Here is a 56,662-nt window from a genome sequence, read left to right as displayed (position 1 = left end):
AGCCTGTGAAAAATAGCGGGCAAACGGCAGCTGAACGTGAACGTAAAGCGGAAAAATATACACGAAAACGACGACATACATGAGCCCGGCCATCAGTGTGGCATAGCTGATGATGATTGAAAATAAATCCTCACGGACGCGGAAAAATTGATAGTTTACAAATAAAATTGTGCCGGCGGCGAGGAGGATGAGGCCAATTCCGTTTGTTTTGAAAAACTCTTTTTTATACGTTTGATAAAATGTTTTGAATACCGGTGCGTCTGTCCGGCCGAGCAGCCACTTGCGCACGACCGTGAACATCGCGGCCGTGCTCGGAGCCCAGCCGAAAACAATGCCTCCTCCCAGCGTGAATAGAACCCAGAGCGCGTTCAGCCAGGCGATTTTCATGATCGCTTCACAAGCGCCGTACATCATCGCCATCACGCCTTTTTCCCGCATGTCCGATCCCCCTTTCAGTCGCGCAGCAGCCTGCGCACTTCAAAATTGGCGTAGGCTGCTTTCAGCGGAGCCATTTGCCTGAAGCCGATTTTTCCTCCGCCGTAAACCGGGCCGAAACGCCTGCCGTCATCCTCCCATTTCAAAATGGGCAGCCCGTTGATTGAAAAATGAACGCGTGCCCCGTCTTTTATGAGCTTCATCCGGTAGGGAGGCAAAGCGTCACTAGCGGGCGGAAGCGGGTCGGCTCCCTCACAGACGAGGTGAAAACCGCGGCTTTTCCTGAGGTTGCATGTTCTGAATGCTCTTTCATCAGCATGCTTATGTCTGAAATACGACAGGTGCAATGTGTTGATGTCCCCTGAATGATATTGCGGATAATTCCCTGTTCTCTTCGCCAGCCGTCCGTCGAATAAATCTTCCCCTTTCATGCCGGTTGCTGCAAAAAATATCATGCATAAGCCGGGCTCCCGCACGGGATAGAAATCCCACTTCACAACGATTCCATCAGGGAATGTCTGAGGACACCAGTAAACAAAATGGGCATCGTCCCCATATTGCTCAGCGTCGAGTTCATTCTCCATATGCAGGCGGTCGTGCGGAAAACGAACGATTCCTTTCCCTTCCATCACCCAGCCGCGGAGATCTTCAGGAGATGATAAAGGGTTTTGATACATCAGGCTTCCTTCTCTTGCATGACACGCCGGCACGGAAATCTCTCCTTTCACAATGAAGATAAGCCGCTAGAGGCAGACCGAGCTCTCTGATTCCTTCTGTTACCAGCCTGGCGACTTGACGGGCCCCCGCCTCGGAAAAATGGGTATTGTCTTCGATTCCATTTGGATAATGAGGGTGTTCATGCGGCTGAAAGTGGACGAACAGCCGCTTTGAGCCTTCGATTCCGAGAGATTCATAGAGCGCTTTTGTTTTGGACCATAAATCGATCAGCGGCACTTCGAAGCTGCCAGCGAGCGCCTTCATCGCTTTCGGAAAATCCCCGAGTGTGTCGGCGGGCTTTCCGTTTTGATCAAAACGTCTGCGCTCTGCGGAAGTGATCAAAACCGGAGTCGCCTGTTTTTCACGAACCGCTTCCACATAGCGGACAAGATGCTCTTGATAGGTTGTATACGGGTCTGTTCCGTACGGCTTTTGATCGTTGTGGCCGAACTGGATCAACACATAATCGTCAGGCGCAAGCCGATCCGTCATGTCATCGAGCCGGCCTTCATCAATGAAGCTGTTCGAACTGGCCCCGCCTTTTGCCATATTCACGACCGCAGCCTCATCTGAGAAAAACAGCGGAAGCATCTGTCCCCAGCCGGCCATCGGCGCTTCATGCGGGGGACAGTCTGCGACGGTCGAATCCCCGGCCAAATATACTGTCACTTTTGGCTTTTTGTCTGTTCGTTTCATAACACTCTCCCTTTCACGAAGATTCCTGATGGATCTGCCTGTAGCGGCTCGGCGGAATGCCGACCTGCTTCTTGAAAATCCGGTTGAAATAGCTGTGTCTGTAGCCGACCTCTTCAGAAACGTCATGGATTTTTTTATTCGTTTCAAGAAGGAGCTCTTTCGCTTTTTCGATTCTGAGACGGGTAACATAGTCGATAAAATTGATGCCGGTTACTTGTTTGAAAGCTTTGCTCAGCGTATACGAATTTGTCCCGGCTTGATCAGCGCAGCTTTCAAGCGATATATCGTTCATATAATGCTGATGAATCATCTCAAGCACCTGTTCGACAAGCCGTTTTTGCTGTCTGTTTTTCCTGCCTTCCATTTCTTTAAGATACGGGCTTACGACACGCTCCATCATCCAGCCGACGGCCCTTTCCGGCTCCCTCAGCTCTGAAAGCTCCTGCAGCAGATTTTTGCGGCTGAACAATTCATAAGGGTGAAGGCCGGAATGAAAGATCTCTTCCTGGATCTTTGCGAACAGCTGCATCATGCCCGGCTGGATGCGGATTTCCGTCTTTCCTTTATCGGACAGCTCCCGGATGAACAGCCTGATCCGCCTTTCGACTTCACCCCTTTCTTCAAGCCGCAACGCCCTGACGACCTCTTTTTCAAGAGTGAACGGATAGTATGATTCAGCGGGAGGCATGTCTTCCCGCCGGCTTAAATCGATCACCTGGCTGGCGTTTTCGAACTGTCTGTAATGCCTGCCTTCTTTCACCTCTTTATACATGCCGGGAATGTCTTTTAACATGTCAGCGGTTTTTGATACCGTCACTGTGACGTGGAGTCTTGATATGCCGCAGATCACATCCGTCAGCTTACGCACAAATTGGGCGGTTTCTTCCTTGAAGGCTGTTTTATTGCCGCTCATCAGCAGCACAGCGAGCGATAACGAACGGACATCGGTCATATAAATATGTTTGAATGTCCTGCCACCCAGTTCGCGCGTAATGTTGCCCAGCAAAAAGCCCGCCAGACTTTCATCCTTTTTTGTAAAAGCTCCGTTCCCTTCGTAGAGTCCCGTCAGCTGGATATCGATGATAGTAAACACATTGTCTTTCGCTTCCCAGCCCCACCTTTTCAGACGATCTCTCAAAGTCCTCTCTGATTCATCTGCAAAGTATCCGCCGAGAAGGCGCTGAAAAAAAACGTTTGCAGCCTGGGGCATTTCCTTTTTCAGTCTACCGCTTTCCTCATTTAGGTCTTCCCAGCGCTTCTCGAGCCAATGAAATTCATCCGGAAAATGGGCGGCCTTTCCCTCTCCTGAGCAGAGCTTGATCAGCCTCGCAACAGGTGAATAAATTTTGTGTGACGCATACCATGACAGAATGAAAGCAAGAACGATCCCGGCGATGCTGACCGACGCGACGAGCTTCGATAAAAACAACACCGGAGCTGTAATCGCCGACATCGGTGAAGCCGAGACATAGGTCCATTCCTGGTTCAACCTGTCCATTCGTCCGTATGAAACGGAATACACCCCTCCGTCCCAATCCATCACAAAGGAGCCCTGTTGATTTTTTTGTTTCTCAAGCCTTTCTTTTAAAACGCTTTCAAAACCAGCTTTGCCGCGTTTGCTCCCGAAAAAAACAAGCTTTTGATCATGCTGAAAAAGAAGCGCTGTTCCCTTTGAATACGGTGAAAGGCTTTCCAGCAAATGCCCCATTTCTTTTTCGTCAAGCGTCAAAATCAGCGCGCCGAACGGCTCTGAGATGCCTCCCGGAATTTTGTGGACAAGCGCCATTCCGTATGGCGCGCCGCTCATGTCTTTCCAATAAACGTTTTGACCGCCTTCAAGCAGCGAATGATAGGCCTTTAAGATGTTCCGGTCTGTCATTCCGCTGTATTCCGGGTTTAAGAGAATCGGCTCCTTCCCTTGAATGAACAGTTCAACCTTGTGAATGAGCGGATTTTGATCCTGAAGCACAAACAGCGATTTTGAGAGCCTGTACGTCGTTTGAAAATCCGTTTGCAGATCGGCATCGGCCAGACCGTTGATCAGGCGCGGATCATATGCAAGCTGGGAGAGCATGATCTCAAGCCCTTCCAGCTTGTCATCGATTTGGCTGATTTGGCGTTTCACCTGGTTCTCGTGCATTTGTTGGAGCTCTTTTTCAATTTTTGCAGCGGAAAACAAATAGATTCCTGCACCCGTCAATAAACCGGGAATACACGCAGTCAGCAGGATCAGCACAAAGCTTTTTTTAAAAAAACTCCCTTTTCGCCGTGAAACATATCTTTGATGCAGCTTTTTCATCCCTCTCCCCCCACTGCAATGAAAAGAATGTTTCTTTTTCAATTTCTATTGGAACGCGCGCGACTTGGAGCGGACGACGTCGGCCAAAAACGTCAGGGCAAGCCCCTGTCCCCAGCCTTGAATCCGTTTATACGGAACGTCTTTGTAGCCCTGCGCATCCCGCATCACCGCTGTACCCGCTGAAACGCGTTCCACCCTTCCGTCAGGCGCGACCGCATCTGTTATGGCTGAGAGCGCCTTCTGAACAGATTTGTGGTATAGCGAGCCTCTGGACAGCAGGCCGGAAGCAATCCCCGCAGATCCCGACACTTCAAGATATGAATCAGGGTCTGTCAGTACGGTGTGCCATAAACCAGAAGGATGCTGAAGCCTGACAAGCGCGCTCAACAAGTCTCGGAGTGAACCGTCAATGATCATATATGAAGGATGCGTAACTTCGATCAAAGGGAGCGCTTTTGCCATTGTCAATGCTGCCCATCCGTTTCCCCTTCCCCAAAATATGCCTGACAGATTGTTTTTGGCCACATGGTCCCATCCGTGATAATAAAGATTGGTCTCCATGTCCTGCAAAAATTCTTCATGGCCGTGATACTGGCGGAGCCCGTCTTCAAAATATTCCTCGCTGCCGACAAGTTTTCCGATTCGGAGAAGGAACAATCCCGCCATCATCATCGTATCGACCCATGCCTGTTCAGGGAATACATGTTTCTCTGAGTTGACGGTGTGCTGCAAAATCCCGTCTGCGAACCGGGGCGCTTCGCGGAGCACATAGTCCGCCATTTGCCGGGCGGTGTCGAGATAACGCTCATCTCCTGTCGCTTGGTAGAGCGACAGAAGGGTATGGCCGATGGATACCCCGTTGATCGACAGCTTAGGCAAGCCGTCTTCAAGTTTTTCATCCGTCCAGTTTTTCAAAAGTTCGAGGTATTCGTCATTTTCGGTTGCTTCATACGCCTCGGCGACACCGTAAAACGCGACGCCGCCCGGCCAATCCCATTCGAAATCCATCTCAAATGTCCGCTTAACGATTCTGTCGATCACTTCATTCAGCTTTTCTTCATCAAAAACAAGCTTTGTCATGCACTTTTCTCCCCTTTGTTATTTTAATCCGCTCATGCTGATTCCTTGGACGATTGATTTTTGAAAAACGAAAAACACGAGGATCACCGGGACGAGTGAGACGACTGACATCGCAAACATCGCCCCCCAGTTAGACGCCGTTTCCGTATCTAAAAACAGCTTTAGTGCCAGAGAAACCGGGTAAAGCTCCGGCTTGTTCAAGTAAAGAAGCGGATTGATCAGCTCCTCCCACTTCCAGTAAAACGAGAAGATGGCGGACGTCGCGAGGGCCGGCGCGATCAATGGCAAAATAATTCTGAAAAAGATGCCGAGACGGCTGCAGCCGTCAATTTTCGCCGCTTCATCGAGTTCTACCGGGATCGTCCTGATGAACTGAATCATCAGAAAGATAAAAAACGCGTGCCCGAAAAATTGAGGAACAACGATCGGCTTGAATGAATTCAGCCAATCCAGCTTTGCAAAAATGATGTATTGCGGAATCATCAGCACCTCGTGCGGCAGCATCATCGTCACCATCATGCAGCTGAACCAAAATGCCTTCCCTTTAAACGGAATCCGCGCGAATCCGTAAGCGATGAACGCTGAGGACAAAACCGCGCCGACCGTCGAGAGGCCGACGATGATAAGCGAATTTTTAATAAATGTGATGAACGGCTGTCCGGCGATCCCTTTCCAGCCCTCCGTGTAATTGGACAGGATCAAAGGGTCCGGGATGAGCGAATGGGATGTGGCGAATATGCTCGCACTTTCTTTAAACGAGCTTGCGATCAGCCAGATAACGGGATACAAAAGGATGATCGCCAGACCTGCCGTCGCGATATGAAACACGAGATGCCCGGCTCTTTTCTTTCCCTTTCCTGCGGGAAGCGGGGCAGGCGCCGCCCGCCCCGAAATGTCTTTTACCGGCTCCACCGGCTACCCCTCCTTCGATTCGTAATGCACCCATAAGGATGAAGTTTTGAACAATATGAATGTGACAAGGCCGATCAGGATGAGCATCACCCATGCCATCGCCGATGCGTAGCCCATTTGGAAAAAGTTGAAGGCCCGCTGGAACAAATAGAGGGAATACAGAAGCGTCCCGTCAAGCGGACCGCCTTCCCCTTTTGAAATAATGTAGGCCGGCGTAAAGGTCATGAAGGCTGAAATGGTCTGCATCACCAGGTTAAAAAAGATGATCGGGCTGAGAAGCGGGAGCGTAATGAGAAAAAACCGCTGAAATCTGTTAGCACCGTCGACGCTTGCCGCTTCCTGATACATCGGCGGGATATTTTTCAATCCGGCAAGAAAGATCAGCATGGAAGAGCCGAACTGCCACACCGACAAAAGAATTAAGGTCCATAATGCGCTTGTCGGGTCCTGATACCAAAGAATCTTCTTGTCAAAACCGAGAAAGAACAAAAGCGCATTGATAACACCGTCATTGCCAAATACATTTCGCCACATAATCGCGACCGCCACGCTGCCGCCGATAATGGACGGGAGATAAAAGAGCGTCCGGTAAATGCCGACACCTTTTTCGGCTCTGTTCAAAATCACCGCGATGAAAAGCGCAAACGCGAGGCGCAGCGGAACACCCGCGAGCACGTAATAAAACGTCACTTTCAGCGAGCCCCAGTACTTTTCATCATCTGTCAGCATCGCCTTATAGTTGTCAAGGCCGACCCATTTGGGCGCGGTGAACAGATCGTAGCTTGTAAAAGACAGAAACAGCGAGGCTCCCATCGGAATGACGGTAAAGCACAAAAATCCGATAATAAACGGGGAAATAAAGGCGTAACCCGCCAAATTGTCAATTCTTTTTTTTTGCTTCACATTCACTTCCTCCTGCATTTGATGAGCGGCCTTCCTCCACTTGCCCCGCTTATCATTGTTGATTTCTTTTCAGTATCGCGTCCGCTTCTTTTCTGAACTTCACGGCTCCTTCTTCAGGCGTGATCTTTTTAAACAAAATCTGGTCTGACGTATCTTTTAGCAGTTTGATAACTTCGGCGCTGCCGATCGGTTCAGGCGGTTCCGCTTCTCCCGCGGACTCGGAAGCCCGTTCGACATATTCGAAAATCTTTTTCTCCTCTTCGCTCAGTTCTTTCTTCACCGTTTCCGCTATTTTGGAGGAAACCGGTACGCCTCTTTCTCCTTTGATCAGGGCATTGGCTTTTTCATTGTTAATAAAGAAGTCGATGAATGCAGCCGCTTCTTTTTTTTGCTCGGAGCTTTTCGGGATTGAAAACAGCATGCTCGGCCTTAAAAACAGCGCCTTTTCTTTCGCCTGTTCAGGAGGCAGCTTTAAGGACAGAGGCGCATCGGTCAGCTGTGCGAACGCCGAAAACTGATTTGAATAATTCCATGTTGCAGCCGTTCGGCCTTTAACGATAAAATCGTCCTCCATTCCCTTCACTTGCGCGCTTTCATCAGGTGTCGGCGATGCTTTTTCATCAACGAGCTTCACCTGCCGCTTGAAGTAATCGACAAACAGCTTGTCGTCTGAATAAGCAAGGCCTGTGCCGTCCTCTTTATAAAAGCGCTCGCCCTTCGTCCTCAAGTAATAAGGGAAAAAGACATCAGGCGGATTCATGCCGTTTGAACCGTATTGCCCCGTCTTCTCCTCGATCTCTAACGCCAGGTTTTCAAAATCGGTCCACGTCCAGCTGTCGTCGTCAATCTCAACGCCCGCTTCTTTTAGCATGTCGTCATTTGTAATCACCGACAGCACATTCACACCGAGCGGGAAGCCGTATAACTGATCACCGATTTTGCCGCCTTTGATCGTCTTTTCATCAATCGCTTCTGTATTAATGGTCCCGTCCTTGACGTACGGAGTCAGATCTTCAAGCTGGCCTTTCTTGCCGTATTGGGATAAATACGCCATATCCATCTGAATCACATCTGGCAGCTGACCTGCCGCAGACATCGGGGCAAGCTTTTTCCAATAATCGTCCCAATTCGCAAACTCCGCTTCGACTTTGACATGCGGATGTTCCTTTTCATAAAGCTCGATGATTTTTGAAGTATAATCATGCCGAGGCTGTCCGCCCCACCACGCGACCCTCAAGGTAACCTTCTTTTTGCCGTCCGCTCCGGCCGCCTCTTCACTGTTTGAACTGCATCCGAACAGGCCGAGCATCAGCAACACGCAAAATGAGATAAACACAAATCTTCTCATCAACATTTCCCCTCCTTATTTTGTAAGTGCTTACATTTCATTTTAAATTCAACTTTTTGTCCCAGAAACTCAAAAAACAGAGAAGAATGTTAAAAAAACAGAGATTCCGTCAATACGCAAAAAACCGCCGGATATACCCGGCGGCATTAAAACGTGTTTTCTTCTTTTTTTCGAAATTCAGACGGGGTGAGTCCCGTGTATTTTTTAAAAACAAGGCTGAAGTATTTCGGATTGTGGCCAAACCCCAGCTCCTCTGCCAGCACGCCGATGGCCGTGTTTTTAGACTTCTTCATCTTCGCGATCGCTTTTTCGATGCGCACCTTTGCGACATAGCTTGAAAACCTTTCACCGGTTTCCTGTTTAAACAGCTTGCCGAGATAATCCGGATTCATATACAGCATATTGCGGGCTGCCCATTTTAGCGAAAGCTTCGGATTCGAGGCTTCCTTTTCGATGAGATCGAGCATCCTCCCGATTAAAACCGATGTCTCTCCTTCATCTTGGACGATCTGTTCATATGCCTTTTCATACATCGCGGAGGCTTCGCTGATACTGCCGCTTTCGCTGAGAGATGCTTCAGGTTCAAATTGAAATAGATGGCGTGAAAGTTCTTGGACGCTTTTCATTTTTTCCTCAAGCACGGCAGGAGCGACTTTTCCGTCTACTGCACAGACAAGCACTTGTTGAACGCGGGCTGAAGCGATGACAGAACCGTTCAGCACCTCATCCGCAATTGACTCAACGCCTTGTGCATAGTCTTTGTCATCTCCGTCCCGGACGGAAAACAGGATCAGCCTGATGACCTTTTGCTCTGAAAAGAAGCGCAGGCACGTTTTATCCTCGATGCGGCCGCCGGTGACCAGCTCTTTTAACATTTGCCTCATAAGATGCGGCTTCATCATCTCCAGATCGGTTTTCACTTTTTGCGCCGATTCCTCTTTTTTCAGCTCGCCGATCACGCTTTGAAGCGAATCTGTAATATGGCTTTCATTGCAGGGTTTGAGCAAATAATGTCTGACTCCGTATGACATCGCTTTTTTTGCATATTCAAACTGGCCGAAACCCGTCAGCAAAATAAACCGGATTGACGGGTGGTCGCGGGACACTTTCTCGATCAGTTCAAGTCCTCCCATCCCGGGCATTTTAATATCGCTGATCACAATGTCCGGCCGCTCTTCCATAATCAGGCGGTAGGCGTCAATCCCGTTTTGCGCGGCTCCGATCAAAGACGTCCCGAACGAATTCCACTCGATCATGCTGGAGATGCCGTCGAGAATAATCCGTTCATCGTCCGCCAACAGCACTTTATACATCATCACACCCCGCTTTGAAATGGTATTTTAATCATCATTTCGGTTCCCTTGTTCTTTTCGCTTGAAATCGTCAAGCCGTACCCTTTGCCAAACATCAGCTGAATGCGCTCATCGATATTTTGCAGCCCGATTCCTCTGCCTCTTGTCCGGACAAGCTCTTTTCTCGCTTTTTCCAAAAAGTCTTCATCCATGCCCGGTCCGTTGTCAGCAACCGTTAAATAGACAAGCCCGCCTTTTTTATATGCTTTGATTTGAATATGGCATGGTTCAATGAAGGGCTCGAGACAGTATGTAATCGCATTTTCAGCCAAAGGCTGGAGAACAAGCTTAGGTATGCTGCATTTTTTCACCGCCGGCTCAATGTCGAGCTCAAAAACGAGCCGCTCCTCAAAGCGAAAACGCTGAATCGTAAAATAGTGGAGCACAATTTCAGCTTCTTCCTCGATCGTCAGCACGTCGGTTTTCATATTGATGGCATTCCTGAGCAAAAAACCGAGAGATTCCGTCATCTTTGAAATTTGCGGCTGACGGTTCGTTTTTGCCAGCCAGTTGATCGATTCGAGCGTGTTGTATAAAAAGTGGGGGTTAATTTGCGCTTGGAGCGCTTTAAATTCCGTCTCTTTCAGCATCAGCTGCTTCTCGTAGTTCTCGGCAATCAGTTCATTGATCCGTTCAACCATCGTAAAAAAGTTGCGGTTTAAGACGCTGACTTCATCCTGCCGGTCTGAAGGAGCGCGAGTGAGCGGCGCCAGTTTAAAATCGCCGTTTTGGACATTTTTCATAGCCGCAACCAGCTTCTCAATCGGACTCGTAATGCCCCTGGCCATTTTTCTTCCAAAGAGGACCGCAATCAAAAAGAAGAGAATAAAAAGGCAAATCAGGATCGTCTTCATCGCAGAGATTTTCGAAAACATAGCGTCAAAGGGGATCAGGCTCCAATATGTCCAATTCTTATACGCTGATTTGACATATGAAACGAAAAAGCGCTGGCCGTTTTCCTCCACAATGTCATATCCGTTTTCAGCATGAGAAGATAACCGGAGTCCATCGGTTTGGCTGAAAGGCATTTCAGAAAAAAACAGCTCCTGCCCGTCCGACATCGCAATCTTGCCTGCGCCTTCCCCCCAGTCTTTCGGAAGATCGCCAATGACCCGTTTTAAATCGGCGACAATCACCACTGTTCCCAGGTGGTCAAGGTTTAAACGCTCATAGGAGCGGATTTCCCGGACGGATAACAGCTCGCCGGTTTCACCCGGCATGGGCTCCCACGTGTTGCTGCCTTTTTGGCGCGACGCTTTTTCGATCAGCGCATTCTTTTGCTCCCGCAATGCTTCGGTCAAGTTCGCCCCCGCGGAATACTCGGTGCCTGAAGCATCAAACAAATGAATCGATTTAATGTACCGCTTAGAGCCGGTATATTCGGCAAGCTTATCCCAAATTTTGCTTTTGATCCGGTAGCGCCCGTATTTGTTTTGGCCGCGGCCGGCTTTCAGAAGGTTCGCTTGGATGTCAGCGTCAGTGGTCAGTTGATATGACACATCCTCAATCTTTTTCAATTCATCTTCAATGCTTTTTGATGATAGCATCAGCACCTGTGACGACTTCCTGTAAATCTGCTGGTCATATACGCGGAACGCGTATTGAACGCCGCTCAAGATCAAGATGAGCGAAACGGCCATGATCAGTGAAATCAAGATAAACAATTGATCTTTAATTTTTAAATGCTGATAGCGGTTCACCGAACGAACACCTTCATTTCAAGCGTGTGACGGCAGCCTGCTTATCTGTCCGGCGCCCGTCGATTGCGCGGAACGCCTGAAACGAGAACTTCGTCAAAATGAAGCTTAAAGCGCTGCCGCTGAAAAACAGAAGAAATGTGACATGAAATAAAGCGAGCAGAATCATGCCAAACGCGCTGATCAGCATGAAAAACGAGGTGAGCGGACGGGAAAAGCCGATGATAAAGCTGTATTTCAGCACTGCAATCCGTTTTAAATCGTAGTGGACATCGATTGGAAAAGCGTATAAGAGGATGATGACATAAATGATAAACAAACTGATGAACAGGCTTAAGACAACCGGCTGATCGTGAAAATAGACGGCGGCAATTTGAAAATCAACCATCAGCAATATACCGACCAGACCCAATATCAAACCGAGAACGCTTGCTTTGGCCCATTTCTTTTTAAACGCCTGAAAAAACGTCTGAAACACCGGGATATCCGTCTTTCCAAGCGCCCACTGGCTTGTCACAGCGAACATCGCGGCAGTCGCCGGCGCTAACCCGAAGATGACCGCTCCCGCCAGCGTGAAGCCGACCCACAGCAGATTCAAATAGGCGAGCCGCATCACCCACTCGCAAAAGCGGTAAAATCCATTTGCCAACGTGTGAATCATGGTCTCCCTCCTTCGCAACTTAGTAAACGCTTACAAAAAATATATTTCTCTTCTTTCGAAAAAAATCCTCTTTTCACCGCTGACAGACGGAAGAAGGCTTGATCTAAAAGCCTTAGACCAAGCCCTTGCTTCCGCTATTTAGCCGATGTCTTAATGTTGACGCCGACGGCCGTCCCGTTTCTGCTTGAATCGGCAACCCCCATAAACGTTCTGTTCTCCCGGTCAATGAAAATGCTTTGGACATTGCCGATATCAACCGGATTCGCGCCGAATCTGTGGCCGAAGTCATTGAGCTTCAGTCTGACATCCTTCGGCATTCCCGATTCATAGCGGTACGAAGTCAGGCTGTTCGTATAAATTCTCGGCTCTTCAATCGCATCCTGAAGGCTCATGCCGTACTCAAAGTAATTCAAGATCGTCTGGAAAACGGAAGCAATGATCGTCGTTCCGCCCGGGGAACCGACAGTCAGCACCGGTTTTTCGTCTTTAAACACGATCGTCGGCGTCATGCTTGAAAGCGGCCTTTTATTCGGCTGGACTTCATTTGCTCCGCCTGGTACCGCATCAAAATCGGTCAGTTCATTGTTTAAAAACAGTCCGTAACCTGGCACTAAAATCCCCGTTCCAAAAAGCTGTTCAATCGTAGTCGTATAAGAGACAACATTGCCCCACTGGTCCGTGACGGTAAAATGCGTCGTCTCCCCGATCGTCTTATCTTCAGGCTGAGGCACGATCTCATAATTCGGCTCTCCTGCCTCGTATTTCCACGGATCGCCCGCTGTCACATCGCGGTTCATCGACTCAAGGCTGATCAGCTGCTGCCGCTCCTTAATATAATCGGGATCGAGCAGCCCTGAGAGCGGTACATCGACAAATTCCGGATCGCCCGCATATGCCGCCCTGTCCGCATAGGCGAGGTGCATCGTTTCCGTGAGCAGATGATATTTTTCAAACGATTTTGGATCGTATTGCGATAAATGAAAATCATCAATCAATTTCAGCATCTGCAGCATGAACACTCCGCCTGAGCTTGGTGGAGGCATGCTTGCGATATCATAGCCGTGGTACTCGCCCCAGATCGGCTTATCTGTTGTGACCTCATAGCGGGACAGATCATCAGGTGTCATCGAACCCCCGAAATCCTGCACGACATCCGCAATCGCCCGGCCGATTTCTCCATCATAAAAGGCTTTTGCCCCGTCTTTCCGTATCAATTTAAACGTCTTGGCCAAATCCTTTTGTACAAGAATATCGCCTTCTTTCAAAGGTTCACCGTCGGGAAGGAAAATATCCTTTGCGGCCGTTTTGCTCAGCTTGTCCTGATGATCCTTTATGGCATCGGCCAAAACCGAGTCGATCGGGAACCCTTCTTCTGCAAGCTTAATCGAAGGCGAGATCAAGTCTTCCATTTTCTTTGTTCCCCACTTTTTATGCGCTGCTTCAAGCCCTTTCAGCGTTCCCGGGACACCGACCGCATTTCCGTGTCTCGACCTTTCTGAAAAAGGAATCACCTTTCCGTCTTCATCCAAAAACATGTCAGGTTTGGCACCCTCTGGAGCACGCTCCCTGCTGTTGACGATCGACGTTTCCTTCGTCTCGCCGTCGTAGACCATCATGAATCCGCCGCCGCCGATTCCCGACATCATCGGCTCTGTTACATTCAGTGCATACTGAATCGCAATTGCTGCATCAATGGCATTCCCGCCCTTTTTCAAAACCTCGGCTCCGATTTTTGATGCAAGGGGATGGGCCGTAGCCACCATACCGTCTTTCCCGACGGCGACTTTATCACCATCTCCGCCGCTCATGCCCCCTTCTGCTTTTGACACCGGACTGAAAAAGCAACCAACCGCCAAGCAAATCGCAACAACTAAGAAAGCTAACCGTCTCATCAGTTCACCTTCCTTTCCAGTTTATTACTACTATAACAGGAAAGCGAACTGAAAATAAGGAAAACTCGCAATTTTCTATTTTTTTGAACCTAAAATCCCAAATTCCACAAAAAAATCCTGTCATTCGTTCTTTTGGCACGATGACTCAAAAGGAGAAAACGCCTATTATCATCATAAAATCCCGGATGACTGCTGGTGCTTGCGCCCATCTAAAAGATGTGAATATCTAAAAATTAAATGGTTTTTTTCGACTGCACCTGTTTTTTTTCGACAAAAAGTTATATAATATTTTGATGTGTGCATTGTCTCATTTAAACAATGGAGGGTTACAAATGTTGAAAAGAAAAAAAGACAAGTTTTCCGTGCTTTTGACGGAAATTGCAAAAAATTTAGACGAAACAGCTGAGTATTTTGTTAACTATAAAGTGACGAATCAGACAACCCTTAAAGAATTCGCGGATACCTTAAAAGAGTATGAGACAAAAGGAGATAATTATGTACATACGATGATTAAGGAGCTGAACAAAGCATTTATCACGCCGATCGAACGCGAAGACATCCTTCAGCTTACAAACAGCCTCGATGATGTACTCGACGGCATCGAGCACTTTTCAGCCATGATGGAAATCTTCTCGATCACATCTTCAGATGAGCATATTGATAAATTCAGCGGCTATATCAGAGAATGCGCAAAAGAAATTCTGTTGACGATTGAATTGCTGGCGGAAAATCGCCTGAATGAAATTCAGCCGCACGCCATTAAAATTAAAGAATACGAACATAACTGCGATAACCTGCACCGCAAATCGCTGAAGAATCTTTTCGGGAAAGAGACCGATCCGATTAAAGTGATCCAGTACAGGGAAATCTATGAGACGCTTGAAGAAATCGCAGATTCATGCCAAAGTGTAGCAAACAATTTAGAAACCATCATAATGAAAAATGCGTAACGAGGGATTATAATGGATCTTTTATTTGTATTAACCATATTGATTGTCATCTTTGCTTTGGCATTTGACTTTATCAACGGGTTTCATGATACGGCAAATGCGATCGCCACCTCGGTATCGACAAAAGCTTTAAAACCAAGGCACGCCATCATAATGGCGGCTGTCATGAACTTCGCCGGCGCCATGACGTTCACAGGCGTAGCGAAAACCATTACGAGCGACATCGCCGATCCTTTCAAGCTTGAAAACGGATCGATCGTGATCCTTGCAGCTCTTATCGCCGGCATTACATGGAACCTGGTGACCTGGTATTTCGGAATTCCCAGCAGCTCATCCCACGCAATCATCGGAGCGATTGCCGGAGCTGTCATCGCATCGGAAGGATTCGCTGCGATTAAATACCACGGATTTATTAAAATTATTGAAGCACTTATATTATCGCCCATTTTGGCGTTTGTTTTAGGATATTTGATCTACAGCATCGTCAAAGTCATTTTTAAAAACAGCAATCTGGCAAAAACGAATAAGCGGTTCCGGCGCGTTCAAATCGCGACAGCTGCCATTCAGTCCTATACGCACGGCACGAACGATGCACAGAAAGCGATGGGTATCATTACGATGGCTTTAATTGCGGGTAACTTGCACAGTACAACTGACATCCCGTTCTGGGTGCAGTTTGCATGCGCCACGGCTATGGGTCTCGGAACATCTGTCGGCGGCTGGAAAATCATCAAAACCGTCGGCGGAAAAATCATGAAGATCCGTCCCGTCAACGGTGTCTCTGCAGATTTGACGGGAGCCCTTATCATCTTTGGTGCGACGATCGTCCATTTGCCTGTCAGCACGACACACGTCATTTCTTCATCCATTTTAGGTGTAGGTGCTTCCCACCGGGTGAAAGGCGTAAACTGGGGCACCGCAAAGCGGATGTTGATCACATGGGTCATTACCCTTCCTATTTCGGCAACCATCGGTGCATTTGCCTATTTCATACTTGATTTATTCTTTTAATCAGCACACTCCCGTCCGAATCCAGGACGGGAGTTTTCATGTTTAAAAGAAAGCCGGCATAACAATAGAATAGGAACTGCACTATTTCTCGGGAAGAGGGAAACCAGTTATGCTGCTATTTTATCAATTCCTTGTTTGGCTCATTGTTTTGGCGCTGGCTCTGTATGTGGCTGCCGTGTGGCGTTTTGAAAAAAAGCTCACCGAAAAAACGGTCGCGATCCGAAAAACGTGGTACCTGCTTTATGTTATCGGCGCCGTGATTTATTGGACGCACAATCCGCAGTCGATTTTCACGAACCCGCTTCATTACCTGATCGTTGCCGTTTTTTTCACGCTGACAGACGCTTTTATTTTCTTAAACGCCTACTTTAAAAAGCTCGGCAGCTCCGAACTCGCGACAGACACAAGAATGCTTCTCGAAGAAAACAACGACCTCCTCCACACGTATCAAAACAGGCTGAAAACGTTTCAATACCTATTGAAAAACGAACCGATCCACATCTATTATGGAAATATAGAAGCGTATGCAGAAGGGATCGAAAAGCTCATCAAACGGTTTGCCGAAAAAATGAATATATCCGCTGCACTTTGCGAATATAATTCAGAAGAAAGCAAGGATCATTTGCTTGAGCATATGGAAAACCGGTTCGATGTTCAAGAAAAGCTTGAGCGCAAAGACGTTTATTATGAAGAAAACGGAAAAATGGTCCTCATTCCTTTTTCCATCCACGATTTTGACTATGTTATGAAATTAACCTCAGAAGACCTTGTCACAGAATTTGACTACCTCCTGTTTACTTCTTTAACAAGCATCTATGATCTTCTGCTACCAAACGAAGAGGAAGGTGACAACTGATGGAGCCTGCTTTTCAGCAAGACCAGGAAAGCGTAAAAAAGCGCCTCGCCTTTAAAATGTTTAAAAAGCAATCCAAAACCAATATCGCGAAATACGAAGTCAGCCCCCATACCGAACGGATTTTCCGGCAAAACGAACGGCTGATCGGCGAGTATAAAAGAAAAAAAGCTTAAACGAGGACGGGAAAATTTCTCCCGTCCTTATTCCGTTTTCCCGTTTCATACATACAATAAACCAATCAACTAAAAGCGCTGAATTAGGTGATGCTGTGAAAAAACTGAAAAAACAAGTCAAACACGTCGATTTCGCAAAATTTGGCCTGTCGGACTATACCTCTCTTCTCAGAAGAAGAAGCGAGAAAATCATTAAAACGCTGAACAGAAGAAAAAACAAACCGTGAAGCTTGGACTTTCGCCCTCCTTCCCTGCTGAGTAGGGGGGTTTTTTTATGCCTCCAGCAGCAAGTGCATCATAAAGGATGCCCCTGTCCGCCTTCTGCAACAGATTGAGGCAGCTTCTCAGAACGTATCGGTTTCACAAACAAAGCGACGCAAATAGAACCTGCCACCGCCAGCCCTCCCGCAAGCAAAAAAGCGCTTGTGAAAGCCCCGGTGTACTCGACGATGTACCCTGTAACCGTCGGGCCGATAATGCCGGACGTATTGGCAAGAAAATGCATGAATCCGCTCACGCCCCCGACCCTGTCCGGATGAACGATATCCTGTATAATCGCCCAGTATGTGATGCCGGTCAAATACAAAAAGAAAACCGACAGTGCGACAAGGGCAACAGCTCCAAACGCAGTCGTGACAAGCCCGGCAAATCCAATGCATACCGCCGCAGCCAAAAGGCAGCACACAAGCACGGCTTTTCTCGAAAACATCTGCTTGCCCGTCAGCTTGAACAGATAATCCGATATAAATCCCCCAAGCGCGAGACCGAGAAATCCGACAACCCACGGTATCATCGTTGCCACGCTCATATCGTGTATGCTCAGCCCCCGGGCTGACGTTAAATAGCTCGGAAACCACGTTAAGAAAAAGAATAAAATATAGTTGTAAGAAAAGAATGCGAACGCCGTAAACAGCACGGTCGGCTGCTTCAAATAAAAAGACAGCGGGATGCCGGTATCCTTTTTCGGACGCGCTTCTTTTTCAGGGGACAAACTGCGGGGATCGTCCGGCTTATCCTTCATGAATTTCATCCAAAACCACGTCCAGATAAGTCCAATGATCATGATCAACACAAAGGAAGCCTTCCACCCCCAATGGATCGCGATCAATCCGACGATCGGTCCTGAAATGGCGCCGCCGAGCGGCGTTCCGCACATCGTCATGCCGAGCGCCCTTGCTCTTTCTTTTTGCGGAAACCAATTGTTGACCGACTTGCTTGTTGCAGCTGACAGCGGACCTTCCCCCATGCCGAAAATGACGCGGATGATAAACAGTGAAACGAAATTATATGTCAGTGCAATGGCGCCGCTGAAAACCGACCATACGACCATTGCAGCCGACAGCGTATGTTTCGCTCCATACTTATCTGATGCCCAGCCCCCGATAAAATTAAAGATGGCATATCCAATGAAAAAACTGCTGAACAGCATGCCCATCTGCGCCGGACGTATGTTCAAATCTTCTTGAATAAAAGGAGCGGCGACAGACAATGCTGAACGATCTAAATAATTAATCACTCCCGCCAAAAAAAGCATCATGATGACAAACCCGCGGCCGTTTGAAAACATGGGCAACCCCCTCTTTCCGAAATTTAGAAAACGCTTTCATTTTATGCAGTTTTACAGATGGATCAATACTTTCACAGGATTGGTTTCCGGAGCAAGTGCTGATTGAAATCCGTCAACAACATCGCGGAACGCAATCTGTCCGGTAACAAACCGGTTCGCATCCGCTCCGCCATCCCTGATGGCTTTCATCACCGTCTCAAAATCGCTTCTTAATGCGTTGCGGCTGGATAAAATCGTCAGCTCCCGTTTGTGGATTTCAGGATCGGGCATGACCAGATAGCCGTGGACCAGTCCGACATAGATGAGCCGTCCCCCGTGTGCGGCATACTGATAAGCATTGTTCATCGATCCAAGGTGCCCTGTCGCGTCAAAGACAGCCGCCGGATAGTCGCCGTTCGTCAACCGTTTGATCTCATCTGCTGCATGTTCTCCCGCTAATACAACTTCATCGGCTTCAGCCCATTCACGGCTAAATGTGAGGCGCTCATTCCTGACATCCATCGCGATGACTTTCGCCCCCTTCAATTTTGCGAATTTCATCACGCTGAGCCCGATGGGCCCCGCTCCAACGACAAGCACCGTTTCCCCTTTTTTAATATTTGCCCTTTCCGCAGCGTGGGCGCCGATGCTCAAACATTCAACAACAGCGGCTTCGCTGAGCGTCAATCCTTCTGTTTTTAGCAGGTGGTCTGCCGGGATGTTTATGTATTCCCGCATTCCCCCGTCTGTATGGACACCGAGGACGTTCAGATTCACGCAGCAGTTGGGCCGGCCGCTCCTGCAGGCGATGCATGTCCCGCATTCCAAATAAGGAATAATTGACACTTGATCGCCCGGCTTGAGCGTTCCGCCGGTATCATCGATGCTGACAATTTCACCGGACAGTTCGTGTCCGAGAACTCTTGGATAAGAGAAAAACGGCTGTTTTCCGCAATAAGCGTGAAAATCCGTCCCGCAAATTCCGATCCGTTTGATGCGGACCAATGCTTCCCCATCCTTAAGTTCCGGCATATTCACATCCGTCATTTTAAAATGATAAGGCTTTTCACACACAATCTGCTTCATGTACCGGCCTCCCCTTTATCGCATAGTTTAGACACCGGCATAAGCCGTAAACCCGCCATCCACCGGCACTGTTATACCTGTCACAAATCCGGACATCTTCTCATCCGCCAGCCAAAGCAGTGTCCCCAGCAAATCTTCCGGGCTGCCGAAACGCTTCATCGGGGTGTGAGAGATGATCTTCTTTGCTCTATCGGTCAATTCGCCGTTTTGATCAAGAAGAAGCTGTTCATTTTGATTGGTTAGGAAAAAACCCGGGGCAATGGCGTTGACCCTGATCCCCGTTTCAGCCAGATAGACGGCAAGCCATTTCGTAAAATTGTCGATGCCCGCTTTCGCCGCGCTGTATGCAGGTACTTTCGTCATCGGGGTTTGAGCGCTCATTGAAGAAATATTGATCACGGATGCCCCTTTTTGGTTCAGCATCATTTTTGCAAATTGCTGTGTTGGAATGAAAGAACCGAGGAAGTTTAAATTGAGAACCGAACCGACATCATCGCAGTTCAGATCAAATAATGTCTTGATGTTATCCTGGAAGAGGTGCTCGGAGCTGAATGTTTCATCTGATGTCGTACCATTGGAGTGATTGCCGCCGGCCCCGTTCAACAATAGATCACAGCCGCCGAATCGGTCGGCCACAACGCGTTTCGCCCGTTCAACGCTTCGTTGATTGATGACATCACACTCAACGGCAATCGCTGCGCCGCCGGCTTTTCGAATAGCTTCGGCCACAAGTTCGCCGTTTTCAACGGTTCGATTAAGAATCGCAACATTCATACCCTGCCGGCCGAGCTCTCTCGCCATCGCGCCGCAAAGCACCCCGCTGCCGCCTGTGATGACCGCAGTTTTCCCCGCTAAATTTTCATGGATTTCAAGCATTGTGAAGCCTCCCGTTTTTCTCTATTAAGCGAATCCCATATGCCCCATAAATACATGATACCGAGCGCCCTGTCATACAGACCGTAGCCGGGCCTGCACTTTTCATCCCAGATGTGGCGGCCGTGATCCGGACGCACATAGCCTGAAAAACCTGTTTCATGATAGGCTTTGACAATCCCGCAAATGTCAACGGTGCCATCTTTTGTTCTGTGCGATGTTTCGATAAAATCGCCGTTTTCGTAGACTTTGACGTTTCGGATATGGGCAAATGGAATCCGGTCGGCATACGCATGGATCATGGCGGAAAGATCGTTTTCGGGATTGGCGCCCAATGAACCGCTGCACAGTGTCACGCCATTAGCCGGATGATCGACAAGCTGAAGCAGCCTTCCGATGCTTTCTCCTGAAGTCATGATGCGCGGGAGTCCGAAAACCGGCCACGGCGGATCATCGGGATGGATCGCCATTTTGATTCCGCAGCGTGCGGCGGTTGGAATGATGTGTTCAAGAAAATAGTGAAGATGGCTCCAAAGATCCTCCTCCGTCACATTTTGATAGGCTTCAAACAGCCTTGTCAGATGCTCCAGCCGCTCTGGTTCCCAGCCCGGCATCGTGAATTCGGGGTGATTGGCGATTTGATCGACAAGCGCAAAAGGGTCGATTGTGTGCACCTTTGCGTGCTCATAAAACAGAGCAGTGGAACCGTCTGGAGCCTTTTTGTATAAATCGGTCCGCAGCCAGTCAAATACAGGCATAAAATTGTAGCAGATCACTTTAACGCCGGCTTTGGCCAAATTTTCAATCGTGCGCATGTATTTTTCAATATACAGATCTCTCGTCGGCAGCCCGAGCTTAATATCCTCGTGAATGTTAACGCTTTCAACAACTTCAATGTGAAAACCGTGCTGTTCACACTGCCGTTTCACTTCTAAAATTTCTTCTATTGGCCATTCTTCACCTGGCGGCTGATGATGAAGCGCCCAAACGATCCCCTCTACACCGGGAATCTGCCTGATCTGCTCAAGGGTGACGGAGTCGTTTCCTTCTCCATACCATCTGAAAACCATTTTCATCACACTTCCTCCTCACCGATTCAATAAGATAAAATGATCTTTGTGACCTGATAGGGACAGTTTTTCGCTTTTTTCAACGCCTCTTCTATTTCCATAAAAGGCATGATCTCAGTCACAAAAGACCGGGCTATTTCAGGGTTTTCATTCAAAAATTGAATGACGCCGGGAAATTGATTGACGCTGTGTTTTGTTCCGTAAATTTCAATGTCTTTCTTTGTGAGAAGAAGGCCCGGAATCGTTACATTCTCCCCCGTTAAGCCGACAATGACAATGCGCCCGGCAGCAGCTGCCAAACTGATTGATTGCTCAATCGTCGCGGGAATCCCGGCCGCTTCGAACACAATCCCCGCTCCTTCTCCGTCTGTCAGCTTCAGAATCATTTGCTCGGCATCCTCTTCACCAGGCTGTATAACGGCATCCGCACCGAATGTTTCGGCAAGCTCAAGCCTCTCCAGTACGGGATCGACAACGATGACACGGGAGTCAAAGCGCTTTTTAAGCTGGGCCAAAATTGTTAACCCGATCGGACCCATTCCCAATATGACAATCGTTTCTCCTGTTTGAATATCCGCCCGCCGAACCGCCTGGGCTCCGATTGAAAACGGCTCGCACAACGCGGCGGTCGCAAAATCCATTTGCTCAGGAATCGGATGGACATGCGTTTCCGGGACAATGATAAAATCAGCGAACCCTCCTCTGCGAACCGATCCGATCATATCGATGTTCACACAGGCGTTTGTCCTCCCTTTCCGACAAGGGTAGCAGCTTCCGCACGGAATAGCCGGTTCAATTACGACCCGTTCGCCCGCGGATCGCTCCCTCACCCCGGCCCCCGTTTTTTCAATGACGCCTGCGAGCTCATGGCCAAAAATCTGAGGATACTGTGCATATGGATTTGAGCCGTCGTAAAAATGCACATCACTTCCGCAAATCCCGGCGGCCTTTACCTTGACAAGGACTTCGCCGCTGGCCGGTTCGGGACGCGGAACGTCGCGAAATTCAATTGAAAATGGCTTCGTCATCACCGCAGCTTTCACATCACCACTCCTTTTAAAGCGCTTACTTTTTGAAATAACCGGGAAACTCATCAATGAGCATCTGTTTATCGACGATGACCAGCTGCAAATGCTCTTCGGCAATTTTCTTGGCTTTTGCCTTCTGTTTTGTCTGAATCGCTTCTGTTAATGCTGCGTGCTGCTGATGAATGGTGTTCCAGTTAAAATCGGCGGCAAGCCTTAAAAAGCGGATTCTTTGGAAGGGAACGTTCATCTGCTGAATCGCAGCCCAAACATTCGCTTTTCCGCAGCCTTCAAAAATCGTCTGATGAAAAGCTTCATCCAATTCAAACAAACTTTCATAGTTTTTCTGTGTGATCGATAATTCCTGCATCTTCACATTCTGCTCCAACTTAAACATAGCTTCCTCCGGAAAGCCTTCACACGCCAGTTCAGCTACAGCCTTTTCCAGGTTTTCCCGCATAAATCTCGCTTCCTCCACCAGATCAAGGTCGATCAGCGACACGCGGGTTCCTTTCTGCGGATAGACTTCGAGAAGCCCTTCCCTCGACAGCTGCAAAAAAGCCTCTCTGACCGGAGTGCGGCTGACTTCATACCGTTCTGAAATCTCTTTTTCCGATATCTGCTCACCCGGGACAAGCCGAAACTTCATGATTTCTTCCTTCAGCATCTGATAGATTTGATCTCTGACAGACCGCGGGTTTAATTGTTTCATTGTCATGACTCTCACCTCCTCTCTGCCATACTACCATACAAGTATGGTTGTGGGGTAGTTGTTTTTTGAAAATTTTAAAAATATAAAGGAACTTTCAAAAGTTCCTTTATTTCAAGAGGGCCAGCATTTTCGTTTTTGTCTTCGGGCCGTATATCCCGTCCGCCCCCAAACCGTACATCAGCTGAAAACGTTTCACCGCATTTGCCGTTTTCACTCCGTAGTATCCGTCGATCCCATGATTTTTGGCCCCTTTATCAGGGTAATAATAAAGAGCCGCAAGGGCTGTCTGAATTTGTGTGACAGCCGTTCCTTTCATCAGCGGGCTTTTCACCTTATAGATGCCGTCGGGAAGAGTCCATGTCTTGCTCTTGCCGCCCGCTGCCGCTTCAGCGGCTGCGAGGGCTTTTTCGGTTGCCGGGCCGTAAATGCCGTCGGCTTTAATTCCCGCTTTCTTTTGTAAAGAAGCAACCGCTTGCATCGTCTCGTCTCCGTAGCTTCCGTCCGCCCCGTATTTGGGCAGTGAAAAACCGGCCGCGATCAAGCGCGTTTGCAGCTTTTTCACATGAGAGCCTGACATTCCTTTGAGGATAATGCCCGACGATGAACTTGTCTGGCTGGTGGAGGCAGCCGACACGGATACAGTTTTCGTTCCCAAAAGGGCGTCTACTCTTTTACGGAAAGCCGACAATTGGCCGGCATCTTTCACCCACGGGGTTGGACAGCTTTTGTTGGTGACATCGTAATGGCGGACAATCCGATCTGCGGACAAACCGTATGTCTTGCACAAATCCGCTACAAGCTCCGCCGCATTGCGAATCGTCTCTTCATGGATAGTACCGTCTTTTTCCACGCACATTTCGACCCCGAGCGCCGTAGTATTGGCATTCGGCTTCAGAAAACTGACATAGCAGCGGTTTTGATCATGCGCATGATAAGCGACTTCCTGATCGGGAATAATATGCTGCGCCTCATGGCGGTCGACAAAATAGTGAGCCGAGGCATAACGCTTGTCAGCAATGCAGGTGCCATTGAAATAGTTGCGCTCATTTAAAGCCGAAGCCCCGGGCGTCGCCGTCCAATGCATGACAATGCCTTTGACTGCCGCAAGTTTCAGCCCGGGACGGGTGTATTGATTGACTTTTACAAAGTTCTTGATGACTTTGACCAATTAAAACACTCCTTATCAAATTAAAAAAGAACTGCCGATGGCAGCTCTTAAAAGAAAAAAGCCCTTTTACCAAAGGACTTTTAATCTATTTTATATTTTTTCTTTTTACTGACAACACCGGAAAGCTTTTTTAGTGTTGTTAATGGTGATGTAACAAAAGCACTGATTTTCGAGAAGAAATTTGATCCTAACAAAGCCGAGATCAAAATTGCAAAGCCGAAGTAAACTATAAATTGTGTATCAGCTTTCCAATCGGCCATGAACTCCGTTCTTCTCAATAAAAATACAAAGACAGGGTGGAACAAGAAGATGGAAATGGAATGATCTCCCCATTTTGTTAAAACACTTTTTTCTCCCTTTACACTCGTTAATATAAGTAAGCAAAGCCACCCTGATAATAAATAATGTAACATTATTTTCGCATGGTAACTCTCTCCTTCATTTAGAAATCGCTCCATTCCGAAACTTCCTCTGAATAATGATTCCAAATTAGGAGTGTATTGAATATAGAAAATAGATGCAACCGCTGTAACCACCAATAACCCTTTTGCAATATTCTCTGGGATTGATTCATAGATCCTTCTCAATTTATTTTTAGAAATGAAAAATCCCGCAAAGAAAAACGGAGCAAAAGAAATTGTACGCTGAAAACTGAGTGTATATGAGGTGAAATTCGGATATATTTCCTTTATAAACTCAACGACAGGCTCAGTATACCAGCGCGAATAAAAGCTAAGTGCAAAAACAATCAGAAAGATTATTGTCTTACCGATTTTCCCCGGTCTTAACCGATAGATACCCCACGCCAAAGCATACCAAAAAATCATGCTTACGATATACCATAAATGAAATTGGGGTTTACCAAAATGAAACTGCAAGGTTTTGTAATCACCTATAAAATATAAGTACCAATCAAAAAATGATTGAAAAATAATGTACAATATAAAGAAATTGATTATTTTGCTTACTGTTGCTCTTTTGGCTAAAAAACCGCTTATAAAAATAAATAGAGGCATATGAAAAGCATAAATCAATACAAAGATTTGATAGTAATTGCCCTTATTTAATTCGATTAAATGTCCAAAGACTACTAAAAATATTAGCAATCCTTTAATGTTACTTATTTTCAAGTCTTTTTCTATCAACAGGCTTCCCTCCTTTTTTAAGGATATACGAAGGGAAGCAGCAGTACAATAGCGATTATTTTTTTAATATGCCTTGTTCTTTAAGGATTTCTTTCTGCCTCTGACCTCTGCTCGTAATATAATTATTTTTATACCATGCAATAAGTGACGTGGTAATTGTAAAAGCCGCAGACCCGGCCACATATAGAGCGTCCGCCAGTGTATTGATCTGATCTTCACCAATCGGCAAAACCGGCTTACCAAACAAGATTAACGTCTGGTTGACCAGCGCAATAAAAAGAAGCACCGTCCTGACGACCGTGCCTTTGTCGATATGTTTCATTATCGTGTCCTCCCTTATTTCTGCAATAAATTATAAAAAACAGCGATCGCTCCGCCGATGATGCCGGTGCTGACCGCTGTAATGATCGCGCCTGTGATGCTGCGCTTGATCCAAGTTGTATTCTCTTCGATTTTGTTCAGCTTCTCGTTAATCGAGATGATTTGCTGATCGTGGCGGTCTGATGTTCTTTCGAGTGTGCTGACGCGCTGTTCGAGTGATTTATGATCAGCCTTAATTCCATTCAACTCATTCTCAAAGATGTTTGTTTCATTTAAGATCGTCAACGAATAGTTCCCCTCCAATCCTTATACACTTTCCATATGTCTTCATTTCTATTAAATAAAAAGTTGTTTATCCAATTTGGGACATGGTGACATATGCAGTCGCAATGGATATAGTCTTCCCAGTATTCCTTGGCGTAATGTAAAAAGTAACTTTATCACCCGCTGTAAATTTTTGTTGCAGAAAAAGTACACATGTATTATCTGTTGTTGCGGGATACCAGATACCAAGTCTTTGATACTCTTTTCCTCCGACATAACAACTTAATATATTCTCTGAATTAACCGTAATGTTTTTGCTAGTAACATACAGCCTTATTAAATAAAGACCGCTATTTTTTAAAGTTATTTCTGAATTTGATATATTATACTCTTCTAAATGATCAGCTCTTGTGACGCCAAACACTAATTTTGTCGGAATATTCTCTGCCGCAGCAACAGATGAATGTTCATGATCATAAGTATCTACATATGTTCTTTTATTAAAGTCTTCAACTGTCATCACTTTTTTCCAGCCCTTGAAAATGCCGTCAGTGTGTATTGTCCCTAACCATAATGAGTTGTCATAGCTTCGCCAGGCTTGTATCGTCTTTCTGCCTGAATTCGTCTCAATTACATCATAATTAAACCAAGAGCTGTCATTTTCTACCGGATTGTTTTGGATGACATGGCCATACGCATAATAAATGCCTGTAGGCAAAGTTAACAAATCTGTTCCATTTTCGAGTTTAGTTCGTTTTCCATTATCATCGGTTATTTTATACAACTGGGCATTATTCCATTTTGCACGCTCTGTTTCATTAATATGAAGATTCGACTTTTGCTCATGTGCATCGACTTTTGCCTGTGCCCCGATTGTCGTTTCCTGTGTCTGCCATGGTGTCCATGTTACAGAGTCACTTTTTCTAAACCTAAAATATGACTGTACACCTTTATATGATTCATAAGCACACTGGACCAATGTATTACCGAAACTCATGACAAGTAAAAATACACGATTTGATGCGGGAGGTGAGTTTATCCCTTCATTGTAGATTAAATACATACCCGTTTCAGTCAAGGTATTGTAATCCGTTGTCTCTGCGCTGCCTTTATAAAATACCTTTCCGTTATTTTCTGTTAATTTGAATAATTGACCTGCATTCCACCGGGTTCGCTCCGCATCGTTAATGTGTATCGTGGTATTATTTGTGTGAGTATCTGTATATGTTTTCGAATTTTTTTCTGCTTCTTTAACAAGCTCTGTAATTAACTCATCATTTTTATTCAACTGATCAATAACATTATTAAAAAGATCGGCATGGGCGCGGTCTGTTGTTTCAAAGCGCCTTGGTTTTTTCAAAACCAATTTTATACGCCTCCTTAATCAAATATTCCTTTTTTCACCTTAACAACTAACTCTAATGTTATTTAGTTTCGTTTTAGGTTCTTCAAAGGTTTTCCTTAAATCCTCTTCCTTCAGTTAGTTCTTGAAATTCATCCTTAGTGATGTACCCTGTCTCTACACCTGTTCTTATATCCTCAATAGAACAATCATCGTAAGCAATTGCTTCCTTTACCATTTCTACAGTAGCCCATTTATAAGACAGAGCATAAACCCAAAAATTAAGTTTCAATTTCCTTACCTCCCTTGATACTCAACAGCTCTAGTTTTAAAGATACCAAATGCTCACCGAGAGCCTTGTTTGCGATTTCAGCTTGCTTCCTAGCCAGTTTTTCATCTGCCAGCTGGCGGCCGAGGGTGGTAAGTTGCTCTGATACGGGATTGTTTTCAGCAAATTGATCTTTTTTTAAACTGTTTATATATTCTTGATCCGCTCCCTCCACCCAATCATTAATGGAAGGGATAAACTTCGCTTTCCATAACCCATCCTTCGGTTTTACAGCCGTTGAATTTTCTGGCATGGAATCCGGATCAACTATAATCTCAGGCCTTTTATAATAGAAGTCATCATCGTATAAAAAGACTTGCATCCCCTATTTCCTCCTTAAATGGTGAAACTGTTATCCAGCGAGACGCCTGATATATTGGCTTCAATATTGGCATGCTTTCCAACGAGTCTTAACTCTCCGGTGGTTTCGGCTATATATTTTGATGTTCCAGTCGTTCCAAAGAGAGTTGCGGCCATTGATTTTTGTGTAGAAGGCCTTGCGTCCGCCGGAAGAATAGCAAAAACACTTGCAAAATCTGGAGATACTACTTCACCGCGGGTAAACACTTGATTTCCCCATATAGCGTATTGCGGTTTTCTTCCCCCCGCTTTATTTCCGTTAATCAGCGCCAAGTCATACCATTTCATCGTTGTAAAATCAGCGTCGGTTATAATGCGTTTCCATCCTTTAAATACACCGTCGGTATGAACCGTTCCATGCCATAATGTATTATCATAGCTCCGCCACGCATGGATGGTCTTTCTTCCGGCACCGGTTTCAATCACATCGTAATTGAACCAGGAGCTGTCGTTTTCTACAGGATTGTTTTGAACAACATGGCCCGCAGCATAATAAAAACCTGTCGACAGCGTTAATAAATCCGTTCCGTCAGCCAACTTTGTACGTCGGCCGTTATCTCCCGTAATTTTATACAACTGTGCATCATCAGCTGAAGCGAGCTCTATCCAGTCCGACCACTTTCCGTCGGCCACTGTCTTCCTGTACGTTCTATTAGCGTTGTCAAACGCGATAACTTGTCCGTACTCACCGGTGGCATTACATGTCCAAATCCCCCTAACCGCGTTTCCAGGACTGTTTGAAGCACCGCCTGCTGCCGTGAAATGGATTAACCCAGTATATTGGGGGAGAACTTCATGATAATCATCTGCCACGCCAATGTATACTTTGCCTTGGCCATTCTCTGAAGTAATATTGAAAATCTGGCTGCCGTCCCATTTACTTCGTTCGCTTGCTGTGATATGCCTTTCATGATCGCTGTTATGTGAATCAAACTCTGCTTTTGTCGCTTGTTTTTCATTGATCACATTACTTAATCCCACCTGGGATTTCGTCACTCCATGTGGATTGTTTTTATGGGCGGCATGCGCATCAGTATACGTTTTAGCCTTTTCTTCAGCTTCCTCAGCCCGCTTTGCAATCCGTTCATCGTTCATATTCAGCTGATCTATCGCTTCGTTAAACAAGTCGGCATGGGCGCGGTCTGTTGTTTCAAAGCGTCTCGGTTTTTGGATGTCCACCTTGTTTCAGCTCCTTTAATAAATGTCGTCGATTTCGAAGACGAACTCGATGTCGCCGTCTTTTTGCTTGTCTGTCATCGTTCTGACCGCTGTGAATTTTCCGGCTTCATCGACAAGGGCGAGCTCGTTGATCGTTTCTCCTGCCAGTTCGCTTTCTCCCAATGTGCATGTATAGCGGACTTTCGCCGGTTCCATAAAGACAAAGCTGTCGATGTCCTTTTGCAGGAGTTCGTTTTTCAGCGCTTGTTCGTTGCCCTGTAGCGCGATCGGTTCGCCCTTATCGTTTGTACCTCCGTTTCCGAAAGCCATCTTTGTGATTTTGGTGAGCTTGCCGCCCTCAGCCCGTGCTTTTGCCATTTGCTGTCTCGCATAAAGCGTTGTCACTGTTAATTGTTGTGCCATTTTGATTTCTCCTTTACAATGCGATTTTTTGCGCCGCTGCCGCCAGCTGCTTCGTTCCGTCGAGTAAAAATGCGCCGTTTAGCGTCCACCACTTCTCCCTCATTTCAAGCGCGCCTGCTTGCTTAAATTCATGCTCGCATTTGCAGCTGATTTTGAAGGATTGGATCTGTTTGTTTTGATTGGTAATGCCGGTTTTCATGCCTGCTTTTGTTTGCTGTTTCCGCCGGTTTTCAGCGGCCGCCTTTATCGTCAAGCTCGAGGCGGACCGGATGTATTGCCGCTTCTTGTGGCGCAGTGTGAGCTGCTGTTTAAACCTGCGGGGCAGACCATCGATTTCTCGAAAACCGTTCAAGTAGAATGAATCATCAAGCAGATACTGTCCGTCCAAGTAAACCGGAATCGTACCGAAAAAGCCGTTTTGGCTTCTTAAAACGAGCCTGTTATGAACGCTTTTCGGCGGCCGACATTCATAATGAAACCCGCCCCGGAATGTATAAGCCAAATGGGCGGGCTTCATATGATTGACGGTTTCAATGATCGAAGGTATAAACTGTAGATCTTCACCGTTTACGCTCAGCAAAAAATGATACCGTCCGGCCGTCAGTCTGACGGAGGCGGACGGCTGTTTTAAAAAAGCATTGACCGCTCGCTCGATCGAGCGGCTTGTAATCGGCGGAATATTGGACATCTTGGTTAACAGTCGTGCCCTTCGAATATCAACGCCGTCTGAAGCCTCGCGTCTGACATTCAAAATCTTTTCCCACCTGTCCAGCCCCCATGTGGCCGTCGTGACAAAAAGCTGGTCCGTCATATCGAAAATCTCTTGATTTTGCTTCTCAAATTCGGGCGCCTCGGCCGTTAAAATGTCTTGGATCTCCCGGATTTCCGTCAAGTATGGCGGCAGATGAAAAGCCATTTCATCAATCTTGCTCAATGATCGTCACCTGCCCCAGCTTTGGAATTTCCGTTTCTGTCAACTGCAGATTTTTCGCTTCCCCGTTGATGAAGACTTCCGAATAGTCACTGACAGAGGACGATTCATAGATCATGTTGTTGATCTGCGAGAGACGGATGACGCTTTCTTTAAAGGCCATTTCTTTAAACAACTCTGTGATTTTTTCTGCAATTTCCTGTTTGGCTTCATCGATCGTCCGGCCTGATTCAGGAATGATTTTTGCAGATATGCTGACGTCTTTCCATACCGCGCTTTCAACCGCGGTATAAGCTCCGATCGGCGCCATACCTTCCCCTTTGCCCGGATCGGGATCGATATACTGCTTGACTCTTGCGATTAATGCGTCAGAGGCAGGTTCCATTTTCGCGTTTGTAATGACAACCTTTACGGTTCCCTCGCCATTCCACAGCGGAAAGACCTTCGCTTTACCAACGCCGTCCACCTCTTCGGCCCATTGTTTGTAATGCATCTGATTCGCGCTGACCGCTTCGCGGCGGACGCGGATTAAATACCTTTCATACAGCGATTCATCCGTCTCCTCGTCACGGCCGGGAATTTCAAGGCTTCCCATAACCGCCTTTTCAAGCCCTGGAATGGTATCGAGCGGAAGCAAAGGCCGCCCCGAGAGATTGGCGTTTCCTTTTGTCCCGGCCGTTTCACATTCAAGCTTGCCGTCTTCGAGCATGGTAAAATATAAGTCTTCCAGAAAGAAGCGGGTTCCGGGGGGAACCGATACTCCATCCGTAAAGGCTGCTGACCAAATGGCTTTTGACGCTTGATAGCGCTCAAGGCCGGCCTCAGCCGCCCTTCTGTCCAAATATTCGCCTTCAGCCGTATCCGCATAGACTAAATTCAGCACTTGATCAAGCCAAATATAAGAAAGCGCCAGCTCGGCAGCTGCCGGGGCAAGCGCATTCCAAATAACGCTGTTTTCACGCTTGTCAATCTCTTCTGAAACCCGCTCAAGCATGCGTTCCATGATCTCTTCAAATGTCTGGTTTTCAAACATCTTCCCCTATCACCTCCTCGATTTCCAATGTCCCTTCATCGGTTTCAACCGAAAAAGACACATGGAAGGCATCGCCTTGACGCTCAATCTCGAAATCGGTTACCGCAGAAATTCGGTCGTCATATATGAGGGCTTCCTCGATCAGTCTCGGTATCTCCATTTCTTTATAAGCGTCGGTCGTTTCATGATCTGAAAGAACCTCTTGCAGTTCATTTCCGATGTTATGGCTGTAAACGGCATATGTGTAGCGCTCAGTTCTCAGCGCCATGTAAACCATTTGTTCCACCGCTGCGAGTCCCGAAATCATATCACCCGTCATCTTGCCTGTTTCAAAATCAATTTTGTACGTTTTTGAAGTCTCAATCACGTCGCTGTCATCCTCGATATCTTCAAAAGATATTTCCGGTGAAAGAGCCATCCGAGCCACCTCCTACTCCTACACTCTGTCTATCACGAAAAACGACTGCCCTCCAGGCATGGCCGCAATCATCACGTGGTCACCGGCATGCAATTGGTTGTAAAAGCGAATCGTTTTGTCTTCTCCGTCAATCCGGATCTGTTCCGTATGTTCTGTCAAATGCCTGGCCACCACCAGTAAGTCGGAGGGGATCATCAATTTATCATGATTGCGGAGCTTCAGCTTGAGCGGAGAAGCGGACACGACTTCCGCCGGCATGACATCAACAGGCGATTCAGCGTTTACGGCTCCAAGAGCCAGCTCTTTTATCGCATCGCTTAATTTCATGAAGACGCTCCTTCAGGTATTGTATTTTTCGCGACGACATCAATCGTCATCACATGCTTTGTCCCTGCAAAATCGTGTTTATCTTTATCAACCCAATAGGTTTCTTTAATGCCCGCTTCCGGAATCGATATATAAACCGGCAGTCCGCTTTGAACTTCCGGTATACCGAGCGCCTGTATACTTTTCAGCTCTTTTTTGACGCCTTTCTTTTCAGCCTGTATCTTCTTCGCCCGGTCGCGCAGCTGCGCCTCGTTAATATCATCCGATACCGTTTCTGTGTATTGAAGAACGCCGAATCTTTTCATTCCGGCTTCATCGCTGGCTGATGCGGTATAGGTTTTGTTATCTTTCTGCTTTCTCAGTTTCACCCGGGTTGCCGTTTCATCGATTGACGTACTGTAAGCGTAATCCGTAATGTTCACACCCGTTTCCAAAACCCAGATATCCTCCGGTTCGGGCCACGCTCGTAAACACAGCTTTCCTTTTTCGGCATATAGCTGATAGTTTTTTCCGGTTTGCTTTTTTGTTTCACGCAGCGCTTTTAAGATGATGTCATACAGGCTCGTATTGTCTTTAAAGACGAGTGATTTAATCGTATGTCCGGTGCTTGCGATCGCGCCTTTGGGAATTTGAAAGTCGCTCGCAATTCGCTTGACAATGTCAGCGGCCGTTTTGTTCGAGAATACATATACATCCTGGTTTTTCACCAAGTACTGAAGCATGTCGTACGCTTTAAACGTGAGCTTGTATTCTTTCGGCACCCTGCTGAAAACAATTCCGCGAAACAGTTCTTTTCCTTTCCATTTAAATAAAACGGTATCGCCTTCCTGCACGCTGTAATATTTGTGGCTTCCCTGCTTGATGACAATCGACGCTTCGATCGAACGAGGCGCCTGATACCTTTCTCCTTCCAAGGTGACGCTTTCGGTGACAAGTTCATACCATTCGCTTTCTTTTATGACAAATAATTCGATCATCGCTATCCCCTGCTTTTGATTTAACAGAAAAACGCCGGTTCACCCGGCGCTTCGTTTTATGGTATTTTCAGCTTTTGCCCAGGAAAAATCCAGTGTCCCGGCTGTTTGATGTTTCGCTTGCTTCGTTTGATCATCGCCTGTTTGTTCGCGTTCCAAATCTTCCGCCATTCCTGGCTGTTTCCGTAAAAACGGCCTGCGATGTGCCAGAGCGTATCGCCTTTTTTGACGGTGTACATTTTTGGAGCCGGTTTGGACGGCCGTTTTTTCTTCGTTTTCTTTTTCTGTTTGATCTTCCGGGGTGCTGCTGTTTGATACTCTTTTAATGTGAGATCAAAATCCCGGTCGCCGATATCCTTTTCACCCTCACGATGCGAAAAGTTTTCGATGCTGCATGTGAGATTGATCTTCGTGCCCGTCACGAGAAATTGAACCGGTTTTTTCGCTTTCATCCACTTCTCGATTTTGAGAATCGCGTTCTCCGGCGAAAGAAACCCTTTATATTCCGCAAGCGGAGAATCCTTTTTCGGAAAATGAGACGAAAATGAAATCGTCTTTGCTCCCGGTTCATTGATAAATGTAACCTCGCCGAACTTTGACACCTTTACAGACTCGTTCGCAAGATTATTGCTGACGTCAAGCTGCTCTGGAAGCACAGGGAGGCGCAGCTTTTCCTTTCCTTGCGACAGCCAAAATTCGTACACGGATTTAGTCATAAGCTACGCTTCCTTTCGTCCCAATATGAATATCCCGTTCAAGCTCATCGACAAGAGCGCGCTTGATTTTCGCAATCAATGTTTCCTGGTCGCGCTCACTGTGGTAATGATTGTCTCCGGTAATATAGATGTTGACTTCTTTGGCGCCGTTTTCAGCCGGCTGCCCGGATCGGGCCCCGCCTGCGGTGGCTGCAGCCGCCTGACCGCTTGAAATGGAACCGGACCCTTCAGCGGGGTCATGCACTTCCATCCCGAGCGCGCCTGCAGCCCGTTGAAGCAAATATCTGCCGCGGATGCCGCGTTCTTCGGGAATGATCCATTCGCGCTTGCCGCCTTCACCCACGCGGGCAATCTGCTCACTAGTGATCAGGCCGCCGTTGGCATAACCTTTATAAGCTCCGCCTCTTGCCATGCTTTTAATCCCCGGAGTGTTAAATGGCGACCCGTATCGCGATTTGATGTAGTTGATGGCCGCTACCGCGTTGTGAACAGGATTGAAAATATCATTCATTCCTTTTCCTTTGTACGCATTAAACGTTTGACCGATCGTCTGCATCAAGCCTCTGCTCGGGTCTCCCCGCTTGGCGTTAATGTCCCAGCCGTTAGAGGCGCGCGGATTTCCGCCGGATTCCTTTTGAGCAATGACAGAAAGCGGCTGAAGCCACGACACCGGTGAACCGGTAGCCATGATCGCCTGCATCAGCCACGACTTTACATTTCCGCCGACGGCTCCGATTCCGGAAAACGCAGCGGCCAGCGAGCCTGCTTGTTTTTCCGCAAAACTTTTGACATCGACAGAACTTAAACCTTTGACAATCCCGACCGACGCAAAACGCCCGAGACTCATCATAACCCGGGACGGAGAATGAATATCTAGTTCTTCGCGGAACGCTTTTTCCACTTTTTTCGCCAAGTTTTTTGCAGCTTGAGAAACTTCGCTGCCTTTTCCATTCATGCCGCTGATAAAGTGTCCGACCATTCCTGATCCCCAGCCTGCAGCCGACTGTTTCGAATCAAGGAACGGCTTGTTGATATTTTTATCAACATACTGCGGCGTCCCGGTCGGTGTTGCATTTTGCCCGGATGCGAAGTTTTTGACTGTATTTGCGCCCCAGGAAGATGACGTCTTTACCGTTGTTTGATAAGGCGCATTTACTTTTGTTTGAAGAAAACCGCCCGTTCCGGTCGCGGAAGCATTTTGCCCGGATGCGAACCCGGCAACCGTCTGTTTTCCATAATTAGACGATTCTGCCGGCAGACTGCTAAACGGCTTGCTGATGTTTTTTTGCTTCCATTGATCAAGGGAAGGAGCGTTTGAGCCGATCCCTTTGTCAAAGCCGCCGGTGAATTCCCGGCCGAAAGCCTGCGCCTCTGCCGTTATATTCCCGACGCCGACAGCAGGCGACACAGAAGCCGAATACGAAGCGGTGCTTGAAACCGGAGAAGCAGCTCCTCCGTCTCCCGCCGCGGCCCCCATGTCGTCAACAACGCGCATGCCGAGCTTGGTCGCTGCCTGGGCAAGCAGCATCTTCCCGCGGCCCCGGTTGTTTTCCGTCGGGATGACAAATTCGTTTCCGGCTTCACCGATCCAGGAGATGGTCGGTTTTGTGATGTAGCCGCCTGTGGCATTTTTATCAGGATTATCTCCTGTCATGAAGTTGATGACAGCATCAATACCGCCGCCAACTTTATCCCATATTTTACCTACCCATCCGAATGCTTTCTCAAAACCGTCGCTGATCAATCCGGCAATCTTTACAATTGGCTTTTGAATATTTTTCTCAAACCAGCCGGCGACACCTTCCCAAATGTCTGTTACCGTTTTTTTGGCCGCTTGAAATTTTTCTCCAATGGCTTCTTTTACGGTTGAAAACGTATTTTTTATCGGATTCCAAACCGTATTTATAAACCATGAGGAAACCGCGCCCCAAACTCTTTTGATCATATTCCAGGTGAATTGAAAACGATCCCAAATCCCAGTTGCCACTTCAATGACTTTTGAAACTACGGGATTCCAAACATTTTCCGCAAACCAGCCGGCGACCGCCGTGAATGTCTCTTGTATCATCGTCCAGGCTGTGGTCAGCTGATTCCAGATCCCTGTCGCTACTTCAATCACCTTGCTGACAACCGGATCCCAGACATTTTCCGCAAACCAGCCCGCCACTGTCATGAATGTTTCCTGAATCATCGTCCAGGCTGTGGTCAGCTGATTCCAGATCCCTGTCGCTACTTCGATCACCTTGCCGACAACAGGATTCCAGACATTTTCCGCAAACCAGCCCGCCACTGTCATGAATGTTTCCTGAATCATCGTCCAGGCTGTTGTCAGCTGATTCCAGATCCCTGTCGCTACTTCGACCACCTTGCCGACAACAGGATTCCAGACGTTATCTGTAAACCATCCTGCTATCATCGACCAGTTTTCTTGAATGGCTCCGAGTGCCTCAGCCGATTTATCTTTTATCGTATTCCACGCTTTCTCGACACCGCCGTTGTCATCGAACATCTTCCCGAAATATTCACCGATACTTGAGCCGCCCAAGCTTCCGACCATACCTCCAATGGCCCCGCCGATTGCCGTCCCCCCCACAGGGAGAATAGCTGTGCCAATTGCAGCACCTGCTGCTGCGCCAGCTAAACCGCCGCCAATTCCTCCGCCTGCCGAACCGACTTTTTCGCCTGCGTTTTCTTTGTTCATATCCATTAACTCAGTCGCTGATAAAAGCGCTCCAGCATATGGGAGGGCTTTGCCTCCAACTTTCCCCACTTTTCGAAGACCTTTCATAAACTTGCCGCCGGATCCGTTTCTTCCCGGTCTTGTTTCTCCATTAGTGGAGGTTTCTTCACTTCCTGGCCTGCTGCTTGTTGCAGGTTCATTGATTATAGAACCTCCGCCTCCCCCACAGCAGCAACAACCGCCTCCACTATCTTCACCTTTAAACAACTTACCGAGGATGGCATCAAATGATTTGTCCAAAATATTTTTTGGAAGGTCATCCACCCATTCACCAAATTTTTCTTTACCCCACTTTAGAATTTTAGTCCATACGGCCTCAGCATTCCCATCCGAATCTTTGTTGTCTTCATTTTGTTCCGTTTTTACAATTGCGTCAATTTTAAGGATACGTTTAGCCTCGATGCTGTTAAGCTTTTTTTGCAAAGCATTCAATTTCGCGGTCGCCTGGTCGTTAATCGTAAGAGTGGCTTGATATTCCCTTGCTAAATGATTTTTCAAATAGGAGGAAATCCTGCTGGCTGTCTGGGTGATTTTATCAATGACATAGAGCGTTGCAGAGTATCCTTTTTGCAATGCACCCTTCATGTAGCCGGAAATTTTTTGAACAGCCGGGGTGACTCGGTCGTTAACGGCTGCAGTTAAGAAGTATTCAGCTGATGACAATTCAGACATGATGCTTCTGATCTTTTGAATACCCGGTGTCGCCTGATCATGTATTACAATTGAAAATTGATAGTTGTCAGGCAGCTTTTGTTTGAGCTGATTTGAAATATTGTCGATGGTTTTGCCGGCCTTATCGACTGCTGAAATTTCAAGCTGCCATGATTTCAGGTTGGCTTTTAAGAAAACATTAAGTTTTTTCAATGTTTTCTCTGCTGTTTTCGTTTTTATTTTCATTGCGAACGGTCGGCTGAGCTTTTTTCGTCTTTTTTCCAGGTCTTTAAACCCCTTCTGAATCCTTCGCAGCTTCTTAGATACCCGGTCTTCAAGTTCAAAACGTGCCGTCAGTTTTGCCATGGATTATGTACCTCCTTTCCGCGCTTCTTTTTCCAAGATTTGAAGTTTGTAGCTGATGAGTCCGTATAAAAACGCTTTAAACGGCTTTGGGGCTTCGTACAGCTCCCGGAGCTGGGATGGAGAATAGTGAAGTTCGTGCATCGCAAAATAGAGATACACCGCTTCTTTATTCCCATCCTTGATTAGTTTTTTGCTTCTTCTTCCAGATCTTCAAGATCGTCTTCAAAGCCGTTGATTTCAATCGCTTTGTTGAGCCAGTTCGCATATTCCCCTCCGACGGACAGAACGCGTTTGGCCACTTCGACCGGATCGGCCGTTTTATAGGCTTCTCTTAATTCCTTTGAACGGAAATCAGGATAGATCGTCGATTCAATGGCGATTCGGGCGTAAAAGCGCTGGGTGTCGAGATCCTTGACGCGGCCCCTGCCTTTGATGTTTTTATAAGTCGTATTTTCTTTTTCAAGCTCGTCAATGCGCTCGGTTGTAATCGGCTTAAACACAAACGGAATGACATTGCCCTTTTTATCTACGAACCGCTTTGAGATCGGCACTTTGATTTCTTCGGCTTCAACGGTGTGTCCCGGCATAAAAAAGGATAAATCATATACTTTTTCTTCTTGTTTTTCGCTCATGTCTGCTTGCTCCTTTAACATTCAATTTTTAAATGAAAAAGCACCCTCGGCTTGACGAGAGTGCTTGGTGTTATATGTCCTGACTACTAGCCTATGTTTGAAAAGCGGGATACGGGGCTCTTTTTAAAACGTATCTTTCAGTTTTTCAGGAACGTCAAAATCTTCAAATGTGAACGGCACTTCTTCTTCGAGCGCTTCTGAGTCGACGTCAAGGCCGGCGATTTTGGCTGAGTCAAAATTCACGTCATACAGTGTGACCCGTTCCGTTCCGCGGCCTGATGACTGGTCGTCAAGGACGGCCTGGAGCGTGAAATAAGGATCTTCGCCTTTTTTCACATAGTTCATCATTAATGTGACAAATTGAGATGTGACTTTATAAAATGTCGCCGTTCCCGTGCCGTTTGCACCTGTTGTCTTGTGGCCCGTCATGCGGCGGCCCATAATATTGACTTCGGCTTTATTCTTTTCGACGTTTGCCTCAAATGTTTTGATGTGAGCCATCTCTTGTCCGTCGAGAAAAAGACGGCCTTCTTTTCCGGAAATCGTGTTTTGCGCTTTTAATGCCATATTATTTTACCTCCACATTAAAGTAGAATTTTTCTGCTGCATCAACCGGCTGAACGGCTAAATCGATTAAAAACCCGTCGCGGTCTTCATTCAGGGTGATGGCAATATCGCTTTCAGAATCAAAACCGGTGATGCCGCCGGCTTCCTGAAGCGCCGTCATATACTGAATGATCAGCGTTTTGACGTACTGCAAACCGTCGTCAGATGCAGGGATATCGCTGCCGCTTGCTTTTCGCGCTTTGATTAAAGCCTTTAATTCGCGGGTCAAATCATTGTTAACGCCGTCAAGGACGCGGATGATTTTGTTTTTCGAGAATTTTTTGTTCTTGTCGGCAGTGAAACTCGTTAAAGAGTTGATGTCTTTTTCGACGCTGACCGATTGATCGCGTGCATCAAACGTAAATAAAAACTCGCCTTTTTTCAGACGTTCGATGACCTGGTCTTCATCCAGACGGTTCAGGACATCAACAGCTCCTTCGTATTCGACAAATGTCAGCGACTGGTTAAAAGTCGCGCCTGCGCTTGCTCCGGCAACCCATGCCGTCGCTTTTTCAGGAGTGATTTCTGTGCCGTCTTCCAGCACGACGCCTCCCGTTACATTGATGATGCCTTCATAGTCTCCGGCATAATCGGCGACTACGCCTTGGACTTTCTGGCCCTGCTTATCGCGGAGGCGTTTGATGAAAGCGGCAAAAGTGGCTTTCAGCTGTTCATTGTCTGCAACCGGAAGTGCGATCGTATTGAAGTATTCCGTTTCGGCCGCATCTAAAAACGCGGTGTAATCGGCAACGCTTGCTGTTCCGTTCTCTCCGCCTTCCAGTTTTGTGCCCGCTGTCAGTTCAAGCGCGCCTTCCCCTTGAAACGCGACGTACGCATTTGCGGTAAGCTCTTCTGCCGTTTTGACGGTTTGTCGGTCAGCTTCATCTGTTCCGACAAAGGTTGTGACATCAAACTTTTTAGAATCGAGCACATTTTCGGAAATGCGGATCGAGATGTCGTTTCCTTTGTCGCCCCCGTATTTTGCCGTTACGCTCAGCGTTTCGCCGATTTGGGCTTTCGCCGGCACCCCTGTGTTCAGACGGTACAGCAAAACGGTCTGTGCGTTTTTCTTCGCTTCGCGGAAAAGCAGAAGAGACGGATCATCGATGTTCAACCCTACTTTTTTATTTAAATCTTCAATGCTGGAAATCGATACGAATGTTTTCGGCTCCCCCCAGCTCATGACGACAGGGAGGGCAACTGTGCCGCGTTCCCCGACGGAAACCCGCTCCTCTGCTGTCGTTTTAAAATTAAAGTAAATGCCGGCACGATCTTTTTCTTTGCCTGGTGTAAATGTTCCGCCGTTCATTAATTCATGACCTCCTTGGCTAAAAATGTTTGAATAAGCTGACTTGCCTCAAGCTTTGAAATCTGCTTTTCTTTCACATGAAAAAGAGCACCGTCGAGAACTTCCGGTTTAATGCCGAAAAGCTCTTTCGCGTGCTCCCTCAGATCTTCGATGTAGAACAGCGCTTCACGTTCCCCTTGAGGCGCCTTTTTTGCTTCGGTCTTTGTTTTTTTGCTGACTGTCAATTATTTCACCCCGTTTGTAAAATCAATTGTTTCCAGAGAAAGTTCGTTTTCCCGTCTGTACCAGTAGCGGCTGTTCCATTGAATAATAATGGACGCGGTGCCGGAATCCCCTATCCTCGTCTCGATCCGGCTGATCCTCAAGCTGTCCCCTGTGCTCTTACCCGATCGGTCAATGAGCGGTATGGTATGCCGCGCCTCCCTTACGGCGTCTGCAATGCGCTCAGCATGATCGTGGGCCTGCTGCGAATCATGGTGAAACAGTTTCACATTCAGGGTGAAGACTTTTTTAAATGTTGAAACCGTATCATTCTCATCAAAAACAGAAGGGGGAGGAAAATATAGCGACGGTATTTGAAAATGGTCAGGTATTTCCTTTTCATAACAGACGACAGGAAAGACTTGATAAAAGAAATTCATGACAGATCCCGTTTCGTCGTTCAAAGCTTCACCTCCTTAAAGGGAATTCAGCCATGTTTGCAGCCTTTCATGCAGGCGTTTTTCAAATAAACGCTCAAATATGTAAAGCGCATGCTCCCAATAGCCTGTTCCCTTTACCCATTGCCGTTTTAAGGCCATGCCGGACGATGAACCGGGATCATATTGAAACCGGCCGCCGTGCCATTGTCCCGGAATCCACCTGACTTCACCTTTTCCGCCTGACCAATGGCCGTCATTTACGAATGAGGCATACTCTAACTCTGTCCCGACTTCAAGCGTGAGTCCGCCTTTTTCAATTTCCCATCTGTTCCCTTCGGCCCCTCGCTTGAAAGAGCGCAAAAGGCTGCCGGTATCAATCGATCCGGCACGCACGATTTCGTCACGGACCAGGTCCAAAAAATCGGTTCCCGCCTGTTCAAGCCACTTGGCAGCTTCAGTTCGAAAGCCGCTCTGCCCCGCTTTTTCCAGCGTCTGCGACAGCTGTTTCAATCCTTTGATTTTCATAGTTTTCCATCCCTGACCGCTAAGACTTCCAGGTGATGGCCTTTGATGTTGCGCGGCTGCTGGAGCGTGTAGCTGACACCGTTCCAGACCGCGAGATCGTGAAGGCGCACATCTGCATCCGCCGGAAAATGGACCAAATAGGAATGATAAATGACCTGTTCGGGATCTTGCTGGACGATCGACTGTTTTTTTTCCGTAAAATAGCAGGGAACGTCCTGAAGATCAGGTATGTCCCCGTATGTGCGGATCGGCTGCAGGTCTGGCGCGGGAATGCCGTACCTTGCTTCCTCGGCCTGGTCTTCCTTTAGATGATAGATATCGCAGCGGTCGCTTAATAATTTTTTGTAGCTCATAGCGGCCGCACCTTGAATCGAACAGATTCATAATCAAGAATAAATTCTTCGAGCAGTTTATAGACGTCGGGCTTCGCCAAGTCTCCGCTTCTTGAGAGCGTATAGGAGTAGTCACCCAATTTCTCAGATTTGTAGCCTTTCAAAAGCGATTCATCACCGTTTTTCAATGCAAAGTATTGTGCCAGCTGCAGCAAAGCGAGCCTTGCCTTTTCCGGCAGCGGATCATATTTTTCATCTGTAAAACGATGCCCCGTGATCTGCTCGGCTTCCGCCTCCGCTTCAAGGATATCCTGCCGCAGCAATTCCTGCGGCCGGTTTTTCACGGCTTCAATAACGGAATATTGGATGATATCGTCGGGCGTGATCAGCATGTTCATCACATCCTTCCAGAGCTTTTACCTGTTGTCCGGGGCGCTTTCGCTTTTGCCCGGACTCGTTCCCCGCCGATCGGCGATGCTTTCAGTGAAAACGTTCGGACTCAGGCATTACTCTTTTACATTGACGATTTTTGCAACCGCGTCTTCTTCTTCGAATTTGCTGTCCAGTTTTGCCGTCAGGACAATGATAAATTTGCGCGCGCGAATGTCTTTATCGACTTCAATTCTGATATTGCGCGAGAAACCGAGAATGATATTTTTCGGATGCGTTAACATAATGTCTGATGCTTCGGCGGCTGCATCTCCTTCTCCGTATGCATACGGCTGAATATTTGAGACCCCTTTAACAGGCACGCCAAAAGCGGTTGAAAGCCCGCCCTGTACGGCCGCATCCCCGAGCGTGGTTTGACGTTCTGCAACGCGGTCTTTCCATTCAATCTCCTGACCGAGCGATGTGTAGAATCTGAATTCCTGCGGAACGCGCATATATTTTGCCGGAACAGCTTTCAGCCCCTGTTTGAAAAGCTGTCGGCTGATTTGCTCCCCGCCTGCATCGACGATGTGGGAGACGGACTGCTTCCGGATCCCGTCAAGCTGAGCAAGGTATGGATCTGAAGACGCGACATCACCGTTGACGATCAGTTCTTCAATATCCACGGCAGCCCGCTCCGCCAGCATTTGCATCAGCGTCTGTTGAAGGCCGTCTTTTTCAATGTTATTTTCGAGCGTGTCATACGTAATGTTGACTTCGGCAATGACTTCTTTCGCATTCAGCTCGACCGTGCTGGTCACCGGTGCGGTTAATTGGTCCTTCGCCAATGCTTGACCTTCATCAGCCGCTCTTAAAATCCGCTGGCCAAAACCGATTTTTTCAAATTTTTGCGAGTCGTTTTCCATTTGAATCACGCGCGATTCGCTGAAAATTGTCGGCGTGTTTTGCACCATGCGAATAAATGCAGAAGCCTGCGCCGGATTCATTAACCCTCCGCTTTTCAGCGTCGCAAGCGACATCTCGGCTTTACGAATAATCTCTTGATTTCTCATTGTCTTCCTCCTCCAAATTAAAGCAATCCGCTCCAAATCGATTTTTTAACTTCTTCTTCCCCGTCTTTTTCAGCCGCTGCCTGCTTTGAGGCGCCTCTCATCTTTTCGAGCGCTTCAATGCGAGCAATCAGAGGGGCGAGCATGTCCTCGACGATTTCCTTCACATGTGCGTCCTGTTCTGTCTGCTGCTCTTTTTCGTCTGCCGCTTTATCCCCTTCCAAATCGTCAAGACGTTTGAGAAGCGGAGCCAAGACGGCTTCAATCGTTCCTTGAACTTCTGATCGTTTCATCTTTTTTTCTTCCTCTCCCGTTTTTTGTTTGTCGCCGGCAAAAAACTGCTTAAACAGCTGAAAGAAACTGCCGGGCTCATCGGTTTCAGAGCCGGCGCGGGGCAGGTGTTCGACCGTTTCGGCAGTGCCCGCCATGCTGTAGCCGGTGATGCTTCCTTTTTTAATCTGTTCCCAGATCTCATCGCCGGCTTTTGTCACCAGCACCCAAGAGCCTTTTACAATCGTTTCGCCGTTCACTTCAAAATCAGCCGGCGCAACATATGACTCCACGACTTCTCCGACGCCTCCCTGGAAATTGTGATCCTTGTCGATCTTCCGGGCATTTTTCAGAAAACCGTGTGCTGCTTTTTGGATTTCGTCAGCCGTCATAAAATCGCCGTGGGCATCCGCAACGTCAGGCTCGTAGACCACGCCGTAGACGAGCTTCTTTTCATCCTCGGCTTTTGCAATCAGCTTGACTTCCTTTTGAAATGTCGGCGGCTCACTCGATTTCGTCATAAAAAATTTCTTTTTGTTCGCCGCTTTGTCGACATAACTGACGAAATTGATCTTGGCATTTTTAAGCTCTCTCGGCACGAAGTGTTCACCTCCTTTCAGTGATCTGTTTCAATGTCTCGACGGCTTCCTGCAGTTCAGGCAGCAGCGCTCCGGCTTCCGCTTCATTATTCTTTGAGCTTTCCTGGTAAACGAGCGGCCTGCTGAATTCTTCTTCCGGCCATTCATCAAGCGTCTTGCCGAGCACTCTGCCGGCCAGGTCGCGCAAATCATTTGCAGATACCGCTCCCGCCTGAATAAAAGGACCGAGCACTTTTGCAATCTCAAGCGGATCACGAAAGTCCGGTCCTTTCAGCTGGAGCCTCGCGTGGAAAATGTTTAAATCACGGAGAAACAGCGTATTCAGCTTGCCGATCAATATTTTCCGCTCCGGTTCAAAAACCTGTTCTTCGGTGATTTTGCGGGCGGTATCGGCTGTCGCTCTGTTATATTCATGGGCATCACCGGTGTAGAGCGGCGGGAGCCTGAAGGAAGAGCGGATTTTATTCCGCGTTTTCTCGTCATATTCAAGAAACAGCGCATCTTCCTGCAAAATTTCGGCGAGGGATTTGATGTCCACTTTCACCGGCGTAATGTCCTGGCTGCCGTGAATGTCTTTTTCCTGGGCGATCCCCTCCGCTTCAATCAGCAAAAATTTGTGGGCATTTTCAACGCCTTCCAAGTCGTTCATGTATTCCTGCAGTTCTCTGTACGAAGCCTCTGAGAGCATCCCGTTTTCAACCGTAATGACGGCGGGTACGTGCCGGCCTTGTCTGAAGTACATATAATTCAGCTCTTCCGCTTTTCGCGCTCCGTACAGGTTGACGATATTTCCGATCCAGCGCGGAACGCCGTAGACGCCGCTGCCGATTTTAAAATGGATCGCTTCATTCGCGCTTCGTTCAGGCGGAGTCTGTCTGTCAAACGCACCGGTGGTCATATCCATGACGCGCGGATCGCCGTACTCTTTAAAGTACACCTTCCTGCCGTCAATCATCTGAACGTATTTGCGGAACCTTTTTTCCCTTTTGATGTTTTTTAGCGATCCGTTTTCCATGTAGGCGAATTCAACTTCGATCGGTTCTGTCAATCCGCATACGCGCATATTTTTGACATCGAGATATTCAACTCCGGCCGGCTGCCCCGCACCGTTTCTGAGCACCTCCAAAAACCCGTTTCCCGTTTTTTCGCGGTCCTCTATCATATGGCTTAAAATCGTTTCAGCCGATTCATCGAAATGAAGATGGCGGCAAAAATCTTCAAGCCTTGTCCAATCGGTCTCAGCAGCCTTTTTCTGATCGGGCGTCACATCCGCACCATTAAAATCAAAAGCGTACTCGACATCAAGCCCGAACCCCGCAATATTCGTTTTATAGGCGTCAATACACTGCTGGAGAATGGAAGAATATTCGGCAATGGCTTTCAGTTCTTTCAAATTGTACGGCGGTGCGATAATCTCATCTCCGTAGATCTCCGAAAATTGATCTTCATATATTTGTTTTGTTACAGGCTCGTGAAAACGGGATTTCATGACTTTCGCTCTTACCGTTTGCTGAGTGGACATACACTATCTCCCCCTTTTCCTGTTCGGACGTTTTCTCGCTTCCGGCTCAGCCTTCAAATCGGTGACTTCATAATCATCAAGCGCGTACCATAGCGCGGAAAGCGTGTGCGGATCAATTGTAAACTGATCCTCTTTCAGATTGCCGTCTTGATCCGTCGCATAGGTCAGCGGCTGCAATTCGTAGATCGTATTGGCACATCGGTCAGAACAGAATATTTTTTTAAACCGCTTGATTTTTTTCGTATATTGCAGGCGCGAGCCTTGGAACTTGCGGGCCGCGGTCATGTTGAAACCGTTCTGCCTGAAAAACTGGATGCTTTTCGGCTCGGCCGGATCGGCTTTGATCAGCTCCTTCGTAACCGCGAATTCGTTAAGCTCTTCAGCCGTCTTGTCGTCCGTCATTTTATTTTTGTAGTACTCCCAATAAATATAGAGATATTTTTTGTCGGGATCGACGGCCGCCCGGACGACGGCATTGTATGATTCCTCAAATCCGAAATCCATTCCGGTTCTCTTCAGCGGGTTGGAAATGGCGGAGATCCGCCTCATGACCTCCTCATGCTCCATCACTTCAAATTGCGGCAAAACCCTGGTGCCGTTTACACCGAACCGTCCTTTTCTGGCAATCCGGTACAGGTCAGGGTCATATGCTTTCATATCATCAAGCTGTTTGAGGTAGCTTTTCGGCAAAAACAGGTTGTCATCAGCTGTGGAATGGTGGTAAAACGTATCACCGACGACAGCGACCCGTTTTTCATACAAAACCTCATCATCCAAAATAAACCGCTTGTTCCGCTCGTCCTTGAAAAAGTGTCTGTACGTCCAGTTTGACTGGCTGACAGGGTTTGTCGTCAACATCATATACAGCCTGTGATCAGGATGCCTCAGCCGGCCGATCAGTTCCTTGAAGCCTTCATACTTCACTTCCGAACATTCTTCGATCCAAATCAGCGAGATGTTGTTGACGGATTTCAATTTCGCCGGGTTGTCCATCCCTTTAAAAATAATCCGGCTGCCGTTTGCAAACCTGATGTGCATCGGAGAAGAAACGGCCTCGGCCGCCGTTTGAACACCCAGCTCATCGATAATGGTAGCGAATAAAGAAAAAGTCGAATCCCTGTGTGTTTCAAACACTTCCCTTACAACAAGAGCGGTGCGCTTTTCCTGCAGCAGCTTTAATATGACTTTTAAAGCGGTATGATAGCTTTTCGACGAACCGTATCCGCCGACAAGAAATTGAAACGTCTGATCCCAGTTAAACAAATAATCTTCAAAATGCGGATTGACTTCTTTCATGATCAAGCCGAATCACCTTTTCGGGTGATGACCACTTCAACGGGTCCTGATTCCGCATCTTTGTCGGCTTTTTGTCTGGCGAGCTTCAGCTTCTCATTTTCAATTTTCCGCTTAAATGAATCTGGGAAAAGGTCGAAATACTGCGAGAGCTTCTCGAGCGCCTTCATTTTATCGGCCAGCTTGATTGCGATTCCTTCTTTTCCGAGTTTCGCTTCTGTGATGACTGTGCCATCGACGAGGTCGGAATGTTTCACATCGACAAAGCTGATCTCTTTCATAACCGGATTGTTTTCTTCATCAAACAGCGGTCCGGACTTTCCGACAGCCTGTACCTCTTTTTTGCCGAAAGTTACATAGTCGGTCATATCGGCAAATGCGATTTTCACATAGACTTGGAGAACATCCATCGCCTCAATGAATATCTCCCCTACCATCTCTTTTTTGATGCGCCTGATTTCATCGGCCACCTTTTCGTTTTTCAGAAGCCGGCAGCCTGTCACATGAGCGCTGGCCGGGGAATAGCCCGCTTTTACCGCCGCTTGGGTGGCATTGAAGCTTTTCACATAATAGATGCAAAACAGCCGCTGCCGTTCATTCAGCCCTTCATTACGGATGTCTGCTTTTCCTCGGCTCGTATCATCCCCGTTTACAGCCTCTTTCCAGCGGTCGCGGGTTTTCCAAACGCTGACTTTTTGATTTGAAACGCCGAGTTCTCTTGCGATTGCGAGATTCGTAATGTTTCCCCCGTATTGTTGATAGAGACGAAAAGCTTCATCCCTTTTTGGATCCCTTTTCCTTGGCATTGTTCATCTTCACCGCCTCTCATTCTCGGAAACAGTAATATTTCATCGCTATATAATCTTCCTTTATGAACAGGATGCTTTGTTATTTTTTTCTCTTTTCACTTATAGGTGGCAAACGTATGACAAAAGACAGATATATCGTTATGCCATACAATCGAGAGGCTTTTCGATTTGTTTCGCGATTTTCAGCTGCGCCCGTTTCACATTGGTTTGAACAGTAGACTTTTTGATGCCGAGCATGACGGCAATCCGCTCATAGGAAAACTGTTCGACCTTATGTAAAATGAAGATTTCTTTTTCGCGTGCCGTAAGGACAGACAGCGCGGTTTCAATCCGGGCTTTATCGTACGCTGACACTTCTTGAGCCGGTTCAAATGCAATCTGTGCTGAGAACGTGTCGATGATTTGCGGATCTTTCAGCAGCATCCGTTTATAAGCGTCTCGCCTGTCAATCGCCCGTCTGATTCCCGGCTCCCTTCCGTTTTCAAGCCAGTCGATCACATATTCCAAATCGGTCATCATGTTTCTGATCAGTTTTTTATCTTTCAATTGTTCAGCCGTCAGCCCTTGTTCATCTTGATAGGGCCGATATAGCTTTTTCGTGTTTTTCAGCGCTCTTTTATATTCGAAAAGCAAATCTTCCATTTTGTGTACCTCCGTTTTTTTGTAATAAAAAAGGACACCAATCAGCGCACAGTAAGATGTGCATCTGATCAGCGTCCGCAGGCTTTCCGTCTTGGACAAATATTCAAGTTGTAGAACTATAGCTTATAGCCGATTTCAAATTCGACCCTTGCGAGGTCTCCCTTTCTCGTTTCAATGACGGTTTTGCCGTGTTCAGGCGCCTCGGCCTGCCATGCTGTGCCGTTCATTCCGTCAAGAACGATCACTGTCACCTTTCCTTTTTTAAGGCGGCTTGCAACCGTCGTATCGTGGATATCTGTTAACTTTGCCGGATGGTTCATCTATTTTCCTCCTCTTCAAATTCCGCTTTTGCGACGACTTTTTCTAAAATATTCATCAATTGATTCTCAACTGAATCAGAGCGAGCGGGCCGTTTTCGCCTCAAATAGGCAAGCGTGAGCTTCGCTGCAGTCAAAAGTTCGGGAGCCGCGGCGATTAACCGGGCATTTTTTTCCTTGGAATATGCGCTGTAGTCGGCGACTTTGGCAATTACCCGCCCGCTGGAATAAGGAAACCGTTTCTTTTCGGCTTTGCTGTAAGCTGAATAAATGTACAGGTCGGTATTTGTTCTGACAACGCGCCATGGTGACGGGCTGTACGTCGCACTTTCGTTCTTCACGTTGTCTTCCTCACTTTCCGTCTTCTTCGTGCCATCGTTTCATTTGTGCGTCTCTTTTTGCCGCTGTCCAGATGATGAGAATCATCGCTTTTAAACATTTAAGCACCTTGTTTCACCCTTGTTTTCATTTTTGCAATCAGCGCTTCCAGATGTTTGATCACATCCGTCAAATCACCGCTTTCGGCGCGGCAGTTCGGGCAAGCGCGGAAAGTCGTTCCGATCCTTGCGTCCTGATGGACTGATTTTCTCCCTTTACATAGCGGACACATCAAACCATCCCCTCCAGTCTATGATTGATGCCGAAAGAGCTCCCGTTCACGATGACGAGAAAGTCCTGGCACATTTCAACCAGCCTCGTTCCGAGCGCTTCGTCGATGCTGACAATTTCTTCAACGCTTAGCTCGCTGGACAGCATGATCGGCTTATGGTTCAAATATCGGTAATTGACGACGGCATAAGTCTGTTCGATCTGCCATTCCGTCGCCCGCGGCCTGCCTCCAACGGGCTTAAACAGGTCATCGAGAAACAGCACCTCGACTTGCTTCATCCGGTTCAGCTTATCCTCAAGCAATGAGAAATCCTGTTTTAAATCATTGAATCCTTCGACAAACGGAAAATAAAGAACGGGTACGAAGAGCTTCCTCATCAGCTCATTGGCGGCGGCCGTCAGCAAATGAGTCTTCCCTGAACCGGGGCGTCCCAAGAGCGCGATGCTGTTTTTGCGGCTTTCCCGGATGTCCCGGTAAGCTTGTACATATTCAACGGCGCATTCATACGCCTCTTTTACAGATTGGTGCTTTCCTTCCGTCTTGAATTGAGCAAAATTTAAGTTTTTAAATTGTTCGGTGATTTCGCTCGTTTTCAACAGCTTTTGTGCTTTCCGCCATTCGCGGCAGGCGCATGATACCCATACTTCCATCGTGCCGCGGCGTTCGATAAATCCGAGTTCATCTTTGCACTTCGGACAGTCATATCGTTTTGCGGCGGATTCTTCCGGTTTGTCCCCCTGTGATAGACGGCTCCTGTTTCTCAGTTCGTCCATGATCTCTTCGATTGTTCTTTTGGGCATTGTTCTCCCTCCTGACAGTTGTTTTCCCTTCCGCTTCAGCCAGCCGGCCGATTATATATTTTTCACAGTAGCTGAAGACCTTGATCGTTTCATGGCGGCTTCGGCGCCGCGCCTCATACTCCTCAAAGCATTGTTCAAGCCATTTGATTGTTTGCGGAAGAGACACTCCGCGGGCGACAATCCGGGCGATGGCCTTGTAGTCTTTTGACGAGGGATGGACAGGCCTGCCTTCCTGCAAAGACCTGAGGGCGGCAAATCGGTCTGCTATTGTTTTTATGGAAGTCATATTATGTTTTGTGTTGATTTGTGTGATATCTTTATTGGATTGGACAAGGATGTCCGCACGGCCAGTCTCTTCTGTCCGAACAGAACTGCCTGATCGGACATGGCTGGCATAGGCAAATTTCTTTGAATGTCTGACTGACAAAATCATTCCGTAAGGCGCTCTTGTGACTGCAATGTAGCCGTTTCGTTCGAGAAGAGCGAGCCATCTTCTGATCGTTTTTTCGTTGACGCCGAATTGAAGAGCCAGTTCTGCGGCTTTCAGCGGCTTGTTGCCGAGCACGATGCCCCATACCATCCCATCGCGTTCGATTTCCTTTGTTGTTGAACTGATGCACCATAAAAACAGCCAAATGGCATTGCCTATTTTCTCGTAGTGCACAGGTGTTAAAAGCCCAGAGTAAACCGAAAAGGGATAGCTTTGCTCGAGCGGACGGGACATTCATCTTCCCCCTTCCTTCTGCCTTTTGCAGTTCAGCCTGAGATACCGTTCATATTGGCCTTTATGATCGAATTGGAAAACAGGCTTGCCGTCTTTCGTAAAAGCGATGAATCCCCCGGCTTCGCCGAGCCGCCATTGATCAAACCGGTCTGAGCTGTAGGAAATCACAATTTTACCCATGCTTCCTCCTTGTGGATATCCGGCGGGTCCGCCGTGTCTTCGCATTTGCTCTCTGTCGGCTTCCTTTGGATAGCCGTGCATTCGAATGTGTGTGACCATCGGATGTTCAAGATTCATGACATCGCCTTCTTTCATACAAAGTTTGATCGATACCATATGTATCAACACAGACCTGAAAAAGATCGGGAAACAGCAATCGATCAGGCACTGAGTAAAGCATTTCGAATTTCAGCATCGTTTCTCTGCCGGGATTGCGTGTTCCCCTTTCGATTTTGCGAACATAAACCTCAGAGAGCCCAAGCCTTTCCGACACTTGCTTTTGGGACCATCCCCTCTTAGAACGCTCTTCAATCAACCGTTTTCGCACATGTTCTCACTCCCTGTTTTTGATACAATACGTATCTGATGGTTTGATTATATATGATACACTTCTTATCATCAACACTTTTTTGATACTTTTTTTATCATATGTTTATTTCGATACATTTTGTATCTATAATAGAGATAAACATGCCGAATTGAGGAAGAGAGGTCATTCTATGTTAGGCGGCAGACTGAAGAGCCTGAGAGGAAAACGGACACAGGAAGAAGTGGCAAAGCATATCGGTGTATCGCGGGCCCGCTACTCCCATTACGAAAACGGAAGAAGCGAGCCGGACTATGAAACATTAAAAAAACTCGCCGATTACTATAAAGTAACGATAGACTATCTGCTGACAGGAACGGAAAAGAAAAAGCCCATTGAAGATGAAATCGCAGATCCGGATCTGCAAATTGCATACCGCGACATGCAGGAATTTTCCCCCGAAAGCAGACAGCAGGCCATCGAATTCATTCAATACTTAAAAGAAAAAGAAAAGAAACGAAAGCCCGGAGATAAACAAAACGGATAAATAAGGAATTTTTATTAAACATTTCCTAGTGAGCGCCGATTTAATAGATAAGACGATAAAAAAGGGAAAGATTTGCTAAAGAGGCTGCTCATCGTATATGATAGATTTGCATGAAAACATGACAGCCCCGTTGACGGGCTTTTCTTTCCCGCTAAAACAGAACATTCGTTCGAAAGGGTGTCTCGTATTGAAGTTTTATTTATCTCACCTAGAAGAATACGTCAAAAATATGTATCAAAAGTTCGGTTTTTTTGAACCCCACCACATTGATATGAATCGCATAGCCGCTCATTTTAACATTTGGATTCACTATGAAAATGTCAACAGCATGATGATTAAGCATGACGGCATGTACAGCATCATTCTCAACAGCAGCCTTTCAAAGGAAAAGCAATGGGAGGATTTTGCCCATGAACTGTGCCACGTATTAAAGCACGCGGGAAACCAGCTTTATATGAATCAGATGTTCAGGGAGCTGCAGGAATTCCAGGCCAATCAATTTATGTACCATTTTTGCGTCCCTACTTTTATGCTTTTAAAAATGGACTTTCCCCAGCTGCGATGCCAAGCCGCTAAAATGATCGCCGACCTCTTTAAAGTCACGGAATCGTTCGCTGTCAAACGGATCGAGCTCTTTGAAAAGCGGCAAGCCGGGATCCAATTTCATGAGGCGTGGATGGCGAGCCTTTCCCAAGAGAGCGAATCAGCGAATACTGCACGTCTTGAAGAAGAAGACGAACTTGCACGCTACCGCCGGGAAACCCGCCGCCCGTACGCAGCGGCAAACGGCCTCGGCAAATTGGTCGCGGCAGAAAGCCGGCCGGCGTATATGCTGAGAAAATAAAAAACAGCCGGCTCAGCTGCCGGCTGCACTCGGCCCATACGCGATGCGGGCTCCTTCCTTCAAAGCTTTGACATAGCGGATAAACACCTCATTTTGGGACGTTCGCCTGCCCTTTAATGTAAATTGCTCAAACATCGCCTTGCGCTGGGCAGTGCTGATTTCAAATTGCACGCTTAAACCGGTTTGGCAGCGATTGTTGATGCTTGCAGGGTTTGTACCTGAAAGATATCCCCTTTCTGCCGCCAGCTCCGCAGAAAATCCGTGCTTCTCCAATGTCTCCGCGAACATCAAGGCGCGCCTTCGATCTGTCCCCCCGATGAGCGTATGCCGGCGGAAAGGCTCGTCATATCCGTGGAACGCCAGTATGTATCGATGTCCTGCAGCCATTCGCACGGCAAGCGGGCAGTCAAAATGGGCGCTTGTCACATGAAGACTCTTATTGCCACGCTTTTTCAAACCTTCCAATAAATAAACCGATGAACCCGCTGCAAAAGCTCTGACAATTTCACTGATGCCCGGCTCGATCCCGCCCCCGTGGGGAGCCATCACAAGCAGTGCACTCCCTGCATCCCGCGCAGCCACCGAATAATCAGTTCCTTCTATTTCATTTTCTGCCATCTCTGTAAAGCTGCCGTATTGGTCAGTTAAAGCCTGCTTCATCTTTTGATTTTTTGCACCTGCCTGTCCTGTTTTTATGTAGTGTACCGGGAGTCGCGGCGGTTGTAAATATGTTGCCTCCAGGATAATGAAATCTCTAGTAGGTATATAAACCTAAATCGAAAGGTTCATTTTATGGATATACAGGATGTATTCACCAAGCCCCTTCCGTAAAGTGGTAAACTCTAAAATGATTGCAACTTTAGTATTAGAGGAGAATGCCATGAAGACTCTGAACGTTCAGGCGCTGCACAAAGCGATTGATCAAACGGTGGAACAATTATAAAATCGGAAAAAGGGAATGGGAAGTTGTGAAATTTGATAATAAACCTTGAGGTAAGTAGCCAATGGATGAAAATAAATTAAACACCATATATCAAGAAATTGCGGAGACAATTGTTGAGACTATACCAGAGGATTGGTCAAAGGTTTTGATTTATGGAGAAATTCTTGAAGATGTACAAAAAGGATTCTTTTATTATTATCCTGAAGGAAATGATTCACCGGTATTTTGTCATAATATCCCTGAATTTTTTAGGATTGAAAAAGAAGACTATCGAAATCTTTGGAGACAATTAATCAATAACTTAGAAAAGCTATGGTACGAATTTAAGAATAGTGATCAAGAGGCCTGGACGAGTCTCACTATGATCATTCAAAGTGATGGTGAATTTAATATCGACTACGACTATGAGGATTTATCAGATGCTGATGATTATGAAAGAAGAATTGTATGGGAACACAAATATTTAGGACTCTGGCCAGAAGATGAAGATGATAAGGAATTTTTAGAACAATACCTTGAATCTAATCATGATGAAAAAGAATAGAGAATACAAATGAGATTCAAAAAAGCAATTGAACCAAAATTCGAAAATCACCTAAGTCACGAAAATGATTCTTCAGGTAAACACGTCGATTTAAGAACAAGCAAATACGAAATATGATTAACAAAGTAAGGTTGCCGGCTGGCAGCCTTTTTTATTTTGGATCCTATCCTCTTGATTGCATCCCTTATGAAAACGCTCCAATTATGTTATATGGTGATTAATTAGTTCTCGAAAAACCCATTAGGAATTTTTCAGAACGCTCTCTTCACTCCCCCATCCACACAAACTTTCCCCCCCAAATCTCATTTATCACTCACAACCGGATATTTTTCTGATATCATGAATATACACTGCATGATTAGGAATGAATGTTTAATGATTAAAAAAACTCTCGGTACCATGTTCGCAGTGACTATGATCTTTCTGTTGATCCTCACTGTGTTTACGCTCTTATTCGGGTCTTATTATTTCGGCGTTGCCGGTTTTTTCGCGATTTTCGGCGTGACATACGAATCGCCCTGGTCGCTCTTCTGGTATATCCTTTTATCCTTTGGCCTCGGCGCGCTGTTTGAAATCCCGGAAAAAATTTTGAGCTTTATGATCGGGCATAAAGCCGTGACCTTTATGATCGAATGTTTTTTTACGTGGCTTGCCATCCATCTCGCTGATGAATTAATGGACAGCATCACCATCCCGCTGGATGTCGAAATTATCGCCTGTCTGTTTTTATTCGTCATTCAGTTGGCATTTGAAGACAATAAAGAAAGAAACCGGACATACGAAGATTGAGGAACATTCCGGCGAAGGGAGAATAGAACTGTGGCGTTTATCGTTTTAATGGCCGGATTGTTTCTTTTGATTCAACTCAATAGACCGTTTCGAAGGAAAATGTTCGGCTATATTTTTTTGGCCGTTTATTTAACAGTGCTCGCACTCTATACCATCAATTCCACTTTTGTTCACCTCATATCTGACAGCTTATTGTCGATTTTGGCAGTGATCGCAGTGGCGCCGTTGCTTGCCGGCTTTCTGAAGCCTTCAGCGGATTCCCGGTGAACCGAATATGGACAAATCGTCCTTTTTCTAAAATAGGCCTTCAAAAAGGGTCTTTTTTTTCGTTAAAATTATATAGACCGATCAGTATAAAACGATAAGGGAATGATAGAATGGCAGAAAAAATGAGCAGCCGCGACAAAATATTGCGGGCGGCTTCACGATTGTTCCGCAAACAAGGCTACCATGCCACAGGTCTGAACCAAATCACAGCCGAAAGCGGAGCGCCGCGGGGATCGCTTTATTATTATTTTCCCGGCGGCAAAGAAGAGCTGGCGCAAGAGGCGATTCAATTAACCGGGGAAAGAATCAAAACGTATATATTGTCAGCGATCAGCCATGAAGCTGATCCTGTCAAGGCGTTTCAATCTTATATCCAGATGATGGCTGACGGAATCGAGGAATACATCATCGAAGAAAACGATGATATTCCGATCGTATCCGTCGCCGCAGAAACGTGGTCGTTCAGTGAGAAGCTCCGCCAAACGTGTGAACAGGTTTATCAAGATTGGCAGCTTGTCTATCAGGATAAACTGCTCCAGTCAGGCTATGCGCCGGAAACGGCCGAGACGCTGAGCGTCGCGATACAAGCGATGATTGAGGGGGCTTATGTGCTCTCAGTGACGAAAAAAAACGGCAGGCCCCTCAGTGCAGCCGCCGAACAGATTCCTTTTTTACTAAAACGATCATAAAGGGTGGAAAATGAAAATGGAACAAGCTAAAAAAGGCTCCTTCATGATTATCGCAATCTTAATCGTCGGAAATTTTCTCGCTCTGATTAATGAGACGGTCATGAATGTAGCTTTGCCGAAGATCATTGACGATTTCGGCATTTCAGCGAATACGGCCCAGTGGCTGTCAACCGGATATATGCTCATGATCGGCATCGCTGTGCCGATTACCGCGTTTTTAATGCAGCGCTTTACGACAAGGCAGCTGTTTCTGTCTGCGATGGCGTTATTCACAGCGGGAACCTTTCTGGCCGGAATCGCTCCGGTCTTCCCGCTCGTTCTCGCCGGACGGATCATCCAGGGCTCAGGGACAGGTTTGATATTGCCGCTTGTCATGAATGTGATATTGACTTTGATTCCGCCGCAAAAACGCGGAACGATGACCGGAATCCTCACGCTCGTTATTTTATTTGCCCCGGCGATCGGACCGGTCATCTCAGGCTAT

At 47.0% G+C, this 56,662-nt stretch carries 69 protein-coding genes (2 of these 69 cut by a window edge); 12 read left to right on the top strand and 57 right to left on the bottom strand.

All coding sequences use genetic code 11. The annotated features are described in order from the left end of the window. The 12 genes from MST20_RS02435 to ggt all read right to left on the bottom strand — a co-directional run. A protein-coding gene (locus tag MST20_RS02435) for a YesL family protein (protein ID WP_243939877.1) crosses the window boundary here: on the bottom strand, positions 1 to 438 show its 5' portion. It extends 174 nt beyond the left edge of the window; the window shows 438 of its 612 coding nt (coding positions 1–438); the start codon lies at positions 436 to 438; the stop codon falls past the left edge of the window. A 14-nt stretch (positions 439 to 452) separates the two neighbouring features. Continuing rightward, positions 453 to 1,112, bottom strand: coding sequence for a YesU family protein (locus MST20_RS02430; protein ID WP_243939875.1), 660 nt, complete (start codon positions 1,110 to 1,112; stop codon positions 453 to 455). Further along, positions 1,084 to 1,848, bottom strand: a complete 765-nt coding sequence (locus MST20_RS02425) for a rhamnogalacturonan acetylesterase (protein WP_243939873.1) — start codon at positions 1,846 to 1,848, stop codon at positions 1,084 to 1,086. Before MST20_RS02425 ends, MST20_RS02430 begins: the two co-directional genes overlap by 29 nt. Before the next feature lie 13 nt (positions 1,849 to 1,861). Beyond that, positions 1,862 to 4,147, bottom strand: a complete 2,286-nt coding sequence (locus tag MST20_RS02420) for a helix-turn-helix domain-containing protein (RefSeq protein ID WP_243939871.1) — start codon at positions 4,145 to 4,147, stop codon at positions 1,862 to 1,864. Positions 4,148 to 4,192: 45 nt separating this feature from the next. Then, positions 4,193 to 5,227 (bottom strand): glycoside hydrolase family 88/105 protein, encoded by a 1,035-nt coding sequence (locus MST20_RS02415; RefSeq protein WP_243939869.1) that lies wholly within the window; start codon positions 5,225 to 5,227, stop codon positions 4,193 to 4,195. 18 nt (positions 5,228 to 5,245) lie between these two features. Next, complete coding sequence (locus tag MST20_RS02410; protein ID WP_243941130.1) at positions 5,246 to 6,055, bottom strand: carbohydrate ABC transporter permease; 810 nt, start codon at positions 6,053 to 6,055, stop codon at positions 5,246 to 5,248. An 87-nt stretch (positions 6,056 to 6,142) separates the two neighbouring features. Beyond that, on the bottom strand, positions 6,143 to 7,060 hold the full coding sequence (locus tag MST20_RS02405; protein ID WP_243939867.1) for a carbohydrate ABC transporter permease: 918 nt from the start codon (positions 7,058 to 7,060) through the stop codon (positions 6,143 to 6,145). Between the two features lie 34 nt (positions 7,061 to 7,094). Continuing rightward, positions 7,095 to 8,390 carry an ABC transporter substrate-binding protein gene (locus tag MST20_RS02400; RefSeq protein ID WP_243939865.1) on the bottom strand — a complete coding sequence of 432 codons (1,296 nt, stop codon included), beginning with the start codon at positions 8,388 to 8,390 and terminating at the stop codon, positions 7,095 to 7,097. 146 nt (positions 8,391 to 8,536) lie between these two features. Next, positions 8,537 to 9,703, bottom strand: a complete 1,167-nt coding sequence (locus tag MST20_RS02395; RefSeq protein WP_243939863.1) for a response regulator transcription factor — start codon at positions 9,701 to 9,703, stop codon at positions 8,537 to 8,539. Positions 9,704 to 9,705: 2 nt separating this feature from the next. Continuing rightward, positions 9,706 to 11,442 (bottom strand): sensor histidine kinase, encoded by a 1,737-nt coding sequence (locus tag MST20_RS02390; RefSeq protein WP_347880850.1) that lies wholly within the window; start codon positions 11,440 to 11,442, stop codon positions 9,706 to 9,708. A 13-nt stretch (positions 11,443 to 11,455) separates the two neighbouring features. After that, positions 11,456 to 12,100, bottom strand: coding sequence for a YesL family protein (locus MST20_RS02385; protein WP_243939860.1), 645 nt, complete (start codon positions 12,098 to 12,100; stop codon positions 11,456 to 11,458). A 134-nt stretch (positions 12,101 to 12,234) separates the two neighbouring features. Next, positions 12,235 to 13,992, bottom strand: a complete 1,758-nt coding sequence (gene ggt, locus MST20_RS02380; protein WP_243939858.1) for a gamma-glutamyltransferase — start codon at positions 13,990 to 13,992, stop codon at positions 12,235 to 12,237. A 332-nt stretch (positions 13,993 to 14,324) separates the two neighbouring features. Between ggt and MST20_RS02375 the strand changes: the two genes are divergently transcribed. From MST20_RS02375 to MST20_RS02355, 5 genes are all read left to right on the top strand, one after another. Next, complete coding sequence (locus MST20_RS02375; protein WP_165426772.1) at positions 14,325 to 14,942, top strand: DUF47 domain-containing protein; 618 nt, start codon at positions 14,325 to 14,327, stop codon at positions 14,940 to 14,942. A 12-nt stretch (positions 14,943 to 14,954) separates the two neighbouring features. After that, positions 14,955 to 15,953 (top strand): inorganic phosphate transporter, encoded by a 999-nt coding sequence (locus MST20_RS02370; protein ID WP_026586618.1) that lies wholly within the window; start codon positions 14,955 to 14,957, stop codon positions 15,951 to 15,953. A 109-nt stretch (positions 15,954 to 16,062) separates the two neighbouring features. Then, positions 16,063 to 16,809 (top strand): type II toxin-antitoxin system SpoIISA family toxin, encoded by a 747-nt coding sequence (locus tag MST20_RS02365; RefSeq protein ID WP_243939856.1) that lies wholly within the window; start codon positions 16,063 to 16,065, stop codon positions 16,807 to 16,809. Next, positions 16,809 to 16,982, top strand: coding sequence for a type II toxin-antitoxin system SpoIISB family antitoxin (locus tag MST20_RS02360; RefSeq protein ID WP_043925301.1), 174 nt, complete (start codon positions 16,809 to 16,811; stop codon positions 16,980 to 16,982). Before MST20_RS02365 ends, MST20_RS02360 begins: the two co-directional genes overlap by 1 nt. Positions 16,983 to 17,077: 95 nt before the next feature. After that, complete coding sequence (locus MST20_RS02355) at positions 17,078 to 17,209, top strand: hypothetical protein (RefSeq protein WP_003180875.1); 132 nt, start codon at positions 17,078 to 17,080, stop codon at positions 17,207 to 17,209. 68 nt (positions 17,210 to 17,277) lie between these two features. On the opposite strand, the gene MST20_RS02350 is transcribed toward MST20_RS02355, so the two are convergent. From MST20_RS02350 to MST20_RS02135, 44 genes are all read right to left on the bottom strand, one after another. Then, positions 17,278 to 18,549, bottom strand: coding sequence for an MFS transporter (locus MST20_RS02350; protein ID WP_243939854.1), 1,272 nt, complete (start codon positions 18,547 to 18,549; stop codon positions 17,278 to 17,280). 51 nt (positions 18,550 to 18,600) lie between these two features. Continuing rightward, a complete protein-coding gene (locus MST20_RS02345) occupies positions 18,601 to 19,614 on the bottom strand; it encodes a zinc-binding alcohol dehydrogenase family protein (protein WP_243939852.1) in 1,014 nt (337 codons plus the stop codon). 27 nt (positions 19,615 to 19,641) lie between these two features. Then, on the bottom strand, positions 19,642 to 20,490 hold the full coding sequence (locus MST20_RS02340) for an SDR family oxidoreductase (RefSeq protein ID WP_243939850.1): 849 nt from the start codon (positions 20,488 to 20,490) through the stop codon (positions 19,642 to 19,644). Beyond that, entirely contained in the window at positions 20,466 to 21,563 is a 1,098-nt protein-coding gene (gene uxuA, locus MST20_RS02335) for a mannonate dehydratase (RefSeq protein ID WP_243939848.1), read from the bottom strand. The genes MST20_RS02340 and uxuA overlap by 25 nt, the downstream gene beginning before the upstream one ends. Before the next feature lie 20 nt (positions 21,564 to 21,583). After that, a complete protein-coding gene (locus MST20_RS02330) occupies positions 21,584 to 22,600 on the bottom strand; it encodes a zinc-binding alcohol dehydrogenase family protein (RefSeq protein WP_243939846.1) in 1,017 nt (338 codons plus the stop codon). Between the two features lie 22 nt (positions 22,601 to 22,622). Further along, positions 22,623 to 23,300 (bottom strand): GntR family transcriptional regulator, encoded by a 678-nt coding sequence (locus tag MST20_RS02325; RefSeq protein WP_243939844.1) that lies wholly within the window; start codon positions 23,298 to 23,300, stop codon positions 22,623 to 22,625. Between the two features lie 100 nt (positions 23,301 to 23,400). Beyond that, positions 23,401 to 24,462, bottom strand: a complete 1,062-nt coding sequence (locus tag MST20_RS02320; RefSeq protein WP_243939842.1) for a peptidoglycan recognition protein family protein — start codon at positions 24,460 to 24,462, stop codon at positions 23,401 to 23,403. A gap of 80 nt (positions 24,463 to 24,542) precedes the next feature. Beyond that, positions 24,543 to 25,607, bottom strand: coding sequence for an acyltransferase family protein (locus MST20_RS02315; protein ID WP_243939840.1), 1,065 nt, complete (start codon positions 25,605 to 25,607; stop codon positions 24,543 to 24,545). 55 nt (positions 25,608 to 25,662) lie between these two features. Continuing rightward, complete coding sequence (locus MST20_RS02310) at positions 25,663 to 25,929, bottom strand: phage holin (RefSeq protein WP_243939838.1); 267 nt, start codon at positions 25,927 to 25,929, stop codon at positions 25,663 to 25,665. Between the two features lie 14 nt (positions 25,930 to 25,943). Then, positions 25,944 to 26,213, bottom strand: a complete 270-nt coding sequence (locus tag MST20_RS02305) for a hemolysin XhlA family protein (protein WP_243939837.1) — start codon at positions 26,211 to 26,213, stop codon at positions 25,944 to 25,946. 67 nt (positions 26,214 to 26,280) lie between these two features. Further along, entirely contained in the window at positions 26,281 to 27,558 is a 1,278-nt protein-coding gene (locus MST20_RS02300) for a pyocin knob domain-containing protein (protein ID WP_243939834.1), read from the bottom strand. Between the two features lie 82 nt (positions 27,559 to 27,640). Next, positions 27,641 to 27,826, bottom strand: coding sequence for an XkdX family protein (locus MST20_RS02295; protein WP_279599796.1), 186 nt, complete (start codon positions 27,824 to 27,826; stop codon positions 27,641 to 27,643). Next, on the bottom strand, positions 27,816 to 28,184 hold the full coding sequence (locus tag MST20_RS02290; protein WP_165426759.1) for an XkdW family protein: 369 nt from the start codon (positions 28,182 to 28,184) through the stop codon (positions 27,816 to 27,818). The genes MST20_RS02295 and MST20_RS02290 overlap by 11 nt, the downstream gene beginning before the upstream one ends. Before the next feature lie 14 nt (positions 28,185 to 28,198). Beyond that, positions 28,199 to 29,401, bottom strand: coding sequence for a hypothetical protein (locus MST20_RS02285; protein WP_243939832.1), 1,203 nt, complete (start codon positions 29,399 to 29,401; stop codon positions 28,199 to 28,201). Positions 29,402 to 29,416: 15 nt separating this feature from the next. Next, the gene (locus tag MST20_RS02280) at positions 29,417 to 29,803 is read right to left on the bottom strand and encodes a phage tail-collar fiber domain-containing protein (RefSeq protein ID WP_165426758.1); all 387 of its coding nucleotides are present in this window, start codon (positions 29,801 to 29,803) and stop codon (positions 29,417 to 29,419) included. Between the two features lie 13 nt (positions 29,804 to 29,816). Further along, on the bottom strand, positions 29,817 to 30,737 hold the full coding sequence (locus tag MST20_RS21325) for a YmfQ family protein (RefSeq protein WP_145651287.1): 921 nt from the start codon (positions 30,735 to 30,737) through the stop codon (positions 29,817 to 29,819). Then, on the bottom strand, positions 30,724 to 31,767 hold the full coding sequence (locus MST20_RS02270; protein ID WP_243939830.1) for a baseplate J/gp47 family protein: 1,044 nt from the start codon (positions 31,765 to 31,767) through the stop codon (positions 30,724 to 30,726). The genes MST20_RS21325 and MST20_RS02270 overlap by 14 nt, the downstream gene beginning before the upstream one ends. Further along, complete coding sequence (locus MST20_RS02265) at positions 31,760 to 32,185, bottom strand: DUF2634 domain-containing protein (RefSeq protein ID WP_243939827.1); 426 nt, start codon at positions 32,183 to 32,185, stop codon at positions 31,760 to 31,762. Before MST20_RS02265 ends, MST20_RS02270 begins: the two co-directional genes overlap by 8 nt. 18 nt (positions 32,186 to 32,203) lie before the next feature. Further along, on the bottom strand, positions 32,204 to 32,512 hold the full coding sequence (locus MST20_RS02260) for a DUF2577 domain-containing protein (protein WP_243939825.1): 309 nt from the start codon (positions 32,510 to 32,512) through the stop codon (positions 32,204 to 32,206). Beyond that, complete coding sequence (locus MST20_RS02255) at positions 32,509 to 33,489, bottom strand: XkdQ/YqbQ family protein (protein WP_243939823.1); 981 nt, start codon at positions 33,487 to 33,489, stop codon at positions 32,509 to 32,511. The genes MST20_RS02260 and MST20_RS02255 overlap by 4 nt, the downstream gene beginning before the upstream one ends. Positions 33,490 to 33,545: 56 nt before the next feature. Then, positions 33,546 to 34,202 (bottom strand): LysM peptidoglycan-binding domain-containing protein, encoded by a 657-nt coding sequence (locus MST20_RS02250; RefSeq protein WP_243939821.1) that lies wholly within the window; start codon positions 34,200 to 34,202, stop codon positions 33,546 to 33,548. Next, positions 34,195 to 37,959 (bottom strand): transglycosylase SLT domain-containing protein, encoded by a 3,765-nt coding sequence (locus MST20_RS02245; RefSeq protein ID WP_243939820.1) that lies wholly within the window; start codon positions 37,957 to 37,959, stop codon positions 34,195 to 34,197. Before MST20_RS02245 ends, MST20_RS02250 begins: the two co-directional genes overlap by 8 nt. Positions 37,960 to 37,962: 3 nt before the next feature. After that, complete coding sequence (locus MST20_RS02240) at positions 37,963 to 38,100, bottom strand: hypothetical protein (protein WP_095290311.1); 138 nt, start codon at positions 38,098 to 38,100, stop codon at positions 37,963 to 37,965. Positions 38,101 to 38,141: 41 nt separating this feature from the next. Beyond that, positions 38,142 to 38,591 (bottom strand): phage tail assembly chaperone, encoded by a 450-nt coding sequence (locus tag MST20_RS02235; protein WP_243939818.1) that lies wholly within the window; start codon positions 38,589 to 38,591, stop codon positions 38,142 to 38,144. Between the two features lie 123 nt (positions 38,592 to 38,714). Next, positions 38,715 to 39,158 (bottom strand): phage tail tube protein, encoded by a 444-nt coding sequence (locus tag MST20_RS02230; RefSeq protein ID WP_020451024.1) that lies wholly within the window; start codon positions 39,156 to 39,158, stop codon positions 38,715 to 38,717. A gap of 1 nt (position 39,159) precedes the next feature. Continuing rightward, positions 39,160 to 40,506 (bottom strand): phage tail sheath family protein, encoded by a 1,347-nt coding sequence (locus MST20_RS02225; protein WP_243939816.1) that lies wholly within the window; start codon positions 40,504 to 40,506, stop codon positions 39,160 to 39,162. Beyond that, positions 40,506 to 40,730, bottom strand: a complete 225-nt coding sequence (locus MST20_RS02220; protein WP_243939814.1) for a YqzN/YkzM domain-containing protein — start codon at positions 40,728 to 40,730, stop codon at positions 40,506 to 40,508. The genes MST20_RS02225 and MST20_RS02220 overlap by 1 nt, the downstream gene beginning before the upstream one ends. After that, positions 40,731 to 41,171 carry a phage portal protein gene (locus MST20_RS02215; protein ID WP_243939812.1) on the bottom strand — a complete coding sequence of 147 codons (441 nt, stop codon included), beginning with the start codon at positions 41,169 to 41,171 and terminating at the stop codon, positions 40,731 to 40,733. A 12-nt stretch (positions 41,172 to 41,183) separates the two neighbouring features. Next, positions 41,184 to 41,672 (bottom strand): HK97 gp10 family phage protein, encoded by a 489-nt coding sequence (locus tag MST20_RS02210; RefSeq protein WP_243939811.1) that lies wholly within the window; start codon positions 41,670 to 41,672, stop codon positions 41,184 to 41,186. Further along, a complete protein-coding gene (locus MST20_RS02205) occupies positions 41,669 to 42,025 on the bottom strand; it encodes a YqbH/XkdH family protein (RefSeq protein ID WP_243939809.1) in 357 nt (118 codons plus the stop codon). The genes MST20_RS02210 and MST20_RS02205 overlap by 4 nt, the downstream gene beginning before the upstream one ends. Further along, entirely contained in the window at positions 42,022 to 42,396 is a 375-nt protein-coding gene (gene yqbG, locus MST20_RS02200; RefSeq protein ID WP_165428641.1) for a protein YqbG, read from the bottom strand. Before yqbG ends, MST20_RS02205 begins: the two co-directional genes overlap by 4 nt. Before the next feature lie 114 nt (positions 42,397 to 42,510). After that, entirely contained in the window at positions 42,511 to 43,446 is a 936-nt protein-coding gene (locus MST20_RS02195; protein ID WP_243939807.1) for a phage major capsid protein, read from the bottom strand. A 17-nt stretch (positions 43,447 to 43,463) separates the two neighbouring features. After that, positions 43,464 to 44,312, bottom strand: a complete 849-nt coding sequence (locus MST20_RS02190) for an XkdF-like putative serine protease domain-containing protein (RefSeq protein WP_243939805.1) — start codon at positions 44,310 to 44,312, stop codon at positions 43,464 to 43,466. A gap of 7 nt (positions 44,313 to 44,319) precedes the next feature. Then, on the bottom strand, positions 44,320 to 45,834 hold the full coding sequence (locus tag MST20_RS02185) for a phage portal protein (protein WP_243939803.1): 1,515 nt from the start codon (positions 45,832 to 45,834) through the stop codon (positions 44,320 to 44,322). 3 nt (positions 45,835 to 45,837) lie between these two features. Then, on the bottom strand, positions 45,838 to 47,136 hold the full coding sequence (locus tag MST20_RS02180; RefSeq protein ID WP_243939801.1) for a PBSX family phage terminase large subunit: 1,299 nt from the start codon (positions 47,134 to 47,136) through the stop codon (positions 45,838 to 45,840). Next, positions 47,133 to 47,933: a terminase small subunit gene (locus tag MST20_RS02175; protein WP_243939799.1), complete on the bottom strand. Its 801-nt coding sequence runs from the start codon at positions 47,931 to 47,933 to the stop codon at positions 47,133 to 47,135. The genes MST20_RS02180 and MST20_RS02175 overlap by 4 nt, the downstream gene beginning before the upstream one ends. A gap of 141 nt (positions 47,934 to 48,074) precedes the next feature. Beyond that, positions 48,075 to 48,578, bottom strand: a complete 504-nt coding sequence (locus tag MST20_RS02170) for a sigma-70 family RNA polymerase sigma factor (protein ID WP_243939797.1) — start codon at positions 48,576 to 48,578, stop codon at positions 48,075 to 48,077. Positions 48,579 to 48,694: 116 nt separating this feature from the next. After that, positions 48,695 to 48,898, bottom strand: a complete 204-nt coding sequence (locus MST20_RS02165) for an XtrA/YqaO family protein (RefSeq protein WP_165426741.1) — start codon at positions 48,896 to 48,898, stop codon at positions 48,695 to 48,697. Further along, a complete protein-coding gene (locus MST20_RS02160; RefSeq protein WP_243939795.1) occupies positions 48,895 to 49,236 on the bottom strand; it encodes a hypothetical protein in 342 nt (113 codons plus the stop codon). Before MST20_RS02160 ends, MST20_RS02165 begins: the two co-directional genes overlap by 4 nt. Before the next feature lie 98 nt (positions 49,237 to 49,334). Then, positions 49,335 to 49,505, bottom strand: a complete 171-nt coding sequence (locus tag MST20_RS02155; protein ID WP_243939793.1) for a hypothetical protein — start codon at positions 49,503 to 49,505, stop codon at positions 49,335 to 49,337. Then, on the bottom strand, positions 49,505 to 50,305 hold the full coding sequence (locus MST20_RS02150) for an ATP-binding protein (protein ID WP_243939791.1): 801 nt from the start codon (positions 50,303 to 50,305) through the stop codon (positions 49,505 to 49,507). Before MST20_RS02150 ends, MST20_RS02155 begins: the two co-directional genes overlap by 1 nt. Next, on the bottom strand, positions 50,205 to 51,029 hold the full coding sequence (locus MST20_RS02145; protein ID WP_243939789.1) for a helix-turn-helix domain-containing protein: 825 nt from the start codon (positions 51,027 to 51,029) through the stop codon (positions 50,205 to 50,207). Before MST20_RS02145 ends, MST20_RS02150 begins: the two co-directional genes overlap by 101 nt. Further along, positions 51,030 to 51,326: a hypothetical protein gene (locus tag MST20_RS02140; RefSeq protein ID WP_243939787.1), complete on the bottom strand. Its 297-nt coding sequence runs from the start codon at positions 51,324 to 51,326 to the stop codon at positions 51,030 to 51,032. Beyond that, positions 51,316 to 51,576 (bottom strand): helix-turn-helix transcriptional regulator, encoded by a 261-nt coding sequence (locus MST20_RS02135; protein WP_347880849.1) that lies wholly within the window; start codon positions 51,574 to 51,576, stop codon positions 51,316 to 51,318. The genes MST20_RS02140 and MST20_RS02135 overlap by 11 nt, the downstream gene beginning before the upstream one ends. 172 nt (positions 51,577 to 51,748) lie before the next feature. Here MST20_RS02135 and xre point away from each other — a divergent pair, with 172 nt between their 5' ends. Both xre and MST20_RS02125 read left to right on the top strand, forming a co-directional pair. After that, entirely contained in the window at positions 51,749 to 52,102 is a 354-nt protein-coding gene (gene xre / locus MST20_RS02130; protein WP_165426735.1) for an HTH-type transcriptional regulator Xre, read from the top strand. A gap of 187 nt (positions 52,103 to 52,289) precedes the next feature. Beyond that, a complete protein-coding gene (locus MST20_RS02125; protein ID WP_165426734.1) occupies positions 52,290 to 52,946 on the top strand; it encodes an ImmA/IrrE family metallo-endopeptidase in 657 nt (218 codons plus the stop codon). Positions 52,947 to 52,958: 12 nt separating this feature from the next. On the opposite strand, the gene MST20_RS02120 is transcribed toward MST20_RS02125, so the two are convergent. After that, positions 52,959 to 53,606 carry a poly-gamma-glutamate hydrolase family protein gene (locus MST20_RS02120; protein ID WP_243939785.1) on the bottom strand — a complete coding sequence of 216 codons (648 nt, stop codon included), beginning with the start codon at positions 53,604 to 53,606 and terminating at the stop codon, positions 52,959 to 52,961. Positions 53,607 to 53,950: 344 nt separating this feature from the next. Here MST20_RS02120 and MST20_RS02115 point away from each other — a divergent pair, with 344 nt between their 5' ends. The 5 genes from MST20_RS02115 to MST20_RS02095 form a co-directional block, all read left to right on the top strand. Further along, entirely contained in the window at positions 53,951 to 54,433 is a 483-nt protein-coding gene (locus tag MST20_RS02115) for an immunity protein YezG family protein (RefSeq protein WP_243939783.1), read from the top strand. 375 nt (positions 54,434 to 54,808) lie between these two features. Further along, a complete protein-coding gene (locus MST20_RS02110) occupies positions 54,809 to 55,222 on the top strand; it encodes a regulatory YrvL family protein (RefSeq protein WP_020451002.1) in 414 nt (137 codons plus the stop codon). A 30-nt stretch (positions 55,223 to 55,252) separates the two neighbouring features. Further along, positions 55,253 to 55,489, top strand: coding sequence for a hypothetical protein (locus tag MST20_RS02105; protein WP_243939782.1), 237 nt, complete (start codon positions 55,253 to 55,255; stop codon positions 55,487 to 55,489). Between the two features lie 110 nt (positions 55,490 to 55,599). Beyond that, the gene (locus tag MST20_RS02100) at positions 55,600 to 56,178 is read left to right on the top strand and encodes a TetR/AcrR family transcriptional regulator (protein ID WP_243939780.1); all 579 of its coding nucleotides are present in this window, start codon (positions 55,600 to 55,602) and stop codon (positions 56,176 to 56,178) included. A gap of 16 nt (positions 56,179 to 56,194) precedes the next feature. Beyond that, on the top strand, positions 56,195 to 56,662 hold the start of the coding sequence (locus MST20_RS02095; protein ID WP_243939778.1) for a DHA2 family efflux MFS transporter permease subunit. Its footprint extends 957 nt past the window's final position; 468 of the gene's 1,425 nt are visible here — the first part of the coding sequence; the start codon lies at positions 56,195 to 56,197; the stop codon falls past the right edge of the window.

The organism is Bacillus sp. B19-2 (assembly GCF_022832475.1).
Taxonomy (GTDB): domain Bacteria; phylum Bacillota; class Bacilli; order Bacillales; family Bacillaceae; genus Bacillus; species Bacillus paralicheniformis.
The sequence above is the reverse complement of the archived record's forward strand: the minus strand, read 5'-3'. Positions and strand labels throughout refer to the sequence as shown.

Coding starts and splice junctions, on each gene's coding strand:
- MST20_RS02240 (WP_095290311.1), bottom strand. CDS start 38,100: ATGCACGAACTTCACTATTCTCCATCCCAGCTCCGGGAGCTGTACGAA.
- MST20_RS02350 (WP_243939854.1), bottom strand. CDS start 18,549: ATGTTTTCAAACGGCCGCGGGTTTGTCATCATGATGCTTTTTTTGGCG.
- MST20_RS02110 (WP_020451002.1), top strand. CDS start 54,809: ATGATTAAAAAAACTCTCGGTACCATGTTCGCAGTGACTATGATCTTT.
- MST20_RS02245 (WP_243939820.1), bottom strand. CDS start 37,959: ATGGCAAAACTGACGGCACGTTTTGAACTTGAAGACCGGGTATCTAAG.
- xre (WP_165426735.1), top strand. CDS start 51,749: ATGTTAGGCGGCAGACTGAAGAGCCTGAGAGGAAAACGGACACAGGAA.
- MST20_RS02395 (WP_243939863.1), bottom strand. CDS start 9,703: ATGTATAAAGTGCTGTTGGCGGACGATGAACGGATTATTCTCGACGGC.
- MST20_RS02235 (WP_243939818.1), bottom strand. CDS start 38,591: ATGAGCGAAAAACAAGAAGAAAAAGTATATGATTTATCCTTTTTTATG.
- MST20_RS02290 (WP_165426759.1), bottom strand. CDS start 28,184: ATGCAAGTCTTTTTATACGATGATGACTTCTATTATAAAAGGCCTGAG.
- MST20_RS02100 (WP_243939780.1), top strand. CDS start 55,600: ATGGCAGAAAAAATGAGCAGCCGCGACAAAATATTGCGGGCGGCTTCA.
- MST20_RS02370 (WP_026586618.1), top strand. CDS start 14,955: ATGGATCTTTTATTTGTATTAACCATATTGATTGTCATCTTTGCTTTG.
- MST20_RS02170 (WP_243939797.1), bottom strand. CDS start 48,578: ATGGAAGATTTGCTTTTCGAATATAAAAGAGCGCTGAAAAACACGAAA.
- MST20_RS02120 (WP_243939785.1), bottom strand. CDS start 53,606: ATGAAGCAGGCTTTAACTGACCAATACGGCAGCTTTACAGAGATGGCA.
- MST20_RS02155 (WP_243939793.1), bottom strand. CDS start 49,505: ATGTGTCCGCTATGTAAAGGGAGAAAATCAGTCCATCAGGACGCAAGG.
- MST20_RS02280 (WP_165426758.1), bottom strand. CDS start 29,803: ATGGCACAACAATTAACAGTGACAACGCTTTATGCGAGACAGCAAATG.
- MST20_RS02400 (WP_243939865.1), bottom strand. CDS start 8,390: ATGAGAAGATTTGTGTTTATCTCATTTTGCGTGTTGCTGATGCTCGGC.
- MST20_RS02345 (WP_243939852.1), bottom strand. CDS start 19,614: ATGAAGCAGATTGTGTGTGAAAAGCCTTATCATTTTAAAATGACGGAT.
- MST20_RS02255 (WP_243939823.1), bottom strand. CDS start 33,489: ATGATCGAATTATTTGTCATAAAAGAAAGCGAATGGTATGAACTTGTC.
- MST20_RS02430 (WP_243939875.1), bottom strand. CDS start 1,112: ATGTATCAAAACCCTTTATCATCTCCTGAAGATCTCCGCGGCTGGGTG.
- MST20_RS02310 (WP_243939838.1), bottom strand. CDS start 25,929: ATGAAACATATCGACAAAGGCACGGTCGTCAGGACGGTGCTTCTTTTT.
- MST20_RS02250 (WP_243939821.1), bottom strand. CDS start 34,202: ATGACTAAATCCGTGTACGAATTTTGGCTGTCGCAAGGAAAGGAAAAG.
- MST20_RS02225 (WP_243939816.1), bottom strand. CDS start 40,506: ATGAACGGCGGAACATTTACACCAGGCAAAGAAAAAGATCGTGCCGGC.
- MST20_RS02230 (WP_020451024.1), bottom strand. CDS start 39,158: ATGGCATTAAAAGCGCAAAACACGATTTCCGGAAAAGAAGGCCGTCTT.
- ggt (WP_243939858.1), bottom strand. CDS start 13,992: ATGAGACGGTTAGCTTTCTTAGTTGTTGCGATTTGCTTGGCGGTTGGT.
- MST20_RS02175 (WP_243939799.1), bottom strand. CDS start 47,933: ATGCCAAGGAAAAGGGATCCAAAAAGGGATGAAGCTTTTCGTCTCTAT.
- MST20_RS02360 (WP_043925301.1), top strand. CDS start 16,809: ATGGAGCCTGCTTTTCAGCAAGACCAGGAAAGCGTAAAAAAGCGCCTC.
- MST20_RS02150 (WP_243939791.1), bottom strand. CDS start 50,305: ATGCCCAAAAGAACAATCGAAGAGATCATGGACGAACTGAGAAACAGG.
- MST20_RS02210 (WP_243939811.1), bottom strand. CDS start 41,672: ATGAAAATCAAAGGATTGAAACAGCTGTCGCAGACGCTGGAAAAAGCG.
- MST20_RS02365 (WP_243939856.1), top strand. CDS start 16,063: ATGCTGCTATTTTATCAATTCCTTGTTTGGCTCATTGTTTTGGCGCTG.
- MST20_RS02115 (WP_243939783.1), top strand. CDS start 53,951: ATGGATGAAAATAAATTAAACACCATATATCAAGAAATTGCGGAGACA.
- MST20_RS02140 (WP_243939787.1), bottom strand. CDS start 51,326: ATGAATCTTGAACATCCGATGGTCACACACATTCGAATGCACGGCTAT.
- MST20_RS02425 (WP_243939873.1), bottom strand. CDS start 1,848: ATGAAACGAACAGACAAAAAGCCAAAAGTGACAGTATATTTGGCCGGG.
- MST20_RS02420 (WP_243939871.1), bottom strand. CDS start 4,147: ATGAAAAAGCTGCATCAAAGATATGTTTCACGGCGAAAAGGGAGTTTT.
- MST20_RS02415 (WP_243939869.1), bottom strand. CDS start 5,227: ATGACAAAGCTTGTTTTTGATGAAGAAAAGCTGAATGAAGTGATCGAC.
- MST20_RS02205 (WP_243939809.1), bottom strand. CDS start 42,025: ATGAGCTACAAAAAATTATTAAGCGACCGCTGCGATATCTATCATCTA.
- MST20_RS02270 (WP_243939830.1), bottom strand. CDS start 31,767: ATGTTTGAAAACCAGACATTTGAAGAGATCATGGAACGCATGCTTGAG.
- MST20_RS02375 (WP_165426772.1), top strand. CDS start 14,325: ATGTTGAAAAGAAAAAAAGACAAGTTTTCCGTGCTTTTGACGGAAATT.
- MST20_RS02385 (WP_243939860.1), bottom strand. CDS start 12,100: ATGATTCACACGTTGGCAAATGGATTTTACCGCTTTTGCGAGTGGGTG.
- MST20_RS02340 (WP_243939850.1), bottom strand. CDS start 20,490: ATGCTTGAAATCCATGAAAATTTAGCGGGGAAAACTGCGGTCATCACA.
- yqbG (WP_165428641.1), bottom strand. CDS start 42,396: ATGCTGATCACGCCCGACGATATCATCCAATATTCCGTTATTGAAGCC.
- uxuA (WP_243939848.1), bottom strand. CDS start 21,563: ATGAAAATGGTTTTCAGATGGTATGGAGAAGGAAACGACTCCGTCACC.
- MST20_RS02260 (WP_243939825.1), bottom strand. CDS start 32,512: ATGAAATTAAGCGATGCGATAAAAGAGCTGGCTCTTGGAGCCGTAAAC.
- MST20_RS02325 (WP_243939844.1), bottom strand. CDS start 23,300: ATGACAATGAAACAATTAAACCCGCGGTCTGTCAGAGATCAAATCTAT.
- MST20_RS02405 (WP_243939867.1), bottom strand. CDS start 7,060: ATGCAGGAGGAAGTGAATGTGAAGCAAAAAAAAAGAATTGACAATTTG.
- MST20_RS02185 (WP_243939803.1), bottom strand. CDS start 45,834: ATGTCCACTCAGCAAACGGTAAGAGCGAAAGTCATGAAATCCCGTTTT.
- MST20_RS02165 (WP_165426741.1), bottom strand. CDS start 48,898: ATGAACCATCCGGCAAAGTTAACAGATATCCACGATACGACGGTTGCA.
- MST20_RS02195 (WP_243939807.1), bottom strand. CDS start 43,446: ATGAGAAATCAAGAGATTATTCGTAAAGCCGAGATGTCGCTTGCGACG.
- MST20_RS02265 (WP_243939827.1), bottom strand. CDS start 32,185: ATGGCTCTTTCACCGGAAATATCTTTTGAAGATATCGAGGATGACAGC.
- MST20_RS02145 (WP_243939789.1), bottom strand. CDS start 51,029: ATGTCCCGTCCGCTCGAGCAAAGCTATCCCTTTTCGGTTTACTCTGGG.